Source organism: uncultured Roseibium sp., assembly GCF_963675095.2.
Taxonomy (GTDB): domain Bacteria; phylum Pseudomonadota; class Alphaproteobacteria; order Rhizobiales; family Stappiaceae; genus Roseibium.
Genome location: NZ_CAXXSJ010000056.1, coordinates 112,452 through 170,122, shown reverse-complemented (window position 1 = coordinate 170,122; position 57,671 = coordinate 112,452). Strand labels below are relative to the sequence as shown.

The 57,671-nt window shown below is 62.7% G+C and carries 49 protein-coding genes and 7 pseudogenes (2 of these 56 cut by a window edge); 46 read left to right on the top strand and 10 right to left on the bottom strand.

The genetic code is table 11. From position 1 onward, the window contains the following. The 7 genes in view from ABIN98_RS22165 to ABIN98_RS22135 are tightly spaced (each overlapping or abutting the next) and all read left to right on the top strand, a layout consistent with a single transcriptional unit that may run on beyond the window. Positions 1-838 carry the 3' portion of a type I restriction-modification system subunit M gene (locus ABIN98_RS22165; protein ID WP_346913218.1) on the top strand. It extends 716 nt beyond the left edge of the window, so 838 of the gene's 1,554 nt are visible here — the last part of the coding sequence; its start codon lies off the left edge, out of view; its stop codon occupies positions 836-838. Continuing rightward, on the top strand, positions 828-1,766 hold the full coding sequence (locus ABIN98_RS22160; RefSeq protein ID WP_346913216.1) for a GIY-YIG nuclease family protein: 939 nt from the start codon (positions 828-830) through the stop codon (positions 1,764-1,766). The genes ABIN98_RS22165 and ABIN98_RS22160 overlap by 11 nt, the downstream gene beginning before the upstream one ends. Continuing rightward, positions 1,763-3,058, top strand: coding sequence for a hypothetical protein (locus ABIN98_RS22155; protein WP_346913214.1), 1,296 nt, complete (start codon positions 1,763-1,765; stop codon positions 3,056-3,058). The genes ABIN98_RS22160 and ABIN98_RS22155 overlap by 4 nt, the downstream gene beginning before the upstream one ends. Beyond that, positions 3,058-4,398 carry a hypothetical protein gene (locus ABIN98_RS22150; RefSeq protein ID WP_346913212.1) on the top strand — a complete coding sequence of 447 codons (1,341 nt, stop codon included), beginning with the start codon at positions 3,058-3,060 and terminating at the stop codon, positions 4,396-4,398. The genes ABIN98_RS22155 and ABIN98_RS22150 overlap by 1 nt, the downstream gene beginning before the upstream one ends. Further along, a complete protein-coding gene (locus tag ABIN98_RS22145) occupies positions 4,395-6,050 on the top strand; it encodes a DUF6119 family protein (RefSeq protein ID WP_346913210.1) in 1,656 nt (551 codons plus the stop codon). Before ABIN98_RS22150 ends, ABIN98_RS22145 begins: the two co-directional genes overlap by 4 nt. Continuing rightward, entirely contained in the window at positions 6,047-9,280 is a 3,234-nt protein-coding gene (locus tag ABIN98_RS22140) for an HsdR family type I site-specific deoxyribonuclease (RefSeq protein WP_346913208.1), read from the top strand. Before ABIN98_RS22145 ends, ABIN98_RS22140 begins: the two co-directional genes overlap by 4 nt. Further along, entirely contained in the window at positions 9,270-9,980 is a 711-nt protein-coding gene (locus tag ABIN98_RS22135) for a SprT family zinc-dependent metalloprotease (protein WP_346913206.1), read from the top strand. The genes ABIN98_RS22140 and ABIN98_RS22135 overlap by 11 nt, the downstream gene beginning before the upstream one ends. Positions 9,981-10,027: 47 nt before the next feature. On the opposite strand, the gene ABIN98_RS22130 is transcribed toward ABIN98_RS22135, so the two are convergent. From ABIN98_RS22130 to ABIN98_RS22120, 3 genes are read right to left on the bottom strand one after another with little or no spacing between them, the layout of a single operon-like run. Next, positions 10,028-11,947, bottom strand: a complete 1,920-nt coding sequence (locus ABIN98_RS22130) for a UvrD-helicase domain-containing protein (RefSeq protein WP_346913204.1) — start codon at positions 11,945-11,947, stop codon at positions 10,028-10,030. Then, complete coding sequence (locus ABIN98_RS22125) at positions 11,934-14,237, bottom strand: AAA family ATPase (RefSeq protein ID WP_346913202.1); 2,304 nt, start codon at positions 14,235-14,237, stop codon at positions 11,934-11,936. The genes ABIN98_RS22130 and ABIN98_RS22125 overlap by 14 nt, the downstream gene beginning before the upstream one ends. Positions 14,238-14,255: 18 nt before the next feature. Next, positions 14,256-15,437 (bottom strand): Fic family protein, encoded by a 1,182-nt coding sequence (locus tag ABIN98_RS22120; protein ID WP_346913200.1) that lies wholly within the window; start codon positions 15,435-15,437, stop codon positions 14,256-14,258. Positions 15,438-15,537: 100 nt separating this feature from the next. On the opposite strand from ABIN98_RS22120, the gene ABIN98_RS22115 reads away from it, so the two are divergent. The 16 genes and pseudogenes from ABIN98_RS22115 (at position 15,538) to ABIN98_RS22040 (ending at position 31,985) form a co-directional block, all read left to right on the top strand. Next, positions 15,538-16,164, top strand: a complete 627-nt coding sequence (locus ABIN98_RS22115) for a hypothetical protein (protein WP_346913198.1) — start codon at positions 15,538-15,540, stop codon at positions 16,162-16,164. Positions 16,165-16,406: 242 nt separating this feature from the next. Then, positions 16,407-17,291: pseudogene (locus tag ABIN98_RS22110) on the top strand (ArdC family protein); the annotation flags it as partial. A gap of 74 nt (positions 17,292-17,365) precedes the next feature. After that, positions 17,366-17,744, top strand: a pseudogene (locus ABIN98_RS22105) (DUF2958 domain-containing protein). Positions 17,745-17,869: 125 nt separating this feature from the next. Next, positions 17,870-19,973, top strand: a pseudogene (locus tag ABIN98_RS22100) (ParB/RepB/Spo0J family partition protein). 85 nt (positions 19,974-20,058) lie between these two features. Further along, on the top strand, positions 20,059-20,475 hold the full coding sequence (locus ABIN98_RS22095) for a hypothetical protein (protein ID WP_346913194.1): 417 nt from the start codon (positions 20,059-20,061) through the stop codon (positions 20,473-20,475). Then, positions 20,468-21,113: pseudogene (locus ABIN98_RS22090) on the top strand (antitoxin of toxin-antitoxin stability system). Before ABIN98_RS22095 ends, ABIN98_RS22090 begins: the two are co-directional and overlap by 8 nt. A gap of 119 nt (positions 21,114-21,232) precedes the next feature. Then, the gene (locus ABIN98_RS22085) at positions 21,233-25,573 is read left to right on the top strand and encodes a strawberry notch family protein (protein ID WP_346913192.1); all 4,341 of its coding nucleotides are present in this window, start codon (positions 21,233-21,235) and stop codon (positions 25,571-25,573) included. Then, positions 25,573-26,628, top strand: coding sequence for a toprim domain-containing protein (locus ABIN98_RS22080; protein ID WP_346913190.1), 1,056 nt, complete (start codon positions 25,573-25,575; stop codon positions 26,626-26,628). Before ABIN98_RS22085 ends, ABIN98_RS22080 begins: the two co-directional genes overlap by 1 nt. 355 nt (positions 26,629-26,983) lie before the next feature. Next, the gene (locus ABIN98_RS22075) at positions 26,984-27,919 is read left to right on the top strand and encodes a DUF2493 domain-containing protein (protein WP_346913188.1); all 936 of its coding nucleotides are present in this window, start codon (positions 26,984-26,986) and stop codon (positions 27,917-27,919) included. Positions 27,920-28,089: 170 nt separating this feature from the next. Further along, positions 28,090-28,506, top strand: coding sequence for a hypothetical protein (locus ABIN98_RS22070; RefSeq protein WP_346913186.1), 417 nt, complete (start codon positions 28,090-28,092; stop codon positions 28,504-28,506). A 691-nt stretch (positions 28,507-29,197) separates the two neighbouring features. Then, the gene (locus tag ABIN98_RS22065; protein ID WP_346913184.1) at positions 29,198-29,599 is read left to right on the top strand and encodes a single-stranded DNA-binding protein; all 402 of its coding nucleotides are present in this window, start codon (positions 29,198-29,200) and stop codon (positions 29,597-29,599) included. 518 nt (positions 29,600-30,117) lie between these two features. Continuing rightward, positions 30,118-30,282, top strand: a complete 165-nt coding sequence (locus ABIN98_RS22060) for a hypothetical protein (protein WP_346913182.1) — start codon at positions 30,118-30,120, stop codon at positions 30,280-30,282. A gap of 164 nt (positions 30,283-30,446) precedes the next feature. After that, positions 30,447-30,692, top strand: a complete 246-nt coding sequence (locus tag ABIN98_RS22055; protein WP_346913180.1) for a helix-turn-helix transcriptional regulator — start codon at positions 30,447-30,449, stop codon at positions 30,690-30,692. A 144-nt stretch (positions 30,693-30,836) separates the two neighbouring features. Then, positions 30,837-31,101: pseudogene (locus ABIN98_RS22050) on the top strand (DNA -binding domain-containing protein). Between the two features lie 123 nt (positions 31,102-31,224). Next, positions 31,225-31,497: a transcriptional regulator domain-containing protein gene (locus ABIN98_RS22045; protein ID WP_394701583.1), complete on the top strand. Its 273-nt coding sequence runs from the start codon at positions 31,225-31,227 to the stop codon at positions 31,495-31,497. Between the two features lie 11 nt (positions 31,498-31,508). Further along, the gene (locus tag ABIN98_RS22040) at positions 31,509-31,985 is read left to right on the top strand and encodes a DUF2285 domain-containing protein (protein ID WP_346913178.1); all 477 of its coding nucleotides are present in this window, start codon (positions 31,509-31,511) and stop codon (positions 31,983-31,985) included. 51 nt (positions 31,986-32,036) lie between these two features. Here ABIN98_RS22040 and ABIN98_RS22035 read toward each other — a convergent pair whose 3' ends face one another. After that, a complete protein-coding gene (locus ABIN98_RS22035; protein WP_346913176.1) occupies positions 32,037-32,927 on the bottom strand; it encodes a methyltransferase domain-containing protein in 891 nt (296 codons plus the stop codon). Positions 32,928-33,139: 212 nt separating this feature from the next. Between ABIN98_RS22035 and ABIN98_RS22030 the strand changes: the two genes are divergently transcribed. The 9 genes from ABIN98_RS22030 (at position 33,140) to ABIN98_RS21990 (ending at position 39,663) form a co-directional block, all read left to right on the top strand. Next, a complete protein-coding gene (locus tag ABIN98_RS22030) occupies positions 33,140-33,421 on the top strand; it encodes a helix-turn-helix domain-containing protein (RefSeq protein ID WP_346913174.1) in 282 nt (93 codons plus the stop codon). Positions 33,422-33,439: 18 nt separating this feature from the next. Further along, complete coding sequence (locus ABIN98_RS22025) at positions 33,440-34,567, top strand: replication initiator protein A (RefSeq protein WP_346913172.1); 1,128 nt, start codon at positions 33,440-33,442, stop codon at positions 34,565-34,567. Then, positions 34,564-35,217 carry a ParA family partition ATPase gene (gene parA, locus ABIN98_RS22020; RefSeq protein WP_346913170.1) on the top strand — a complete coding sequence of 218 codons (654 nt, stop codon included), beginning with the start codon at positions 34,564-34,566 and terminating at the stop codon, positions 35,215-35,217. Before ABIN98_RS22025 ends, parA begins: the two co-directional genes overlap by 4 nt. Next, positions 35,214-35,465 carry a hypothetical protein gene (locus tag ABIN98_RS22015; RefSeq protein ID WP_346913168.1) on the top strand — a complete coding sequence of 84 codons (252 nt, stop codon included), beginning with the start codon at positions 35,214-35,216 and terminating at the stop codon, positions 35,463-35,465. Before parA ends, ABIN98_RS22015 begins: the two co-directional genes overlap by 4 nt. Next, positions 35,462-35,983, top strand: a complete 522-nt coding sequence (locus ABIN98_RS22010; RefSeq protein WP_346913166.1) for a DUF2840 domain-containing protein — start codon at positions 35,462-35,464, stop codon at positions 35,981-35,983. Before ABIN98_RS22015 ends, ABIN98_RS22010 begins: the two co-directional genes overlap by 4 nt. Beyond that, the gene (locus ABIN98_RS22005; protein WP_346913164.1) at positions 35,980-36,525 is read left to right on the top strand and encodes a S26 family signal peptidase; all 546 of its coding nucleotides are present in this window, start codon (positions 35,980-35,982) and stop codon (positions 36,523-36,525) included. The genes ABIN98_RS22010 and ABIN98_RS22005 overlap by 4 nt, the downstream gene beginning before the upstream one ends. A gap of 48 nt (positions 36,526-36,573) precedes the next feature. Further along, on the top strand, positions 36,574-36,909 hold the full coding sequence (locus ABIN98_RS22000; protein ID WP_346913162.1) for a DUF736 domain-containing protein: 336 nt from the start codon (positions 36,574-36,576) through the stop codon (positions 36,907-36,909). Positions 36,910-36,912: 3 nt separating this feature from the next. Then, the gene (locus ABIN98_RS21995; RefSeq protein WP_346913160.1) at positions 36,913-37,680 is read left to right on the top strand and encodes a lytic transglycosylase domain-containing protein; all 768 of its coding nucleotides are present in this window, start codon (positions 36,913-36,915) and stop codon (positions 37,678-37,680) included. A gap of 243 nt (positions 37,681-37,923) precedes the next feature. After that, entirely contained in the window at positions 37,924-39,663 is a 1,740-nt protein-coding gene (locus ABIN98_RS21990) for a DUF3363 domain-containing protein (protein ID WP_346913158.1), read from the top strand. A 131-nt stretch (positions 39,664-39,794) separates the two neighbouring features. Here the strand turns inward: ABIN98_RS21990 and ABIN98_RS21985 are convergent, their stop codons facing one another. From ABIN98_RS21985 to ABIN98_RS21975, 3 genes are read right to left on the bottom strand one after another with little or no spacing between them, the layout of a single operon-like run. Next, a complete protein-coding gene (locus tag ABIN98_RS21985; protein ID WP_346913156.1) occupies positions 39,795-40,163 on the bottom strand; it encodes a hypothetical protein in 369 nt (122 codons plus the stop codon). After that, positions 40,132-40,545 carry a hypothetical protein gene (locus ABIN98_RS21980; protein ID WP_346913154.1) on the bottom strand — a complete coding sequence of 138 codons (414 nt, stop codon included), beginning with the start codon at positions 40,543-40,545 and terminating at the stop codon, positions 40,132-40,134. Before ABIN98_RS21980 ends, ABIN98_RS21985 begins: the two co-directional genes overlap by 32 nt. Next, complete coding sequence (locus ABIN98_RS21975) at positions 40,490-41,203, bottom strand: DUF2971 domain-containing protein (RefSeq protein WP_346913152.1); 714 nt, start codon at positions 41,201-41,203, stop codon at positions 40,490-40,492. The genes ABIN98_RS21980 and ABIN98_RS21975 overlap by 56 nt, the downstream gene beginning before the upstream one ends. A gap of 262 nt (positions 41,204-41,465) precedes the next feature. Here ABIN98_RS21975 and ABIN98_RS21970 point away from each other — a divergent pair, with 262 nt between their 5' ends. Together ABIN98_RS21970 and ABIN98_RS21965 are read left to right on the top strand one after the other, a co-directional pair. Further along, entirely contained in the window at positions 41,466-43,451 is a 1,986-nt protein-coding gene (locus ABIN98_RS21970) for a conjugal transfer protein TraG (protein ID WP_346913150.1), read from the top strand. Between the two features lie 3 nt (positions 43,452-43,454). Then, positions 43,455-43,887: pseudogene (locus ABIN98_RS21965) on the top strand (CopG family transcriptional regulator). A 78-nt stretch (positions 43,888-43,965) separates the two neighbouring features. On the opposite strand, the gene ABIN98_RS21960 reads toward ABIN98_RS21965, so the two are convergent. After that, positions 43,966-45,186, bottom strand: coding sequence for an MFS transporter (locus ABIN98_RS21960; protein ID WP_346913148.1), 1,221 nt, complete (start codon positions 45,184-45,186; stop codon positions 43,966-43,968). A 188-nt stretch (positions 45,187-45,374) separates the two neighbouring features. Between ABIN98_RS21960 and ABIN98_RS21955 the strand changes: the two genes are divergently transcribed. The 12 genes and pseudogenes from ABIN98_RS21955 (at position 45,375) to ABIN98_RS21900 (ending at position 56,097) form a co-directional block, all read left to right on the top strand. Further along, complete coding sequence (locus ABIN98_RS21955; RefSeq protein ID WP_346913146.1) at positions 45,375-46,295, top strand: LysR family transcriptional regulator; 921 nt, start codon at positions 45,375-45,377, stop codon at positions 46,293-46,295. A 207-nt stretch (positions 46,296-46,502) separates the two neighbouring features. After that, the gene (trbB, locus tag ABIN98_RS21950; protein WP_346913144.1) at positions 46,503-47,528 is read left to right on the top strand and encodes a P-type conjugative transfer ATPase TrbB; all 1,026 of its coding nucleotides are present in this window, start codon (positions 46,503-46,505) and stop codon (positions 47,526-47,528) included. Next, on the top strand, positions 47,509-47,841 hold the full coding sequence (locus ABIN98_RS21945; protein WP_346913142.1) for a TrbC/VirB2 family protein: 333 nt from the start codon (positions 47,509-47,511) through the stop codon (positions 47,839-47,841). Before trbB ends, ABIN98_RS21945 begins: the two co-directional genes overlap by 20 nt. After that, positions 47,841-48,122, top strand: coding sequence for a VirB3 family type IV secretion system protein (locus ABIN98_RS21940; RefSeq protein WP_189425915.1), 282 nt, complete (start codon positions 47,841-47,843; stop codon positions 48,120-48,122). Before ABIN98_RS21945 ends, ABIN98_RS21940 begins: the two co-directional genes overlap by 1 nt. 16 nt (positions 48,123-48,138) lie before the next feature. Beyond that, positions 48,139-50,604, top strand: a complete 2,466-nt coding sequence (trbE, locus tag ABIN98_RS21935) for a conjugal transfer protein TrbE (RefSeq protein WP_346913140.1) — start codon at positions 48,139-48,141, stop codon at positions 50,602-50,604. Beyond that, entirely contained in the window at positions 50,591-51,364 is a 774-nt protein-coding gene (gene trbJ, locus ABIN98_RS21930; RefSeq protein ID WP_346913138.1) for a P-type conjugative transfer protein TrbJ, read from the top strand. The genes trbE and trbJ overlap by 14 nt, the downstream gene beginning before the upstream one ends. Before the next feature lie 29 nt (positions 51,365-51,393). Beyond that, positions 51,394-51,675: a putative entry exclusion protein TrbK-alt gene (gene trbK-alt, locus ABIN98_RS21925; RefSeq protein WP_346913330.1), complete on the top strand. Its 282-nt coding sequence runs from the start codon at positions 51,394-51,396 to the stop codon at positions 51,673-51,675. Positions 51,676-51,681: 6 nt separating this feature from the next. After that, positions 51,682-53,037 (top strand): annotated as a pseudogene (gene trbL / locus ABIN98_RS21920) (P-type conjugative transfer protein TrbL). Next, positions 53,034-53,723 (top strand): conjugal transfer protein TrbF, encoded by a 690-nt coding sequence (trbF, locus tag ABIN98_RS21915; RefSeq protein ID WP_346913136.1) that lies wholly within the window; start codon positions 53,034-53,036, stop codon positions 53,721-53,723. Before trbL ends, trbF begins: the two are co-directional and overlap by 4 nt. After that, positions 53,720-54,697, top strand: a complete 978-nt coding sequence (trbG, locus tag ABIN98_RS21910) for a P-type conjugative transfer protein TrbG (protein WP_346913134.1) — start codon at positions 53,720-53,722, stop codon at positions 54,695-54,697. The genes trbF and trbG overlap by 4 nt, the downstream gene beginning before the upstream one ends. Further along, positions 54,694-55,863 (top strand): TrbI/VirB10 family protein, encoded by a 1,170-nt coding sequence (locus tag ABIN98_RS21905; protein WP_346913132.1) that lies wholly within the window; start codon positions 54,694-54,696, stop codon positions 55,861-55,863. Before trbG ends, ABIN98_RS21905 begins: the two co-directional genes overlap by 4 nt. A 3-nt stretch (positions 55,864-55,866) precedes the next feature. Next, positions 55,867-56,097 (top strand): DUF2274 domain-containing protein, encoded by a 231-nt coding sequence (locus ABIN98_RS21900; RefSeq protein WP_346913130.1) that lies wholly within the window; start codon positions 55,867-55,869, stop codon positions 56,095-56,097. A 173-nt stretch (positions 56,098-56,270) separates the two neighbouring features. Here ABIN98_RS21900 and ABIN98_RS21895 read toward each other — a convergent pair whose 3' ends face one another. Both ABIN98_RS21895 and ABIN98_RS21890 read right to left on the bottom strand, forming a co-directional pair. Next, positions 56,271-57,227 carry a LysR family transcriptional regulator gene (locus tag ABIN98_RS21895; RefSeq protein ID WP_346913328.1) on the bottom strand — a complete coding sequence of 319 codons (957 nt, stop codon included), beginning with the start codon at positions 57,225-57,227 and terminating at the stop codon, positions 56,271-56,273. Positions 57,228-57,279: 52 nt separating this feature from the next. After that, positions 57,280-57,671: the 3' portion of a LysE family transporter gene (locus ABIN98_RS21890; RefSeq protein ID WP_346913326.1), read on the bottom strand. The gene runs 163 nt beyond the window's last position; the window shows 392 of its 555 coding nt (coding positions 164-555); the start codon falls outside the window, past its right edge; it ends in the stop codon at positions 57,280-57,282.

Genomic DNA, 57,671 nt, shown 5'->3' with positions numbered 1-57,671 from the left:
CAACTTCCGACTCTACGGTCAGGAGGCGAACGGACAGACCGTCGCGCTCGCCCGCATGAACATGTTTCTGCACGGCCGCGATGCCGCGGATATCCGCTGGTGCGATACGATCAACGGCCCGACCCTGCTCGAAGGCGATCACCTGATGCGCTTCGACACCGTCGTCGCCAATCCGCCATTCAGCCTCGACAAATGGGGAGCTGAGAACGCCGAGAATGATCCGTTCCGGCGCTTTGCGAGAGGGGTGCCGCCGAAGTCCAAAGGTGACTACGCCTTCATCCTGCACATGCTGGCGATTGCCCGCCCGGGTGAAGGGCGGGTCGCCGTCGTCGCGCCGCACGGGGTTCTCTTTCGGGGCGGCGCAGAAGGTCGCATCCGCGAGAGCATCGTCCGCGACAATCTCCTGGACGTGGTCGTCGGCGTGCCTGCCCAACTCTTCCCGACGACAGGCATTCCGGTCTGTATCATGGTGTTTGACCGCGCCCGCGAGGCTAGCGGTGCAAGAGAGAGCGAGCGCGACGTGCTCTTCATCGACGCCAGCCGCGAATTCGGCTCCGGAAAGCGCCAGAACCACCTCCGTGACGAGGACGTGGCTAAAATCATCTCAACCGCGCGCGAGCGCCGCGAGATTGATCGCTATTCGCATCGTGCCTCCTTCGAGGAGATTGAGCGCAACAAGTTCAACCTCAACATCCCGCGCTACGTCGATACCTTCGAGCCCGAGCCGGAGATCGACATCCAGGCGGTGCAGAACGAGATCCGCGAGCTTGACCGGCAACTCGCCGAAACCCGAGCCGAGATGAACCGTTATCTGAAGGAGCTCGGCATTGAAGTCTGACGCTGCAAATTACCGCGCGCGGCGCATCGGACGCACGCTGAAGCTCTTTCTCGTCGACGGCTCGCCGACGGGGGTGATCACGGCCGAGCTTGGTAACTGGTCGGGGAAGGCTGTCGTCGCGCCACGCACGGCGCTGCCCGACCTCATCAAGCGCGAGGAAGCCTCGCGTACCGGTGTGTACCTCCTGATGGGTCCGGACCCGGACAATACCGCTCGCACGCTTGTCTATGTCGGTGAAAGCGACAGCGTCCGCACGCGGCTCGCCAGTCATGACTCCGACGACGCCAAACAGTTCTTCACCCGCGTCTGCCTGATCGTTTCCAAGGACGAGAATCTCACCAAGGCACACGGACGTTATCTCGAAGCGCGCATCATGGCGCTGATCCGGGCAGCTTCGCGCGCCGTTCTCGTCAATGGGACCGAGCCCGATTTCAAGGGGCTGCCGGAACCCGAAATCGCCGACATGGAAGGCTTCCTGTCTGAAATCGAAATCTTGCTGCCTGTGCTTGGTTTCGATGTTCTGCGCCGCGCTGCGGAAAGCGGCGACGCTGACGGTCCGGCGCGCGCGGACGAACCGATCTTCACGTTCACCGAAGCCGGTACCAATGCCCGGGCGCGTGAAGCTGGTGGCGAGTTCGTCGTGCTCGCCGGTTCATTGGCGCGGGTGAAGGAAACCAACACCATCCATGACGGTGCGAAGGATCAGCGTCGCCAGCTGGTCGAGGACGGCGTCCTGGTGAAGAGCGCGGACGGCCAGCACTATACCTTCGCCCGGGATGTCGCCTTTTCGTCGCCGTCTGGAGCTGCCGCGGTGGTCTACGGGGGAAACATAAGCGGTCCCGCGATGTGGCGGCGCGAGGGTGACGGGCTCACTTACAAGGACTGGCGCCAACAGCAGCTCGCGCAGGCACAGGGAGGCGACGAATGAGCGCGTCCGAAGCCCTGGCCACCGAAATCGAACTGGACAACGAAACCGAGGATGCGGCATCGCGAGCCGTGAGTGCCTACCCTCCGAGCGTCCAACCGGGAATTCCAAAACTCTGCCGGAAACCTGACGGTTGGACACGCGCGCCGATCGGCGAGTTCCTGGAGCCGGTCTTTCGGCCGGCGAAGCTCGCGGACGATGAGCGCTATCAGTTGGTTACCGCCAGACGTAGCCGTGGCGGGATCGTGCCCCGTGAGATCCTCTTTGGCCGAGATATTCGCACAAAGACCCAGTTCTTCGTGAAAGCGGACGACTTTCTGATTTCGAAGCGCCAGATTTCACATGGCGCGTGCGGCATCGTTCCGCCATCGCTCGATAGCGCCGTTGTGTCGAACGAATACGTCGCGCTCAAACCGAAGGCCGGGCTCGATGTGCGGTTTTTGAATCACCTGTCGCACTCGGTCTATTTCCAGCAGACCTGCTTCCATTCAAGCATCGGCGTGCATATCGAGAAACTGGTGTTCAAGCTCGAAGATTGGCTGGAATGGGAGTTCGATATTCCGCCTATGGCGGAGCAACTCCATTTGGCCGATGCCTTCGACAGTTGGGATCGCGCAATACGGGGCGCCAACCAAGGCATCGTCGCCAAGCTTTACCGCAAGGCCGAGATCACACGCCAACTTCTCCACGACGGCGGCGAAAGGAACGGCCGTATTGGCGACATTGCAGAGATCAACCCCCGCAGCCCTCATGTAGAGCCCGAACAGCTGGTGACATTCGTTCCAATGGAAGCGATGTCCGAGGACGGCCGACTTGTAAGAAATGAAGCGAGGAGGCGGGCCGCCATTGGATCCGGATATACAGGCTTCATCGATAACGATGTTCTCGTCGCAAAGATCACGCCTTGCTTTGAGAACGGCAAAGGCGGACACGTCTTCGGCCTGCATTCTGGAGTGGGCTTCGGGAGCACGGAGTTCCATGTGCTGCGCGCCCATGATAAGCGCGATGTGCGGTTCCTCCATCACCACGTGATGGCGAGAGCATTCCGCAAAAACGGTGAGCGCTACATGACCGGCAGCGCCGGACAGCGCCGTGTTCCGGCAGAATTCATTGAGGACTACCGGGTTCCCCTGATGGACGCAGAGCGGCGCCATCGTGCAGCAACGATCCTTGATGCTGCAGACCGGGAGATCGATCTGCTCCAGCAGGAGTTGCGCTGCTTCACTCACCAGAAGCGCGCCTTGATGCAGCGGCTTTTCAGCGGCGACGCCTTGACCACGGAGGCCGCTGAATAATGGTGGCGGCCGGCGGCTACATCCTTCAGGTGCCGAAGGACAGACGTAAGCTGCTTCTCGACGAAGCCGAACACGGCGGTTCGTTCTATTCGCCGAAACCCTTTGTCTCGGAACCTGTTCCGCGCTTCGACCACAGCCGTCGCGCCCCGCTTGCCGTCTTCGCGTCCTTCGAGGATGGCTTCATCACGCACATCGCCGGCGGACGAAAAGGACAGTCAGCGGGCACAGGCCTCGTCCGTCTGAATCTCGAAGAACTCCAACCGCTGAAGCGGCCCGTGAGCTTCGATGAGATCCTTGCTGGTATCGACATACGCGTTGCCCGGCACGTCAAGCAGCGCTTGGAAACAGGCGGCTTGCTCCCACCGAAGTCGCTCGGCGCATTTGTTGATCGTATCACGCAAATCGATGAGACCGTCAGCCCACGCCTTGCGCGCTATTCCGAGCGTCGCGCCCAAGCGCTGCGGCGGCTCGAGCCCCGTGCCCGCGAAAACCTCGCCTACCAGAAGGAAACGCTCGGCCTCGCACTCGAGATTGCTGGCATGTCGCGAGACGACCTTTTAGCGTGGACCCCGACGGACGCTTCACAGCAATCCTTCCTTGATGGACTCCCGGGCGCACAGGTTCGGGAAGATGCTATGCTTTTGTCCGACTTCTCGACCGTGCCGGGCTTTGAAGCTGTGGGCGAGATCACCCACTACGGCTCGAAGGTGTTCGCGAGCGAAGAGGATTCGTCGAAGCGGTTGACGGTGATCATGGCCAACCGTCTGCCCCTCGAACAACAGACCGGCGCCGACCTCATCTACTTCAACGAAGCTTACCGCAGCTTCGTGATGGTCCAATACAAGGCGATGGAGAAGCGCGAAGACGAGGTGGAATTTCGTTGGCAGGCGAAGGATCAGTTCTGCGACGAAGTTGAGCGGATGGAGGCCCTGCTGGAGGAGCTCAGGAAGCTCCCCAGCGGTGAGCACCCTGACGGGTTCCGTTTCTCGGACAACCCGTTTTTCCTGAAGTTCTGTCCGCGCGTTGTCTTCAACCCGGACGACAAAGGGCTCTTCAAGGGTATCTATCTGCCTCTCGATTTATGGAAGCGGGCGGATGCCGCTGGTCTATTCACGGGGCCGCGCGGTGGCAAGGTTCTGACCTTCAAGAACGTCGGTCGTCGAATCAACAATTCGGAGTTCGTCGGGCTCGTGGCCGGATCTTGGATCGGCACGTCGATAGAGCAATCCGCTGTACTCAGCGAGATTGTCCGGCAGGTGCTGGAAACCGGGAAGACCGTCACGATCGCAATCAAGCACACCCCGCCTCCTCATGCGCCCGAAATGGAGGCTGCCGGATGAGCAACACACAGAAGCTTTCAGTTCGCCTTTTGCGAGATGGCCTCGCCCCCGCTGACGCAGTTCGCGACGGTGTAGACCTAACACCATGGGACAAGCTGGAAGGCGCACTCATTTCATTGGCAACGCTCGGCGGCGGCGCGCCGAAATGGGCGGGCTTTCTTGAACTGTCAGAAGACGAGAAGAAGAAGGTCTTCAACCACACAGCCTTCGGACTCGTGTTCGTCCAGGCGTCCGGGCGTTGGTTCGCCGTGTCTTTTGGCATGGGTCACGTCAAGCTTGATCCTGCGACGTTCGAGCAGGATTTCGGGCTGCGGGTCGTCCTCAACGCCGTTGACCCGAAGCAGTTGAAGAGCGCGGACGTTCGGACACCGGATGAGAATACGCTGTCCCGCCGTACGCAGACCAGCCGGGGCTCCGATCAGACTGCCTTCGCCATTGACATAGAGCGCGACCTCGTCCGTGGACTGACAGGGACGCCCAAAGATGCAGGCTTCGGCTCCTATGTGGCGGGGACCGACGGCCTGACGCTCAACCGAAAGCTTGAGATCGCGGAGCTCGCCCAGGCCTGTGCGGACGCGTATGGGATCTATCAGAAGACCGACTACAAGACCGACTTCGGCTGGATCGATCAGATTCGCCACATCCGTGAGCAAGAATTGATCGACAAGCTGGACGCCAAGCTGATCGAAGCTTTGGCGAAGGCGGTCGACGAAGGCGAGACCGACGGTATTCACCTCGCCTTTCCGGTCATCTATGACCCTGAGAAATCAAGCCTCATCCGCTACAAGGGTTTTCGCAGCTGGCAGCTTTATGCCGACCTCGACTTGCCCGGTTACCTCGACGCATTGAAGGAGCGCGAGAAAGCCGGCTATTCGGACGAGGACCTCCGCAATCACACCGTCCACGAAGTCGATGATGATGGCCACGACTGTGGTGGGAAATGGAAGTTGCGGGAATGCATCGTGTTCGAGACAGAACTCCATGGCTCGACCTACGTCTTCTCTGGAGGCCGCTGGTACCAGGTCGACCAGAACCTCGCCAAAGAGGTGCAGGAGTTTTTCGACGCGACAAGCAAGGTCGACATGCCTGCCGCTGAGGCTGACGAGACAGAAGAGACCTACAACAAGCGCGTCGCCGGTCTGGATGCGGACATGATCTGCCTAGACCGTCGGCTCATCAAGCCGACAGGTGCTGCGAGCAAGATCGAAGCCTGCGACTTTCTCGGCCGTGAGCGTCAACTGATCCACGTTAAGGACAAGACGTCCTCGTCTCGACTCAGTCACCTTTTCAGCCAGGGGACCGTCTCCGCACGCGTCCTCGCGACCGACCCGCCGTCGCGCGACAGCGTTCGGAACGAAGTGATCGCGGTCCAGGCTGAAACCGGACAGACCGGCTACGAGGACATCATTCCGAATTCCGGGAATGACTTCACCCGTGGTGATTTCACCGTCGTCTACAGCGTCATTGCTGCATCTGATAAGCCGAAACTCCCCTTCTTCAGCTTGGTGTCGTTCCGCCAGGCTGCGCGCGAATTGCACGCGCTTGGCTACAAATGGGCTTTTGCCTGGATCGAGAAGCCGAAGTCTGGCGCGAAGGCGAAAGCCAAACGATCCGCGAAGGGTGCTGGAGAAGATGCGGAGGTCATAGAATGACCGAAAGCCCGGAATTCTCCCTTTCCGAAGCTGGTCGCGAGCAGCTTCAGGCGCTCATGACGCTGTCGGCGCTCGGCTGGCGCTATGTCACGCGCGCGGAGGTCGATCGACAGCGGAGGCACCGTCGCACTGGCGTCCTGCTTGAGGACACGCTGAGCACTCAGCTTGCAGCGCTTAACCGCATCCGCGCCAGCGGCCGCACGCATGCCTTCTCAGAGGGGAACATCGAGACGGCCGTCGAACGTCTCAAGGATGTCCGCTTCGATGGGTTGATGCGCACCAACGAGCGCCAGACCGACCTGATCCAGCTTGGCGTCGCGCTGCCGCAGACGGTGGATGGCCAGTCGCGCGAATGGCCGTTCCGCTACATCAATTGGGGCCTCGACGCGGACAGTATACGGGCGAACGCCTTCCATATGACGAGTGAGTTTCCGGTCGACTGGCCGGAGGGCGCGAGCATCCGCCCCGACATCGTTCTGTTCGTAAACGGCATTCCCTTCGCCGTCATCGAGGTGAAGCGGAGCCAGGAAAAGGTCGCGCAAGGCATCAGCCAGCATCTGCGCAATCAGAAGCCCGATCTCGGTGCGCCAAACCTGTTCTTCACGGCGCAGCTGCTCATCGCCGCGAATTCGCATGAGCCCCGCTACGCGACCGTTGGCACGCCGGCAAAGTTCTGGTCGGCCTGGCGCGAGCGCGAAGACGCGCCCGATTACGTCACCGAGGTCGTCAACCGAGCGATCGACACAACAGATCAGGACGCGATCTTCCAGGACTTCGGCCTCCACCGCCGCAAGCATGACGGTCTGCGTGAGGCGGGGGACCGCTTCGTCACACCGCTCGACGAAATGCTGGTAAGCCTCTGCCGCCCAGAGCGCATCCTCGATCTCGCGCGCCGCTTCACGCTCTTCGACGGCGGTGTGAAGAAGGTGGCACGCCATCAGCAATATTTTGCGGTGAAGGACCTGCTGAAGCGTGTAGAAGCGCGCGACGACGGCGGACGACGCGCCGGCGGCGTTGTCTGGCATACGCAGGGATCTGGCAAGTCGCTGACCATGGTGATGCTCGCGAAGTCTCTCGCGATGAGTGTTCCCACAGCGCGTGTCGTGCTGGTTACCGACCGAACCGATCTTGACGACCAGATCGACAAGACCTTCGCGGCGACTGGCCTGTCGCCCGAACGCGCCAAGACGGGCGAACACCTAGTCGAACTCATCGAAGCTAGGACGCCGGTCATCACGACCCTCGTTCACAAGTTCAAGGCCGGGCTCAACAAGCGCCGCGTGGTCGATGCAAGCACGGATATCTTCCTGCTCGTCGATGAGAGCCACCGCAGCCAGTACGGCGACATGCAAAGCCTGCACCAGAAGATGCGCGACGTGCTGCCGGGCGCTTGCTTGATCGGCTTAACCGGCACGCCGATTGCGAAGAAAGAGCGCAATACCTTCACCAAGTTCGGACCGCTCGTGCAGCCGGTCTATTCTATGAAGGATGCCGTCGCGGACGGTGCTGTCGTGCCGCTGCTCTATGAGGGCCGTCACGTCGAGGAGGATATCGACGAAGACGCGGTCGATGCCTGGTTCGACCGTGTGACCCTCGGCCTCAGCGAAACACAGAAAGCCGATCTTAAACGCAAGATGAGCCGCCCTCGGACGCTCATGGGCGTGTCAGCACGTCTGCGCTGCATCGCGTTCGACGTCAGTCGGCATTTCGCGGACAACTTCCAGTCTGACAGGCTGAAAGGTCAGCTCGTCGCACCGTCCAAACGCGACGCGATCGCTCTGAAGAAGCTGCTTGACGAGTTCGGCGAGGTGACCTCGGAGGTTATCATCTCCGGACCGGATCAGCGCGAGGGCGAACACGCCATAGACGAGGAATCTGATGACGAGGTGGTGAAGTTCTGGCGCCGGATGATGGAGCGACACGGCGGCGAGGAGAGTTACAACAAGACCATAATATCAAAGTTCAAGGGGCCCGGCGAACCGGACATCCTGATCGTCGTCGACAAGCTGCTCACCGGCTTCGATGCGCCGCGTAACACAGTGCTTTACATGGCCAGACCGCTCCGCGAGCACGGTCTTTTGCAGGCCATCGCGCGCGTCAATCGTGTTTTCGACGAGGATGGCGCGCCTGAAAAACCGTTCGGCTTTATCATAGATTACTGCGGTGTGCTTCGTCACCTCGGCGAGGCATTGACCGCCAACGACGCGCTGCGGGACTTCGACGAAGCCGACCTGCAGCAGTCGGTCAGCGCAATCGCTGATGAAGCGCGCACGCTTCCCCAGAAGCACGCTGCACTCCTAGATCTCTTCGTTGGCGTTTCGAACGTCTACGATGAGGAAGCCTACGCGCGAGAACTCGCAGACGATGCGCTGCGCGATGACTTCTATCGCCGCCTCTCAGAGTTCTCCCGCACGCTTACCGTCGCTGTCAGCTCCCGCGTTTTCATTGAGGAAACACCCGCGGACCGGCTGCAACGCTGGCGAACCGACGAAAAGCGCTTTCTCGCGTTGCGCGCCCATGTGAAGGCTCGTTACGCGGACGCGGTGGACTGGAGCGACTATGAGCGACGTGTGCGCAGTTTGCTCGACCAGCACGTCACCGCGCACGAAGTCACGACGATCGTGGAGCCCTTAGCCGTTTTCGACGATGGCGCAATCGAAGCGGCACGGAGCGAGAAAAAGCGCTCGGATGCGTCGATTGCGGACGAGATTGCGCACCGGACGCTACGGACGATTGAGGAGAAGTGGGACGAGGACCCTGTCTTCTTCGAGAAGTTTTCAAAACTTATCCGCCAGACCATCGACGACTTCCGTCGCGGTCGCTTGGAAGAGAAGGCCTATCTCGAACGCATCCGAACGCAGCGCGACAAGCTCGACGCCCGTGACGATGAAGACGATCCGACGCCGCATCAGCTGCGTGGCAAGGGCAACGAGACTGCGTTCTGGGGGATTGCCAGAAAGGAACTGCGCCGCGCGGGGATCGATGATCCCCGCCTTTCGGTGCGTATTTCGCTGTCGCTAACCGAGATCATCGAGAATCGTCGGCGCGTTGGATGGCAACATGATCGTGACATTCAAAATGACATGCGCAATGCGATCGATGACTTCTTTTTCGATGAGTTGATGGGTCCTGGCGGCGTGGACCTCGACGCAGCCGTGATGGACGGTATCGTCAATGAGGTGCTCTCGGCCGCACGGGTCCGCATGCAGGATGATGGCCGTGTCCGCTGATGCTTGTTTCCAATGGGGGCGACGACGGATCACCTACCGCGTCAGTCGGGATGAGCGAAGACGTCTGAAGATCACCGTCGCACCGTCCGGCTTAGTGGATGTCACTGCGCCGGTCGATGCGACGGTAGAGGAGGTCCACGATCGGGTTCGCCGCAAGGGTGGGTGGATCGCTGCGCAGATCGCTGACTTCGAGCAGTACCGTCCGAGAACGCCACCGCGGCAATATATCAGTGGCGAAACGCACCTTCTAAGAGGCGTTCAATACAGGCTTCGCGTTCGACAAGGGGCTGCATCCCGCATTTATCTGAGTGGCGACAGGATTGTCCTCGAAACCCCGCACACCGAGAGCGCTATTCACAAAGCGGCGCTGCTGAACCATTTCTATCGGCTTGAGGCACATCAAGAATTTCCGCTCCGCTTACTACAATTGGCTCCGCTGTTTGCATCCGAAGGGATGGACGTGCCGAAGTTGATAATCCGTCCGATGACGAAACGGTGGGGGAGTTTTACACCGAAAGGCAGCTTGGTCCTCAATCTAGATCTTGTCCGAGCGCCGATACAGTGCATCGATTATGTCATTGTTCATGAGTTGGCGCACGCTTTTGAACCCGACCATGGGCCGCGCTGGCGCAGCCTGATGGACAAAGCCATGCCAGACTGGCGCGAGCGCAAACAAAGACTCGAGACAAAGCTCCTTTGATGCATTCCGTGCCGCCTCCCGCGCGATAAATCGCATTTCAGCAAACGTCAAAGCTGTACGATTTCTTCTTCCGAGAACCACTGATTGCGAATCGCAGATGCAGTGAGAGCATCTGGCGCCTCGGTATAGGCCACTAGTGCTAGACTCTTCTTCGCCCGAGTGCAGGTCACATACAGGAGGCGGCGCGTACGAGTGATCCCACCTTCTGTGCCTTCGGCAAGATGCTTGCGGTCAGTGTCCGACAGCGGTTTGGCTTCGAACAGTTTATCGTAAGAAAATAGAAAACCTCGCGTGTCGCTGTCGTCAAGAATTACCAATACGCGGTCGAATTCAAGGCCCTTAACGCCCTGATGGGTTCCGAAGGGACCACGATCGCTGACATATTCTGCGAAAGGGACAGTTTGGTTGTACGGAGTCTCAAGAAATGCCCGCCAAGCCTCCAGGCTCTCGGGAGATGACTCCGCGACTGCCTCCTCCTCATTCGACTCTGCGTCTTCATTGGCCGGCTCAACCTCGACTGCTTCCGACTTCGGCTCAAAGGCGACAAACGGCTGCAGGGCAGCAGGAATCTCGAACAGCCCGTGTTCCGCCACGCATTGGAGAACGGTGAGAAAGGTTGCATCTGGGCTTTCGGTGCAGAGGCCCAGCAGCGCGTCCACACCTGCACGAATTGGCTGCAACGGATCGTCGGCTATTGACATCTCAGCAATTGCTGATCGCTTCAGCAGGGGAGAAGTTGCGCGGAGGTGAGCCATGACTGCGAAGGCATTGTTCGCCTGTGCAGCCGCGACTAGTGGGGCGACGCGCTCGGCAAAAAGCCTTAGGCCGGCCAGCTCTCCTGTCCGAAGCCCGGTCGATAGGCGCGAGTCCCGGTCAAGCGCCTGGAACATCTCAAGGAACCCGTACCTTGACGCTGCCATATGGTGTTCAAGCGTGAGCGCCTTCACTCCTGCTTGGTCCCGCCAATCAGGATCGCTGCAAAATTCAGCCATTCGCTCCTGAACCTGCCGCTCGAACGCCGGCTTGTCGGGCGTGCTACTGGAGGCGACAAACAAGCGAACAAGCCCGACATCGCTATCGTCGCGGGCCACTTGGCTTTGATGATCAATCGGAGCGCGAAGCACGTTGCCAAGCGCGATTACGCGCTGAGGTGACCGGTGGTTCAGTCGCTTTACGGGACGGACCCAATCATCCGGAACCAGGCGCTCCAGTTCCGGATGACCGTCGAGAAAAATCCTCTGCATCATATCCCCGAACAGACCTACAGCGAATTTGCCCTTGTTCGCCGCAGCGAGTGCGAAGAAGGCCTCGAGTAGTCCCTTGTTTGTGTCCTGACTCTCATCGATGAGCAGGAAGGGATACTTGTTGACAAGAACGGCCTGCATCGAAGGCTTGGTTTCGATGAAGGCCGCCGCGATCTTCAGCACCTCGGAATGCGACAGCGAGTCTTGGCCGAAATTGTCTCCGTTCGGATTGTAAGTGAACCGCCGAGGAGTGCTGAGCCATTCAAGGCGTCGCGTGATAGATGCGATTGCGCGCTCGCGATCAAGGGCGGCCTTCGTGCCGGCGCGCCCCTTTGCTTGCTTCTCGTGCAATTCGGCTAGATCGGCGGGGAGTGTCGCGAGCAGCCATGCCTGGATATCGCTATGGTAGGTTCCAATATGCTTCCAGCAGAAACTGTGGATCGTCGAGATCGGAAACAAGGAATCCTCGCCTACGCGTTCTGCGATCTCATCGGCCGCTGCATTCGTATAGGTGATCACCGCGATCTTCTTACCGCTACGCCTGAAAGCTGTGCCGTGATCTTCGCGGAAGGTTTCCAGCGCGTTCTTAAGCGAGCGCGTCTTGCCCGAGCCCGCGCCCGCGTACAGGAAGAAGCTCTGCGGATTGACAGGGTTCAGGCAGTCTCGTATCTGGGTGTCGGTGCCATCATCGAAGTCCGCCGACGCAGTCTCAATGTCCGCCATCGGCTTTCCCCGTCTTGAGTTCGCCTTCCGCAATATCTTTGCCGACGGCCCGCTCGAACCATTTAAGTCCGGCTGCGATATAGCTCGGCGCTTTTAAGGCCTTTGGATCCTCCAGCATCAGACAATCGAGTGCGAATGCTGCTTTCTCGGCAGTCTTCAGCAACTCGAACAGCTCGTCTTCGAGATCATCTCCAGTAAGATTTTGCGCAACGATCGCTCGGACCTTGCCCGATGTCACTGAGCCTTGAATTTTTTCGACAACAGTGAGGTTCTCAAGGATCAGGGCGTCCTCGAATGTTCGAGGAATGACGATGACATCGTCCTGACTGCTGGAATTGATTTTGACCGGCTTCTGATAGGTAACGTAGAGGTCGTAGTCTTGTCCCCCGTCCGATACGTGCCCTTCAGGCGCAAGTGTCACCAATTCGTCGATCAGCTTCTTTTTCGGATGCCATTCCTTGAGAACAGAGTTGGCCGTCTGTTGCTCCTTGCCCCGTTCGGGGCGCGCGGACTTCCAGCGGGTCGTTTCGTGGCCGTTCTTGTCTGTAATTTTGACGGCCGCAGTCGCATCGAGGTCGCCGATGATCAGGGTTGCAATCCCGAGTGCATCGATCAGATCCCGAAAACTATGCACATGGCTGCCGCCGAGTTCGAGCAATGAGACATAGCGACGTGAAAGCTCCGGAAAATGATGGCGAATGAAGTGTGGTACAAGGATGCGCTCGGCCTGACCTTCCACGAAGATGACCCCATCCGCAAAGAACAGGTCACAATGCGTCGCCTTGAGATAACGCTTTACGAAGCGCGTTGTATCGTCGCCGTCGCCAAAAATGTGAGAGAGGTTCGCGACCGTTGTGGTTGGCGTTTCTCCTTTGCTCGCAGCGGGTCGGCGCCGAAAATATCGCAGGCTCGCAAAATCAGCCTCGTGCGCAACATGGCTGGAATGGGTGCTGACGACGAGCTGGGTGCAGTAGCTGTCCTCAGCACCTAGATCGGCATGCTTTCTGAGAAGGTTGTAGGCCTTGTTGATGAAGACCTGCTGCACCTGCGCATGGAGATGGGCTTCCGGCTCCTCGACAAGCACCAAGTGGAGTGGTTGAATCTCGTGTGACACATCCACGCCGTGGAGGAGCCCCGCCTTTTCGACGCGCATCCACTCGTCGCGAAAACCCATCAGCATGAACACCATTGCGATCAGGTTCTGATAACCGAGGCCCGAATAGTCTTCAGGGAGCTTGAGAGTCTTGGTGCCATCGCCGGAAGGATCAGCGACTTGATACTGTACCGAGGAGCCATGTTTCAGCCCATCCGTCGCGCGAAGGAGCGTGGAGATTTTGAGCTTGGGGTTGCTCATCCCCGGATATCCAAGGTCTTCTAACTCTTCAAAGGCAGTCGCGAACCCTGCCTCAAGTCGCGCGTCAAAGCTGCGTTCGGCGGCTTGGATCGCCCCGAGCGCCTCGTAGTCCTTGTCAGATGTGGTCTTGGATGGGTCGAGATGGCGATCATAGTAGGAGCGCAACTGGTCGGACAAACGGCGCTTGAAGCGGCGGCTGGGTGCATCACCCTTGTCTTCTCCGCCGTCGTTGCCGCCCGCATCGGCGAAGTCACGCTGTGCCGCAATCTCGTCGATCTTAATGAGGTTCTTGAAAGGAGGCTGGTCGAAAGCAAGAGCATTGACGGGCAAGGATTGAGGTATCGCCAGACCGTTCTTGCCCGGTGGCATGACCGCAGTCGGATCGAGCGGGTACGCCGAAAGTTCGACATGCGCCCGCAATCGTCGTTCGAGAAAGTCGGTCAGGCTGCGGGGCCACACCGCTATCTTTGTCGCTTCGCCCTTGGGGCCGATGGTCGACGCGTTCCGCGCGGCGCTCCGTTGCGCGAGATATTCAGCCCTTAGCTTTTCCAGGTCTTTGGCATGGTATTTTAGTCGCACACCGAGCAAACCGCCGGACCAATCCAGCGTCGGCAATATGTGGACGACGTGCTGGATCTCGCTGAGCGGCACGTCAAGCCAGACATCGAGTGAGGGAAGGAGCGCGTCAAAATCGACTGTCGATTCAGCATCCGCTTCCCACTGTTCCCCCAAGAGGTCGAACTTGGTCCAATTCGCGATCGTCACGTCCCGCAGCGCAAGGCGGCTCGGGGAGAGGAGAAAGATGCGCAGAGCAACCATCGCGGAGGTCTTGCCGCTATTGTTGGCGCCGACCAAAATTGTTGTCTTTTTATCGAAGTCGAGATGCGTAGCTTTCAGCTTTCTGAAATTCGAGATCTCGACAAACCTGATCCGCATGGCACCGCCCCCCTTTCTTCAAGTAGTTGTGGGCAACGGATCGGTGCCCTCGCTGAGTATGGTGAGATAGGAGCGGTAGCTGAAGACGCGGCCCCGCTTTCGTCCGGTGATCTCCTCAAGAATCCCGAAGCGTTCGAGGTCGGCGAGCGCCGCATTGACCGTCGGCGCCGACAGGCCAGTGTGTTCAACGAGTTGGTTCGCGGTCAGGAACGGGTGCTGCTGAAACAGCTCATGGATGCGCAGTGACGAACCGGCGCGGTCGCTTTCGGCAGTGATGCGCTCGCGATCTTCCTTGAAAAGATCGACAATCCGCGTGGCGGCGTCGAACGCCTGGTTCGCCGTTTCGGCCACGCCGGCAAGGAAGAAGTCGAGCCAGGCCTCCCAATGACCGTGCTCCCGCACTTCTTGAAGAAGCCGGTAATAGTCAGCGCGGTGCGTCTTGAGAAACAGACTGAGATAGAGCAGCGGCTTTTGCTGCACGCCATTGACGCAGAGATACAGCGTGACCAGCAGGCGGCCGATGCGGCCGTTGCCGTCGAGAAACGGGTGGATGGTCTCGAACTGGACGTGCAACAGCCCGGCCTTGATGAGCGCCGGAAGGCGGGACTGATCCTCGTGCATGAAGCGTTCAAACGCCCCGAGGCAATCATCCAGTTCCGTGACTGGCGGTGGCACATACAGCGCATTGCCCGGGCGTGTGCCGCCGATCCAGTTCTGCGAGCGGCGAAACTCGCCAGGATCCTTGGTGCCGCCGCGCCCGCTTTGCAGCAGGCGCTCATGCATCTCGCGGATCAGTCGCAGAGACAGTGGCAGTTCCTGCAGCCGTTCCAAACCATACATCATGGCATCGACGTAATTCGAAACCTCGCGGATATCGTCGATCGGCTGACCAGCCTGTGCTTCAGTCTCAAAGCGCAGCAGATCGGAGAGCGTCGATTGCGTGCCTTCGATCTGCGAGGAAAGCACCGCTTCCTTGCGGACATACATATAGAGAAATAATTCCTGACGCGGCAGCAGCATCGTGATGCCGTCCAGCCGCCCCAGGGCGCGCTCGGCAAGGCTGAGCCGGTCCAGAAGCGCCAGTACGTCGATCGTCGGTACCGGCGGCAGCGGAGGGGGCACGAAGGCGCGCACCGTCTCTCCTGCGACGGGCGTTTCTATGAAATAGCCAAGGCGTTGGGTGGGGTCGGAATCGCTCATACCCCATTATGATGCCCAACGCTTATTTAAGCAATGATGGCTTCACTTAAATAACGAATAGGCTAAGATAAGCGGGCTTAACTAGCGAAGTGAGGACCGTATGAGCGGGTATACTCAGCGGGTTCGTGACAGCATCCTGCCGCTCTCCGTGGCTGGGACGCTTCCCGATGCTTTCGCGGAATGGTCATTTACAGAGAATACCATCGATCACGAAGCGCCAATCGAAACCTGTCAGCTCTGCGGCCAGCAGGAACTACGGTACCATTTCGAGATCGGCAATGCCTACACCAATGGTCGGCTGTGGGTTGGGTCGCACTGTATTCTTCAATTCGACGTCGCCGTGCTGGAGGATGGACGTCGGCTGTCTCCGACCGATGCGAAGCGCCATCTTACCAAGCTCACGCAGAAGATGCAGATGGAGTTTTGTATCCGGGCGCTGGAGCAACTTGCACGGTCCGAAGACAACCCGATCCTCTCGGGCGCCCTCGACTATTACCGGCGAAAAAAGAAGCTGACACCGAAATATGCCGCCGTGGTCTTTTGGAAGCTCCAGGCATTCAACATCGATCATCACCCATCCTTCTTTCAGGTCGAACTTCGCCGAGCACAACATGTCGAAGATCTCCGTCAGATGCCGACATCGCGCGTGCACCGGTTCTGGAGCGCACTATCCACCTCACAGCGCCGGAAGGCGGTTGAACTCGGTCACCAGCCGCCTACGGGATGACCTGATCAGTATCGGCTGACTGGATGTCACCGCGCCGCCAATTGGAAATTTACTGACCGATTTCTGGAAGGAGTGGGGAGGGGAAAGCCTTCCCCCGCGGCCGAGCCTGTCGTCTCGGCCGACCCCTTCGAGCGGGGGATTCCCCCGCAACGCCCCCTTTGAGAGTGAGAGTGCGGCCCGGTTTGCCGTGACGGGTTGAGGGCTGGAGGAGAGGCCTCCGGCGCCCGTCGCGGAGACCCGAGATGTCCAGACAGAACCGCAAATCCGGCGCCGGGGGCGACCGGACCAACCTCTATTCCGAAATCACCGACAAGATCATCGCCGAACTGGAGGCCGGCCGGATGCCGTGGGTTCAGCCCTGGGGAACGGCGGCGGCCAAGGCGCCGCTGTCCATGCCGCAGAACGCCTCGACAGGACGGACCTATTCCGGGATCAACGTGCTGCTGCTCTGGGGCGCCGTGATCGAACGCGGCTTTTCAGGCCAGAGCTGGCTGACCTTCCGCCAGGCGCTCTCGCTCGGGGGCAATGTCCGCAAGGGCGAAAGCGGAACCACAGTCGTCTATGCAGACCGCTTCGTGCCCGAGGATGAAAAGCGCCGCGCGCGCGAGACCGGCGAGGACGTCCAGGCGATCCCATTCCTGAAACGCTTCGCCGTCTTCAACACCGACCAGTGCGAGAACCTGCCGGAAGACGTAGCGACCGCAGCGCCACCGGTGCCGGCCGGACTGATCGAACCGCGCGTCGAGGCGCTGATTGCGGCGACGGGGATCGACTTCCGCATTGGCGGCAACCGGGCCTTCTACGTGCCGGCCCATGACTATGTGCAGGTGCCGCCGCCGCAGGCCTATTTCGAGCCAATTAACTGGCACCGCACCGCCCTGCACGAACTCGGTCACGCCAGCGGCGCTCCCCTTCGTCTTAACCGCGATTTCTCTGGCTCGTTCGGGTCGAAGAAATACGCCTTTGAGGAACTCATCGCCGAGATCAACGCCGCTTTCTGCTGCGCCTCGCTAGGCATCGCGCCGACCGTCCGGCACGCCGATTACATCGGCTCCTGGCTCGAGGTCCTGCGCGAGGACAATCGCGCCATCGTCCGCGCCGCCAGCCAGGCGAGCAAGGCTGCTGACTAGCTCCTTGCCTTCGCCCCGGACGATGCCGATCAGACGAACCGGGTTGAACCTGCTTGCGACAGGAGGGTGTCATGATCCTCTTGACCGACGATTTGCGCGTCCGGCTGCTGGCCAATGGGCGGCAGAGCGATGTCGACCATGTGCCGGTGGTGAAATTCTTCAATCCCGTCGGCGCGGGCACCTGGCTCATCACCGAAATGGAGCCGGACGGCGACACGCTGTTTGGGCTCGCCGATCTCGGCTTCAGCTGTCCCGAGATGGGGCTCGTGCAGCCTCGCGGAGTTCAGGTCGATCCCTCTGCCCTTCGGTCTTGGCATTGAGCGGGACATCCTCTTCGAGGGGCTATTTCCGCTGTCGGTCTATGCCGAAGCGGCCCGGCTGGCCGGCAGCATCGTTGAGAGCGAACGCTTGCTCAGGGCCGCCGCGGTGTCGCTGCGAAACAGGCGGTGACACTCCCATCCCATCGGCGCGGCGCTCCCACTCCGGATGAGGAGAGTGAGAGGGCTGCGCCTTTTTCCGTGACGGGTTTGAGGTCGAGAGAGAGGCTCTCGGCGCCCGTCGCGGAGTAAATCACGATGGCACCTGCCGTTCAGAAAATCACCCTCAGCGCCTCGCGCGACATCCCCTTCAACAAGCTCGTGCTCTCCCAGTCCAACGTCCGGCGCCTCAAGGCGGGCGTCTCGATCGAAGAACTGGCCGAGGACATCGCCCGCCGCGGTCTCCTGCAGAGCCTCAACGTCCGGCCGGTCCTCGATGACGACGGCGCTGAAACCGGCATGTTCGAGATTCCCGCTGGCGGCCGCCGTTATCGGGCGCTCGAACTTCTGGTGAAGGCCAAGCGCCTCAACAAGACCACGCCGGTACCCTGCGTGGTCCGCGAGGCCGGGACCGACATCTCGCCCGAAGAAGACTCGCTCGCCGAGAATGCCCATCGCGCAGCGCTGCACCCCCTCGACCAGTTCCGGGCTTTCAGGACTTTGCGCGACCAGGGCCTCACCGAGGAGGAGATCGCCGCGCGCTTCTTCGTCTCGACCGCCATCGTCAAGCAGCGGCTCAAGCTCGTCACCGTCTCGGAGACGCTGCTCGATGCCTATGCCGAGGACGAGATAACCCTCGATCAACTCATGGCCTTCACCGTCTCGTCCGACCATGCGCGCCAGGAGCAAGTTTGGGAATCGATCCAACATAGCTGGTCGAAGGAACCCTATCAGATCCGCCGGATGCTGACGGAGAACACCGTCCGGGCGTCTGATCGGCGGGTCCGCTTCGTCACCACCGACGCCTATGAGGCGGCCGGCGGCATCGTCCTGCGCGATCTCTTCCAGGACGACGACGGGGGCTGGATCGAGAATGTCCCGTTGCTGGAGCAGCTCGTCGCCGACAAGCTGAAGACCGAAGCGGAAACCATCGCCGGCGAAGGCTGGAAGTGGATCGAGGTCGCGGCCGACTTCCCCTATGGCCACACCCAGGGCCTCCGTTCGATCACCGGGACGCCGGTCGATCTGGCCGAAGACGAACGCGCCCAGCGTGAGGCACTGCGCAACGAGCTCGACGACCTCGAAGCCGAATATGCCGAGGCGGACGAACTGCCCGATGAGGTCCATGCGCGGCTCGGCGAGATCGAAGATGCCCTCGAGGCCTTCGAAAATCGTCCCGTCCATTATGATCCCGCCGAAATCCCCCGCGCCGGCGCCTTCGTCAGCATCCGCCACGATGGCCGGCTCTCGATCGATCGCGGCTATGTCCGTCCCGAGGATGAAGTCGCCGACGGCGATACCGAAGGGTGTGCCGCTGGCGGTGAGGAAGGTGCCAGTAATCTGACCGGAACCGTCCAGCGCACGGTGACTACCGTCGGCGGAGAACAGCCGGGTCAGGACGATGACGAGGATGTCGTCAAGCCGCTGCCCGAGCGTCTGGTGACCGAGTTGACGGCACACCGGACGCTGGCGCTGCGGGACGCGTTGGCGAGCAACCCACATGTCGCGATGACCGCGCTGCTCCACAAGCTCGTCCGCGACACCTTCCAGCACGTCTCGTCGACGGGCTGCCTCGAAGCCTCGGTCCGGCACATCTTCTTCTCCGTTCAGGCCGAGGATCTGAAGAACAGCGCATCGGCCAAAGCGATCGACGAGCGCCAGGAAGCCTGGCAGGCCGATCTGCCGACCGATGAAGATGCACTCTGGGCGAAGATCGACGGTCTCGACGATGCGAGCCGCATGGCGCTTCTCGCCCACTGCGTCTCCTTCGGGGTCAATGCGCTTTACGAGAAGGCCAACCCCTATGGCGCAGGCCCGACCACGCATGGCGTGCAGCAGCGCATTCGCGAAGCGGACCGGCTCGCGCGCGCCGTTGCTCTCGACATGGTGGAGGTGGGCTGGCGGCCGACAGTCGGCAACTATCTCGGCAGGGTCACGAAGCCGCGCATTCTCGAAGCGGTGCGCGAGGCGAAGAACGAAGCGACCGCGCAGCTCATCGACCATCTGAAGAAGGGCGACATGGCGAAGGAGGCTGAAACGGCTTCTCGCCGATAGCGGTTGGCTTCCCGAGCCGCTGCGCCTGGCACCGCTCGACGCGGACGCCGCCAAGCAGCCCGACGACGAGACCGACACGCTGCCCGCGTTCCTCACCGAGGACGACGAATCCGAAGACGAGGAGCAGCAGCCGGTCGCGGCCGAATAGCCCGCATCCGGCGCTCTTCCTGCACACCAAAATTCCAACTTGCGCCCGGCCGATGTGCCGGGCGTTCTCGTTTCAGGAGTCCATCATGGCCGACTATTTCACCCATTTCTCCTGCGTGCTCGACGTCGGCACACCCGACAACGCCGCCCATGCGCTCGATCTCTATAACCGCCTGTCCGAGGAAAACACATCGGAAAATCCGCCCTCGGAAGGGTTCGATCTTTCCATCGTTCCCGAGCATGGCGGCACCAGCCTCTGGATACGCGACGAAGTCACCGGCGACCCGGAGCATGTCATCCAGTTCGTCAAACGCTGCGCCGCCGCATTCGGCCTCACTGGGCTGTGGGGCTTCCAATACGCCAACACCTGCTCGCGCGTGCGTCTCGATGCGTTCGGCGGCGGGGCTCACGTTCTCGATCTCGCCACCGGCAAGACCGTGGCGTGGACCTATACCGGAGGCTGGCTTGCCCAAGTGCTCGATGGAGGCGATCCCGATGCCTGAGATCATCGAAACCACTGTCTATCGGCTCGATGAGCTTTCGGGACGCCGCCAAAGACGCGGCCCGCGCATGGTATCGGCAGGTCGGCTTCGACCATGACTGGTTCGAGTTCGTCTTCGACGACTTCGAGCACATCTGCGCCATCCTCGGCGTCGAGCTGCAAACTGTGCCGGTTCGCCTCTACGGAGGTGGCACAAGGCAGAAATCGTGCATCTTCTTCTCCGGATTCTGGAGTCAGGGCGACGGGGCCTGCTTCGAGGGGCGCTATCGCTATGCCAGGGCCGCACCCCGCCATATCCGCGATCACGCGCCGAAGGACAGCGAGTTGCACCGGATCGCCGATGCACTGCAGGTGATCCAGCGGCGCAACTTTTACCAGCTCCACGCCGGCGTCGTTCATCGTGACCGCTACTACCATGAATATTGCATGGCGATCGCGGTCGAACGCGATAGCTCGACCTGGCAGGACATGACGGCTGATGCGGAAGGTGCCGTGATCGAGGCGCTTCGTGACCTCGCGCGTTGGCTCTATCGCCAGCTCGAACGCGAATACGAATATCTGACCTCGGACGCGGCCGTCGACGAAACCATTGCCGCGAACGAATACACCTTCACCGAGAATGGACGTCGGTTCGGATAGCCGAGGAGTTCGATCTCCCCTGAGAGGGAGAGGGAGGCCGTGACGGGTTTGAGCCCGTCCGGTGGAGAGAGAGCGCCGGACCGGCTCGTCCGTCTTCCGCTCTCCTTAAGGTTCTCACCATGACCAATGCTTCCGCTCGCGCCGCCGCTCCGGCCGCGCCGCTCCCTCTCGCCTCCGATGTCCGACCCGCTTCGGCCATCCTTGCCGCCGCCGGGCAGCTTCTCCTACATCTCGAAAAGGGTCGGCCGATCGATGCCGCGAAATTGCGCGCGGCGATGGAGGCGGCCTTCGGCACCTCCGATACCACCGGCGCCTGGGACTGGAAAACCGCCTACGACGCCTGCGAGGCGGCGTCCATCCTGTTCCTGCGCAAATACGGAAAGGCGCTTTTCCGCAAGGCCGGTTCTCCGGCTCCGCGGCTTTCCGCCGTGTCGAAGATTGCCGCGCTCCTTCCGACCCACACCCGCCGGTCCGAGGAAGCCCAGAACTTGCAGCAGTTCTCGACCCCGGTCCCCCTCGGCCTAGTTGCTGCCCACGCCGCCGCCATCACCACGGCGGATCGTGTTCTCGAACCATCGGCCGGGACCGGGCTCCTCGCCATTCTGGCCGAGATCGCCGGCGGCTCGCTCGCCCTCAACGAACTGGCCGAGACGCGCGCCGACCTGCTCGCCTCCCTCTTTCCGGCGGTGGATATCACCCGTTTCGACGCCGCGCAGATCCACGACCATCTCAACCCGGCAATGATCCCGAGCGTGATCCTGATGAACCCGCCATTCTCGGTCATGGCCAATGTCGAAGGCCGCGTCGCCAACGCCGCCTTCCGCCACATCGCCTCGGCGCTGGCACGCCTTGCGCCCGGTGGCCGGCTGGTGACGATCACCGGCGCCAGCTTGGCGCCCGACCATCCGGCCTGGACATCATCCTTCGCGCGTCTGCAGGAACGCGGCCGTGTCGTCTTCTCCGCCGCGATCGACGGCTCGGTTTACGCCAAGCACGGCACGACGATCTCCACCCGGCTGACCGTCATCGACAAGGTTCCCGCCGATGATCCGACAGCATTTCCCGCATCGCCAGGTGTCGCACCGGACACCGCGGCATTGCTGTCCTGGGTCGACGAGCACCTGCCGGAGCGGCTTCCCTTCGATCCTTCGGTCGCGGTGCCTGCGCCAGCGACTCTGGCCCCTCGCAGCGTGCGCGGCTATCTGAACCGTGCCGCCAAGGCCGCATCGCCTGCGCCGACGGCCGAGCCCGAGGCACAGCCGCTTGCCTATGAAGCTGCCGATTGGCAGGTGGCCGACACCGCCCGGCTCTCCGACGCGATTTACGAGGAATACGGTCTTCAGGCGATCCGCATTCCCGACACGCAGCCCCATCCGACGAAGCTGGTGCAATCGGCCGCGATGGCGTCCGTCACACCGCCCAAGCCGAGCTACCGACCGCGTCTTCCCGTCAATATCGGCGAGTTGCTGTCCGGGGCGCAGCTCGAAACCGTCATCTATGCTGGCGAGGCCCATTCCGACCATCTCGCCGGAACCTGGACGGTCGACGACACCTTCGATGTCGTGTCCGCTGCCCCGGAGGACGCAAAGAACGCGATCCGCTTCCGCCGCGGCTTCATGATCGGCGACGGCACCGGCGTCGGCAAGGGCCGCCAGTCGGCCGCGATCATCCTCGACAACTGGCTTCAGGGCCGTCGCAAAGCCGTCTGGATCTCCAAGTCCGACAAGCTTCTCGAAGACGCGCAGCGCGACTGGTCGGCGCTCGGGATGGAACGCCTGCTGGTCACGCCCCTGTCGCGTTTCCCGCAGGGCAAGCCGGTCACGCTGGCGGAAGGCGTCCTATTTACAACCTACGCCACGCTACGGTCCGACGACCGCGGCGAAAAGGTTTCGCGCGTCAAGCAGATCGTCGAATGGTTGGGCTCCGACTTCGGTGGAGTGATCATTTTCGACGAGGCGCATGCAATGCAGAACGCCGGTGGCGGCAAGGGAGAACGCGGCGATGTCGCGGCCTCGCAGCAGGGCCGCGCGGGCCTGCGCCTGCAGCATGCGCTGCCGGATGCGCGCATCGTCTATGTCTCCGCGACCGGCGCCACCACGGTCCACAATCTCGCCTATGCCCAGCGGCTCGGCCTCTGGGGCGGTGAGGAGTTTCCCTTCGCCACGCGCGCCGAATTCGTCGAAGCGATCGAGGCCGGCGGCGTCGCCGCAATGGAGGTGCTTGCCCGCGACCTCAGGGCGCTCGGTCTCTACACCGCCCGCTCGCTCAGCTTCGACGGCGTCGAATACGAACTGGTCGAGCACGAACTGACCCCCGAGCAGACTCGCATCTACGACGCCTATGCCGGCGCCTTCGCCATCATCCACAACAACCTCGATGCGGCGATGGAGGCGGCCAACATCACCGGCAGCGAGGGGACGCTGAACCGACAGGCGAAGTCTGCCGCCCGTTCGGCTTTTGAGTCCGCCAAGCAGCGCTTCTTCGGACACCTGCTCACCAGCATGAAGACCCCGACGCTGCTCCGCTCGATCGCCGCCGATCTGGAGGCGGGCCACTCGGCCGTCGTCCAGATCGTCTCGACCGGCGAGGCGCTGATGGAACGCCGCCTGGCGGAGCTGCCGACCGAGGAGTGGAACGACGTTCGGGTCGACATCACGCCGAGGGAATATGTGCTGGACTATCTCGCCCATTCCTTCCCGGTGCAGCTCTACGAGTCGTTCACCGACAGCGAGGGCAACCTGTCGTCACGCCCGGTCTATCGCGACGGTCAGCCGGTCGAGAGCCGCGAGGCCGTCGCCCGCCGTGATGACCTGATCGCCCGGCTCGCCAGCCTGCCGCCCGTGCCCGGCGCGCTCGACCAACTCGTCCAGCATTTCGGCACCGACATGGTGGCGGAGGTCACGGGGCGTTCGCGCCGCATCGTCCGCAAGCGCAATACCGGCGGCATGGTTCGTCTTGTCGTCGAGACCCGCGCAGCGGCCGCCAATCTGGCGGAGACCCAGGCATTCATGGATGACGACAAGCGCGTCCTGATCTTCTCTGATGCCGGTGGAACCGGCCGCAGCTACCATGCCGACCTCTCCGCGCGGAACACCCGGCTGCGCGTCCACTATCTGCTCGAACCGGGCTGGAAGGCCGATGCCGCCATTCAGGGGCTCGGTCGCACGCACCGCACCAACCAGGAGCAGCCGCCGCTCTTCCGCCCGGTCGCGACCAACGTCAAGGCGGAGAAGCGCTTCCTTTCCACGATCGCCCGTCGCCTCGACACGCTGGGCGCGATCACCCGCGGCCAGCGCCAGACCGGTGGTCAGGGCCTGTTCCGGCCCGAGGATAATCTGGAAAGCGCCTATGCCCGCGATGCGCTGCGTCAGCTCTATCTCCTGATCGTGCGCGGCAAGGTCGAGGGCTGCTCGCTTGACCGGTTCGAGACCGCCACCGGCCTGAAGCTGATGGATTCCAACGGCATCAAGGACGACCTGCCGCCGATCACCACCTTCCTCAACCGCCTGCTGGCGCTCACCATCGAGCTTCAAGGCATCCTCTTCACTGCCTTCGAGCAATTGCTGAACGCCAAGATCGAGGGTGCCATCGCCAGCGGCACTTATGATGTCGGACTGGAGACGCTGGTGGCCGAGCGTTTCACCGTCACCGGGAGCGAGACCATCTACACCCATCCGGGCACCGGCGCGGAAACCCGGCTGCTCACGATCACCCAGCGCGACCGCAACCGTCCGCTCACGCTGGACGAGGCTTTCGATCATCTCGACGATCCGTGTGCGCGGCTCCTGATCAATGAGCGCTCTGGCCGTGTCGCCGTCCAGATCCCCACGACCAGCGTCATGCTTGACGATGGTGAGGTGGAACGCCGTGTTCGGCTCATCCGTCCGATGGAAGCCCACAACCTCCCCGTTAGGATGATGGGCGAGACCCGCTGGATGGAAGCTGACCGCGCAGCGTTCGCTGTCGCCTGGGAGAACGAGGTTGCTGAGGTACCGGCGTTCTCCGAGAGCACGATCCATGTCGTGACCGGCCTGTTGCTGCCGATCTGGAAGCGTCTGCCCAACGACTCCAGCCGAGTCTATCGGCTCCAGACCGATGACGGCGAGCGCATCATCGGCCGCAAGGTCTCGCCCGCCTGGGCAGCCACGGCGACGGCGACCGGCAGCACGACCATCTCCGCGGATGACGCCTTCACCGCACTGATGGACGGGCGCACGATTCTCGACCTTGCCGAAGGGCTCCAGCTTCGTCGCAGCCGCGTCATGGGCGCCAACCGCATCGAGCTCTCCGGCTTCACCGACACGATGCGCGAGCGGCTCACCGCCTATGGTCTCTTCCACGAGATCATCTCTTGGAAGCTCAGGATGTTCGTTCCAGTCGACGCCTCCGGTCCGGCTGTTCTCGGCCGCGTGCTCGATCGCTTCCCGGTCGAGCGCATCGGCGAACGGGAGGCCGCCTGATGTTCCGTCACGACGCTTCCGAACTGGCAACCCGTCTCGGCCGGCAGGCTGAGGCGGTGTGCCGCGAATATCTGCCCAGCGGCAGGCGCGAGGGACGCTACTGGATGGTGGGCGATGTTTGCAACACGCCGGGGCGCTCGATGTTCGTGCGCCTGACCGGCCCCGAATCCGGCAAGGGTGCAGCGGGCAAATGGACCGATGCCGCAACGTCTGAACACGGCGATCTTCTCGATGTCATCCGCGAGAGCTGCGGCCTGATCGACTTCAAGGATGTCGCCGACGAGGCGCGGCGGTTTCTCAGTCTGCCGCATCCCGAACCGGAGCCAGCACCCCACAACGCCTGTAAGGCGCCCGCACCAACGGGTTCGCCACTCGCGGCGAAGCGGCTGTTTTCGATGGCGCAGCCGATCGCGGGCACACTCGCGGAAACGTATTTGCGCAAACGCGGCATTACGGCTTTGCACGGAACCGGATCATTGCGGTTCCATTCGCGCTGCTACTACCGACCCGACGAGCATGCGCCGACCGAGGCCTGGCCGGCCCTGATTGCCTCGGTGACCGATCTCGACGGCCACCAAACCGGCGCTCACCGGACCTGGCTCGATCCCAACGGCTTCAGCGAGGTGACCCTCGGCAAGGCGTCGATCGACACGCCGCGACGGGCGATGGGCGACCTGCTCGGCCATGCGGTTCGCTTCGGTGTGGCCGGAGAGGTGTTGGCGGCGGGCGAAGGCATCGAAACGGTGCTTTCGCCCCGCATGGTGCTGGCCCAAATGCCGATGCTCGCGGCGCTCTCGGCGGCTCATCTCGCAGCCATTGCGTTTCCAACGGACCTGCGGCGGCTCTACGTCCTGCGCGATCGCGACCCGGCCGGTGACAATGCGCGGCAAAGCCTGATCGCCAGAGCGACGGGTCAGGGGATCGAGGCAATCGGGCTCACGCCCCTGCGCGACGACTTCAACGAGGATCTGCGAGAGCTGGGCGCCGATGCCATGCGCGCGGCCTTGAGGGAGCAGCTTCGACCACAGGATGTCGCCAGATTCATGGACGGCTGAGAGTGTCGGTCGGGGCGGCACGACCGGCGGCATCCTGTCTCGTCTTCCGTGATCGAGATGTGCCCGCTGTCGGGAAAGCCACACCCACGGCCTTCTTCGAGAGGGCGATCGGCCCACAATCGGGCCGGGCCGGCAATGGCGGCGCTCCGGCTATTTTCCGCCGGCGGGGGATCCACCCCACGCGACAGGTCGCGCGGGGACCCCGGACCGCCCCGCCTTTGCAGCGCGAATCAAAATAGCCGGGCTTCGCCATCAAGGCCTCACGTAGTTCGGGCTGCCAACCCGTCCCGCCCGTGGGCTTTCGACGCCTGCGAAGGCCGCGATGGGCGCGGTCTCCAGACCTGGGAGCCACCCGATGACTTACGAAGACGACGATACAGGCTTTGAACCCGTTCACACCTCATCCCCGACCGATCACGTTCTCACCGAACTCCAGCTCTACGGCTGGCGCCCCTTTCAGGACGAAGCCGATCCGAGACCGCTTCCCGAAGGCGAAGTCGTCGCCGGCGCGGTCGCAGACATCTTCGGCGCGCTCATCGCGACGCTGGGAGAGACCCGCCTCGAACCCGATCTCGACGATCTGCTCTGGTCGACGGTCAATCTCTTCCACCGTGCCACCGACCGCGTCGAGCGTGAGCTTGACGACAATGAGGTGACGCAGCGCCGCCTCCAGCGCGAGCAGGATGGCAGCGAGGTGAAATCCGCGGAGCTCGAACGCCTGACCGCCGAGGGACAGACGCTGATCGAACGGCGCAACAGCATGGAGCTCTTCCGTGATGTCGCCGCCGAACAGTTCGAGCGCCATACCGGCACTCACTGGCGGCCCCGCTCGGGCTCGATGGTCAACCACCGCAACCTGACCTCGGCGATGATCGACAGCCGGGACTTCCTCGCCGCCCGGCGCCGGGCGGAAACCGAAGTGATGCTACCCGCCGGCACCAAGGTGGCGCTCACGGGCGGGCTCGACTTCAATGACCATCGCCTGATCTGGGCGCGGCTCGACCAGGTTCACGTCAAGCACCCCGACATGCTGCTGTTGCATGGCGGTTCGCCCAAGGGTGCCGAGCTGATCGCCGCCAAATGGGCGGACAACCGCAAGGTGGCGCAGATCGCTTTCAAGCCCGACTGGACCAAGCATGGCAAGTCCGCACCGTTCAAGCGCAACGACGCCATGCTGGACGCACTGCCGGTCGGCGTCCTCGTTTTCCCCGGCACGGGCATTCAGGAGAACCTCGCGGACAAGGCCCGCAAGCTCGGAATCCCGGTCATGAAGGTCGACGGCGGCGCATAACGCGCCGCCGCCTTTCCAGGCGGCGTGACCGCCTTTTCCTTGACGGGGCACGACAAAATGCCCTTGAATATGCGGGAGATGAAGAACCGGTATTGAAGCCCAGTCGCAGGCGGAGCGTATTCCCTGGCAGCCTGACGTGATCCCTCAAGAGATCCCACGGAGGCGCTTCCATGACGCTTATTCTGCTTGCCATCTCCCTGCTGACCGCATTGTGCTTTCTCGCGTTCCGGTTCGCGATCTATGCCTTGCCGTTCATGGTCGGGCTGACCGTCTTCCGCTTCGTCCATGCCACGGACGCCGGCTTCCTCCTCTCCGCGCTCGCGGCCATCGGGGCGGGACTGCTCTCGATCGGGATCGTGATCTTCTTGCTCGGTTTCGCCAAGAACCCAGCCGTGCGATTTCTGGCGCTCGCCGTCTTTGCTGTCCCGGCAATGGTCGCCGGCTACGCGCTCGTGCATGGCGTCACCCACGACGCCATCCATTCGACCCTCGCTCTCAACCTCGTCTGCGGCGCAGGCGGTCTTGTCGTCGGCCTTGCCGCGATGGCCAATCTCAATGCGCTCGGTACGCGCGTTCTGACTGCCTGAACGCACCGTCTTTGCCGTCCGGTTCGCCCGGTCAAACCGGGGCCACTGTCGCCGGGTCATTGCGCCCGGCTGGCGCGAATGGGGCGTGTCGAGGGCATCGGCGTTTCGTCAGCGGTTGCCATGTCGCCTCCCCACGTATCCCTCGTCGACAGACTCTCACAACATAGCTGCCGCTCCGTGCATGGACTGTACCGCTGGTGGTGGATAGGCCGCGGAACACTTCCCGCTCCGATCGCAAATCCTCGCTGGACCGGACCATCGGGTTTCCGAACCGGCCGCTGCGGCGCCATTCGGTTGCCCGGAAGCTGTTTCTGGTTTCGCGGTGGCCCAGCACGAACGCGGCGCCGGGTGGCGCTGAGAGACAGGCTGTGCATGTGCACCGCCGGTGCGGTGCCGGATCCTGCCTGATCTGTCGATCCCCGCGAGAACGATGTTTCTGGTCCCTGTCTTCCGTTCCGCTTCTGTGAAGGACCAAATCCCTTCCGACTGAGTGATCCCCTAAGCCCGTTCGCTTTCCGCCAGCAACCCCCGCGGGGCCGGACCGAGTTGGCGCGTTCCGCGCCTGCCCGCACCACTCCGGCCCTTGGGGGTCGAACTTCCTCCAAGGCGTCAGTGCAGACGTCTCCCGACGGTCCTTTTCCGGGTCTCGTCGGAGGGACGGTCCCTCTGGCTGAAGCAACGGAGACTTGAAATGCAGAACATCGTTATTCTCGCCGGCAACATCGGTCAGGAACCGGACACCCGCACCACCCAGGGCGGCACGTCCATCACCCACTTCACGCTCGCCACCTCGCGGCCGCGCTACGCCGAGGGCAAGGTTCTTCGCGACGAGAACGGCTACCGAGTCCAGGACACCGAATGGCACCGCATCACCTGCTTCAACGGTCTCGGCAAGACGGTCCAGCAGTATTGTGAGAAGGGCATGAAGGTCCTGCTTCGCGGCCGCATCCACTACACGAAATGGACCGACCAGCAGGGCAACGATCGCTACGGTTGCGAGATCATCGCCGAAACGGTCGACTTCCTCAGCAGGGCGAAGCAGACCGAAAGCCAAGACGGCAAGTTCATCGACGACGATGACATCCCGTTCTGAGCGGGAACAGCAGAAGGCCCGGCGGCTACCGCCGCCGGGCTTTTCAGTGCATCGACGCCCAGCTTTCAAGCGTTGGACCGTTCATTGCAACAGGTCGGAAAGGGCAACCTGTCGATCCGGGACGCAGTGCTGTTGCACCCGTTCGCGAGCCGTCAATCCCTCGGTTCCGTCCGACCGGCCAGTACGGCGTTTCGTGTCAAAATGGATCTCACGCTGCACCTGCACCGGGCGCGAAAATACCCTCATGTCCAATCTGGAGCGTTCTGTGAGGCTTCGGCAGGGCATATGCGAAGCCGCGCTGACAGCGGCTCCTGTCTTGCGGGCATGGCCACCCCGCTCTTTGAGGGCCCAACCTTGGTTCCGTCACGGACTTCCACGATCAACCCATAAAGGGTCGGACTATGCAAAGCATGCCGCCGTCCGGTGCTTCGCCCCGGCGGTGATCGCGTCCGTGCCCGAACACTTCGGGCGCCTGTCGAGCGGGGAATGGTTCCCGCCCACAAGACAGGAGCCGGAAAATGTCCTTCACAGATGCCCACGCCTACGCGTTCAGCCTCGCCATCACGCTGATGACCTCGATCGTGATCTTCCGCGCCGGTGACGGAACGATGAGCGTCATGCCCACCGCCGAATACGATGGCGACGACGACACGATCGTCGAGGAAATCGACCCCTTCTCCTGACGTGAGGAGGACATTGTCCTCCTCACCCGGCGACCGAATCGGTCCTTCTCCGACCGCGCAAGTTCGTTCAATCGTGTAGATTTTCACTGGCAAGGCACACCAAGAGCGACTAAAATAGCCGTAGTTATGGCGTACGCATTCGTGACTGTAGGAGGTGATCATGCATGATCACTGCCCGACAGTCGCGGGCCGCGCGCGCGTTGCTTGGTTGGACGCAGGAGACGCTCGCTGACAAGGCCCGAATATCGCTGACCGCACTCAAGCGCCTCGAATCGGAAAACGATCTGAGGGTGTACGAGACCACGCGCGATCAGGTCCGCCGGGCGTTCGAAGCGAATGGCGTTGTTCTCCTAAACTCTGACCGAGGCGAAGGAGTGATGATCGTTCATGCCGCAGCGAAGCAGGATTAGGAAACGCCGGTCTAATAAAAACCTGCTCGTTGGTGCCCATGCGCTGCCTCCGTCGCATCGATTTCGCGGAACCCCTCTACAATCTTCGTGGAATTGCGTTAACCATAGCGAATTGCGGCTCCGCGCCAGGACATAGGAGCACACATGAGCAAACCCGACTTCATGGATGAGCCACCGAAGAGCGAGCATCTGACAGACTATGACCGCGCTCATTTCGTGACCTATCTGCGATTGCTCGACGCAGAGGCGGAATCGGCACATTGGGCTGAAGTGGTCCGCATCATCTTCGGTCTCGATCCTGACAAACAACCCGAACGCGCCATGCGGATCCACGAGGTCTCATCTCGTCCGTGCACGGTGGATGACGGAGAACGGTTACCGCGAACTTCTGCGATCCGCCTACCACTAGGGGGCAAGGTGATGCACTGATCGCATCGCCATTTGTCGGCAGCCCGACTATCCAGAATTCGACTTTGCAGCAACCCTCCAAACACATGCGGAGCCGCTGCATGGAGTCTGAGAGGGGATCGGAATGGTGGCGCAGGCGAAGTGGCGAGACGACGAGGCGTATCGGTATCTTGAAGACCTGAACCCGGCGGAACTCGCCTGGGAATTTCTCCGGCGCAACTCCGACTATCAGCGGGAAGTCGCGGCTTCGAGTCCGTTGGATGACCGAGCCGTAGCGGCGCTGAACGCGCACTGGGGGTTGCGCTTTCCCCGATACCTCCGAACCTACCCGCCACGAGTGCCGACATCTTCTGGAGCCCCGCAGTCGATCCGGCCGCAGTCATTCTGGCACCGATAATCGTACCGGGCTTGATCACGGCAACAATCGCCGCCGATCCGATCAGCGCCAGGTCGGCTGAGGAAGGCCTCTATCTCCGCTTCGTCCTCGCCGGTGAGCGTTTCGCCGCTATTGCCCTTGACGGTGAGGCGCCCCGTGGCCCTGTAGCCGCCCTCGCGCCTGTCGATCCACTTCTCCATGATCGCGTCGACGCGCTGTTCCGCTTCCGAGATGCTCTCGTTTATCATCGAGCGACACCAGACATTCGACTCACAGCCCAGCGCAGGCGCCATCTCATCGAAATGCTCCGGGCGATCGATGCCCGACGGGCAGGCGCCACATATCAGGACATCGCGGAGGCCGTGTTCGGCGCCGAGCGTGAAAGCGCGACTTTGTGGAAGTCGATGCCGTTGCGCGACCTCGTGATGCGTCGGGTTCGTAGCGGCTTCGACCTTGTCGCCGGCGGCTATCGGACGCTGCTTTACAAACATCGAATCCAGCAATGGTAGTCCGCTGGTTCCTCCCGCATGGCGCCGCTGCGCCGCCAATCGCCCGTGCTTTCAGGTCTTTAGCGGATCGTATGACAGCGCCCAATGCGGCGACGAGATCCAGCAGCGTGACGCGTCAGCGGGCGAGCGCCAGATAAAGCTGCGGACGAACTCAGCACCCGACCGCCGGAATGCCTCCTGCAGCCTCTCCGTCTCGCCGGAGTCGTCGTTTCCAGCACGTCCCTCGGCGTGGACAAAGTAAGCTGGACAAATCTGTGCAGCGGAGAACCCCGTAGCCATGCGCTGGAGGAGAAAGGCAGCTCCGTGACGAGAGAAACGCGGACCAGCAGGTCGCATTGGTTTGCCCGGAACACCGAGCGGTATGACCAAGCGTCCTCTATCGGCGAGGCCATCAATCCATCTGTCGCGCGGAGAGAGAGACGCGAAGTTGATATAGATCCCATCGACCTTGTCTTTCGGCCAATCGGTGGCGTCATCGACGACGAGTTCCACATTCGCGTAGGACTGGAGAGCGGGTCGCGCAATCCGCACCAGTGCTTCATCGATCTCTATAGCAATGACTCGTCCTTTCGGGCCCACAAGCTCTGCGAGGATGGCCGTGTAATACCCGGTACCGGCACCGAGATGCACCACAGTATCTCCAGGCTGCGGCGCAAGCGCGCTCAGCAGCCTTGCATGCAAGGATGGCCCGCCATTGTTAACGCCACGCCATGACGACAGCACGAAGAGTGCATCCTGATAGGCATAGACCGGATCATTCGCCGGAAGACGCGCGGGAGATCGCGAGAAATCAATAATCTGCCAGGGATCTGATCCAAGGAAGTCTTCACGGCGCACTGTGCGGAATGCCCGCTCGAGAGCTACATTGTCCGCAACGCCCGCCACAGCGCAAATCTGCTTCGCAAACGCGGCGCGAACTATGGCAAGTTCTTCCGAAGTCATGCCTTCATAATCTCCAAGAAACGACGCCTAGCCAGATTGTGCATGAATTCGGGCCGACTGCATCCAAGAAATATTCGCTTCACTGGCCAACCAGGGGTGCGGGTCCGAATTTAGTTTTTCGCACTCCCTCGCGCTGTTCCTTCTCCTCCACCGTGGTGGCCATTCGCCGCTGAACCGCAGCGGTCACCGGCTACCCCACGGAGGTCCGATCCATGCGAACCGATCACGCCGCACTGCCGCCGCGCTTCCTACGCACGAAGGAAGCTGCCGAATTCCTTAGCCTCTCCGCTCGCACCCTAGAAAAGCACCGCACCTACGGAACGGGTCCAGCGTACCGAAAGCTCGGCGGCCGCGTCGTCTATGCCGTCGATGACCTCGAAGCCTGGGCCGCGCGCGGCGCCGTGACGTCCACCTCGGACCCGCGCGGGCGCGTGTTGCCCGCGAAGCCCCAGACGCTCCCCGCCAGTCCGCAACCCGGCCGTCACGCGCGCTGAGCGCGCGCGGTTTCACGAATGACGGCGCGGCGTCGATCCCTGTCGGAGCGCGGACAGCTCGACCTGTTTCGGGCGCTCCCCGGAGATTTCGCGCCACGAGACGCGCAGGATCTCATGGCCTATCCTTTCTTCTCCCTGTCCAAATCCCATCGCATCGCTCCAATCGATTTCACCGTCGGCGGCGTCATGATCCGCGTCGAAGCCGTGCCGGAGCACGGCATGGCGACCATCTGGGATGCGGACATCCTCATCTGGGCTGCAAGCCAGATCGTCGAGGCTCGCGACGCGGGATTTAGCACGTCGCGCCTGATGGCGGCGACACCCTATGAAATCTTGACCTTCGTCGGCCGCGGCACGTCGATGCGCGACTACCAGCGCCTCAAGGCTGCCCTCGACCGTCTCCAATCCACCACGGTTTCCACCTCGATCCGTCAGCCGAGCGAAGGTCGTCGCCATCGCTTCTCCTGGATCAACGAATGGCAGGAGCGCACCGACCACCAAGGCCGGCCGGACGGAATCGAGCTGATCGTGCCGGACTGGTTCTATCGCGCGGTGCTCGACGACGGGCTCGTCCTGACCATCGATCGTGCTTACTTCGCCCTGACGGGCGGGCTCGATCGCTGGCTCTATCGCCTGGTGCGCAAGCATGGCGGCCGCCAGCGCGGGGGCTGGCGTTTCGACTTCCACCATCTCCACCAGAAATCGGGCAGCCTGTCGCCCTATAAGCGCTTCGCCTTCGAGCTGCGCCACATCATCCGTCGCCAGCCGCTGCCCGGATACACGCTGTCTCTCGAGGTCGAGGCGGCCGGCCGGACTTTGCTCGCCTTCGAGTCGAATCCGGCCTGTGGAAAACCTGTGGACGGCGTCGTGCTATCGGGAACCCGCGCTATCGTGCCATCAGGAACCCGAGGCTCGTGCTATCGGGAACCCAAATCGGACTTAACGTGCGGGACAAAAAAGAAAAATCGCGCCCGTAACTTAGAGTCTAACAAAGAATCTAACTCTGTAGAGGGCGCGCGCGATGTGGAAAACATCGCTCAAAACCCTGCGCCAGGCGCTTCGAAAGGCCGTGGTGCGAACGCTTCCGCGATCCGATCAGGCACATCGAAGCTGCACCTCGATCGTCAATCGGGAGGCAAGCGATGATCGTCGCGTTGCTCAACCAGAAGGGCGGCACGGGGAAGACAACGCTCGCCCTGCATCTCGCCGGTGAATGGGCTCAGCGCGGGAATCGCGTCACGCTGATCGACGCCGACCCGCAAGGTTCGGCCCTCGACTGGTCCGAGCAGCGCGCCCGCGAGCATCTTCCTCGCCGCTTCGGCGTCGTCGGCCTGGCACGCGATACGCTTCATCGCGAGGCACCCGAGCTTGCACGCAACGCCGATCATGTCGTCATCGACGGCCCGCCGCGCGTCGCCGGATTGATGCGCTCGGCCTTGCTCGCCGCCGACCTCGTTCTCATTCCCGTGCAGCCGTCGCCGCTCGATGGCTGGGCGTCGGCCGAGATGCTGGCGCTCGTCAACGAGGCGCGCATCTATCGGCCCGAACTCGTCGCACGCTTCGTTCTGAACCGGTGTGCAACACGCACCGTGCTCGCCCGCGAAACGGGCGCGGCGCTGGCCGATCACGATCCGCCAGTTCTCCCCGCCACCGTCGGGCAGCGTATCGCCTTCGCGGCCGCCGCGCAGACCGGTCGCCTGGTCTCCGAAGTCGACAATGCCGCAGTGGCCGCGCGCGAGATCACGGCCCTGGCCGATCAGATCGTCCGCATCGTCGCCGGAAAGGCGTCGCCATGAGCGAACGTCCGAACCGCCGCACATTCGCCGCCAGGCCCGCCGATCCCGAGCAATGGATCAAATCCGCCGATGCTGCCTCCCGCGATGGCAGGACACCCGGCTACACCGCGCGATTGACCATCGACATCACGCCTGAGTTGCGCGGCCGCATCAAGATCGCCGCGTTCCAGCGCGGCGTCACGGTCGCCGATATGCTGCGTGACCTGCTCGCGCGGGAATTCCCAGAAGACGAAGGAGACCTCTCATGACCGGCACCGCGGCCCCCCGCGTTGGCGGCGGCCCGACGCCGTCCGCCTATAATCCCGATGCGCTCACCCATGTCGAACTCACCTGGATCGAGAAGCGGATCGAATACTGGATTCGCTTCGGCCGCGGGACCGGCGAGCGGATCATCGACCGACGCCGACGCGTCGTCTCCTTTCGGCCCGGCGCCGTCTTCGCCTTCGTGCGCTGGGCGGCCAACGACTACGGCACGGTCATCTCGCGCATCGACATCGTGCGCGCCGCCGCACCCAGCGCCGCATACCAGACGCTGCCCTTCGTCCGTCCCGGCGGCGAAATCCTGCTCAAGATCGAGGGCTGGCCCAAGGTCGAGAAGGTGCTTCAGCATATCGACGCGGTGGAAGCCGCCGGCGTCGATCCCTGCGACGCCGCCCCCGATCACTGGCGTCATGTCGCGCACCGGATGGCTGCCGGCCAGGAGACGCGTCCCTACACCCTGGAGCGCCATCAGGCATGGCTCAAGCGGCGGGAGATCGAACAATGACCCGCTTCGGCTATGTCATGGCGACCTACTTCGTCGCGATGGGTGTCGCCGCGGTCGCCGTCATTCCGACATCGCTCAAGCTCGTCTGGAACGTGTCGGCCAGCGCACCGATCGGCCTTTATCGGATCGAGCCCGCCGAGCATCTCGACGTTCCCGATCTCGTCGTGGTCATGCCACCCGAGCCGCTTGAGGACTTCATGGTCGAGCGCGGTTACATCGGCCGCGACGTGCCGGTCCTGAAGCGCGTCCTCGGCCTGCCGGGACAGCGCGTATGCCGCATCGGCCGCACCATCACGGTCGACGGAATCGAAATGGGCAAGGCGCTCGACCGCGATCGGCTCGACCGCCCACTGCCGGTCTGGAGCGGCTGCCGCGCCGTCGCGACCGACGAACTCTTCCTCATGAATTGGCAAGTCCCCGATAGCCTGGATGGCCGCTATTTCGGCCCGCTTTCGGCCACGACCGTCATCGGCCGGGCCATCCCCCTCTACACCGACGAAGACGGAAACGGCCGCTTCGTCTGGCGCGCGCCGACGCGGTGACGACGCGCGCCTTCCTGCAATCTCGTCGCATCCAAACAGGAGTTCATCATGCCCCAGATCGGACAATTCACGCGCACACCAGACGGCTATAGCGGTCGCATGCGCTCGCTGTCCTTCGACTGCGAGCTCACCTTCGTTGCGGCCGAGGTTGCCGACAGCGAGAACGCGCCTGCCTACCGCGTTCATCTCGGCGATGAGGCCGGACCCGAGGTCGGTGCAGGCTGGAAACATACCGGCGACCGCGCCGGCACCTTCATTTCCGTCGTCCGCGACGACCCGGCATTCGCGTTTCCGGTGCGCGCCCGGCTGTTCCAGTCGGACGAGGATGGACGCGACTGGGGCCTGCACTGGACACGCCCGAAGAAGCGCGACGAGCAGGACTGATCGATGCCGCTCATCGGTCCGTCAGCAACATTGCGGCGGTGCGGCCCCTGCGGCCGTATCGTCCTCCTTCTCCTTTCCGGCCTAGTCACCGTTGCGCTCGACACCGGCCACGCATCTGCGCAACCAACGCCAACCGGACAGCATGAAGTCGGCGATCCCATTGCAGCCCATATTACTGAAGCGGCGCAGCGGTTCGGCCTTCCTGAACGCTGGATTATCGTCGTCATGCGTGCTGAAAGCGCAGGCAACACACGCGCGGTCTCCCATGCCGGCGCACAGGGGTTGATGCAGGTCATGCCGGCGACCTGGGATGATCTGCGGGTTCGATACCGGCTCGGCTCCGATCCCTTCGACCCGCGCGACAATATCATCGCGGGCGCGGCCTATTTGCGCGAAATGTACGACCGCTACGGCACAATTCCGGCGATGCTCGCGGCATACAATGCCGGTCCCGATCGGTACGACGAGCACCTCGCGACAGGCCGTCCGCTGCCCGCCGAAACGCGCGCCTATGTCGATCTGCTTGCACCGGCGCTAGGCGCAACGATGCCATCGCCCGGCGCTCCGGCTGTGTCATCACCGCCACCCGACTGGCGCGAGGCGCCGCTGTTCGTCCCGCGCTCAGTTGACGGCCGGACAGTCGCGGACCGCGTCACGGACAAGCAACCGGATGGCACCTCTGCTTCCGTTCCGGAGCAGCCCGATGCCGAGGATCAGTCACATCCGAAAGCGATCTTCGTTGCTCAGGGTGACGCAGGGGGTGAACCATGACGTGTTGCAGCTCTCATCGCATGATGTCGAGCTCTGGCGTGTCATGGAGTACGAGCGCGGGAGCGGCATGCACCACAACCGACCGATGGCAGGATAAAAGGGCGCACATTGCGCGTCGGTCGGTCGGTTGGTTTTGTTGGGTTTTCTGGCGCGTTCCGCACATTGTCCAGCTCCGCCGCAATGTGCGCCGAGCGTTCAACATCCCAAATTTGCTGGGTTTTCCGCACATTGCAGAGCGATGCCATGGGCGATGACCGCGAGTTCCGCATCCGTCCCGGCCGCATCCGCTCGACCCGCGCCCAGGCGGCGCGCCCCTTCATCGCCCAGGCCCTGGCGGCCGCGAAGAAGGCGGGGGGCGGCGTGTCGCGTTCCGGGCGCGTCACGTCCGGCAACCGCTCGCGCTTCGGCCACGGCCAGCGCGCCAGCATCCAGGCCGATTGCCTCATCACCGCCCGCTCGCGTGGCGCGGTCATCAAGGCGCGCGTCGTCCGCCATTCCGCGCGTGCCGCGCCACTCGGCACCCATCTCGATTATCTGCGCCGCGATGGCGTCACCCGCGACGGCGAGAAGGCACGGCTGTTCGGGCCGGGAGAGGAGGAGGCGGATGGCCGAGCCTTCGCCGAGCGCTGCGAGGGTGACCGGCATCATTTTCGCTTCATCGTCTCACCCGACGATGCGCTGGAGATATCCGACCTCCGATCCTTCACCCGTGACCTGGTCGGACAGATGGAGAAGGATCTCGGCACCGATCTCGACTGGGTGGCGGTCGATCACTGGAACACCGAACACCCGCATGTCCATCTGATCGTGCGCGGTATCCGCGACGATGGCGAGGACCTCGTGATCTCGCGCGACTATATCAAGGAAGGCATGCGTGACCGGGCGCGAAGCCTCATCACTTTAGAACTTGGACCGAGGACTGATCTCGACATCCGCCGCGATCTCGAAAGCCAGATTGGCGCCGACCGCTGGACGCAACTCGATCGCCAGCTCGCTCGCGACGGCCGACGCACCGGCGTCATCGACCTCGCGCCGCAACCGGGCGAGCAGCCCGACGAGTTCCGAGCGCTGAAGGTCGGGCGCCTGCGCAAGCTGGAGACGCTGGGCCTCGCCGAGCAGGTCGGACCCGGCCAATGGATGATCGCTGACAATGCCGAGGCGACGCTGCGCGAACTTGGCGAGCGCGGCGACATCATCAAGCGCATGCACCGCGCGCTGACCGAGCGGGGTATTGAACGAGGGTCTGCGGACTATGTTCTGGCGGCCGAGAGTCTCGACACTCCGATCGTCGGGCGACTGGTCGAACGCGGCCTCGATGACGAGCTCAAAGGCACGGCCTATGCCGTGGTCGACGGAGTCGACGGGCGGACTCACCACATCAAGCTCGCCGATCTCGACGCCGCCGGTGACAGCGCGCCGAACTCGATCGTCGAACTGCGCGCCTATGACGATGCACGTGGCAGGCGACGGGTCGCCCTCGCCGGGCGTTCCGATTTAGCCATCGAACGACAGGTGACCGCATCGGGCGCGACCTGGCTCGACCGCCAGAACATTTCACGTGACCCCGCAGTGCTGTCTGAAAGCGGGTTCGGGGCTGAAGTGCGCGGCGCTCTGGACCGGCGCGCGGAACATCTGATCGGAGAGGGTTTTGCCGAGCGACACGGCCACCGGGTTGTCTTCAGCCGCAATCTGCTCGACACGCTCCGTCGGCGCGAGGTGGAGGAACTCGGAGAGAAGTTGGCGGCGCAGACCGGGCAACCGTTCCAACGCGCAGGCAGCGGCGAGTATATCGTCGGCACCTATCGCCAGCGCCTGTCGCTCGCCTCCGGACGCTTCGCGATGATCGACGATGGTCTTGGCTTCCAGCTTGTTCCCTGGACGCCCTCGCTCGAAAAACACCTTGGCCGCCACGTCTCAGGCGTGGCACGCGGCGACGGCGGCGTTGACTGGAGCTTCGGCCGCAAGCGGGGGCTGGGCCGGTGAACTTGATCAGCAGGCCGAACTAGCAACGCCAACCACGCAAAGGGCGGCTGCGAGCCTGATCGAGCCCTTTCCCGATACTTGGGGATGGTCGCTTGGGCACTCTGTGTGGGCCATGTATTCGCTATCGGACATCAACTATTGGTTTTCGTTTCGGGCAGTTGGGTAGAAGGTCGAGATCCACTCCAGCTTGAGTCGGGCGAACACAACACGGGCGGGCTGGCCGCGCGTCCAGTCCGCAGGAGAAAGGCGTTGATCTGTTCACCGACTTGAACGGCGAGGCGGCCCATTTCGGAGACAACCGCTTCGAGAGCCGTTGCCTCCATGAAGGGGCCAATGACCGCGTCGCCTTCCTTTTGTGGTCGCATCATCCAAGCCGATTTCATGGTGGGATGGCCGGCTAACTCGGAAAATAGCTCGTACATTTCGGCGCGTCGTTTCGAGGTAAAGCCGTCGCGGGCATCCAGCGCCTCACGGACCTTTACCGGCGAGAATTCCTTCATCCGCGCCTTCTTGTCTGCATTGCGCCATCGCTTTATCAGTGTCCGGTCGCCGGCGAAAAGGCCTGAGCAGGAAGACAGTCTCAAGCACGTCACGGAGGATGAGAGCGCTGTTCTGGTGGTAGCCGGAAAGCGCCAACTTCAGGCTTGCACCAAGGGCGTTGAATGTCCGCATCCCGAGAACCTGAGCCACTTTCAGGTCTTCGTCGCTGGTGTCGAACTGGCGGAAGATGTCGGCGAGATCCATGGCGGCTTCCACGATGGCGAGGTGCAGTCTCAGCCGCTCGTCGCCGGCAATGATGCCAAGAGCTTTCTCACGAAGTTGCTCCTCACCGCAGTGCAGGTTTGCGAGGTTTGCCGGGATGATGTCTTGGCGCGTGGTCATCGATGGCGGCCTCCTCATCTCCAAAGGGCGGCGTTCCGGTCTTAACGACCGAGAACGTGCCGAATGCCGGCCGGGCCTTGAAGACGGTCACGTTCGAATTCTGTTTGCCAAGAGCGTCCGCGAGTTCGGCGCGGGTGATTGTCGACTGGTCGCCGACGATGACCTCGGCGAGCTTGAGGGTCGGCGAGAACGGCTCAAAATAGAGACCGTTCTCCTGGATGCTCTCGCCGAGACGACAGAAGCAGCGATACTCAGATTCGTATCGCCAGGCGCTGAATTTGGTCAGCAACAAGCCGTCCACTTCAGCGCCTACCAGTTCGCGGCTCACGGGCGTGGGCAGGCGGGTACGGCGATATTTCACCGGGCTGTAGAGATCATTGTCAGGCACGTCGAAGCCAATCGCCATACCCCGATGCTTATCGGCGTAGTGGCCCCAGAGCAGCGGATTCGACCACTTGCGGCTGAAGCACAGAATGCCGAGTTCGGCGTTCCGATCCGCTTTCCACTGCCGCATCTTCGCTCGCGTCTCGGGGTCTTGAAGATTCCATCCGAGGAATTCGAATGGATCGTTCAATTCGTTAACGCGTGCGATTTTGAGACGGCGATCCTTAATCGCAAGCAGTCCGAATTTCTGGGATGTGAAATGATAGAGACGCATGATGGAATGAAGTCGATTCGTTCGAAGACGGCAATCATCATACCCCGAAATCCTACATCTTTACCTTGAACACGCTGACGTGGCTGTCGGGGCCGACCCGACTTTGGCTGCGGAATGGCCTTGGCGGCTTTGTGGGTAGTGCGATCTCCTGGGTCCGCCGTTGTTTATCCGCTAGCCGTCGTTCCTACTACATGAGAACTGGCGGGCTTGCCGATCCGGCTCCCAGCCTCCAGCGTACCGATATTTGCGCGGACTATGGGCCATGTCGGGTACGAAAATTCTTTGGGGTCAGATCCTCATCGTCTTCACGATCGTCCTCACTACCACCTGGGCGGCGACGCAGTGGACGGCTTGGCGGCTTGGTTTCCAGACCCAGCTCGGCACGCCTTGGTTTGAGGTCGCCGACTGGCCGATCTACTATCCGCCGGCCTTCTTCTGGTGGTGGTATTTCTACGACGCCTATGCCCCGCCGATCTTCATCGAGGGCGCCATCATCGCCGCCTCCGGCGGCTTCATCGCGATCGCAGTTGCGATCCTCATGTCCGTCTGGCGGGCGCGCGAGGCAAAAAGCGTCGATACCTATGGATCGGCGCGTTGGGCGAAACCGCATGAAATTAAGGCTGCAGGTCTGCTCGGATCCGACGGCGTCGTTCTCGGTAAGCTCCGAAATGACTATCTGCGCCATGAGGGGCCGGAGCATGTCCTGTGTTTCGCGCCGACGCGTTCGGGCAAGGGCGTCGGTCTCGTCATCCCCTCGCTTCTGACTTGGGCGGGCTCGGCCATAGTCCATGATATTAAGGGGGAGAATTGGCAGCTTACGGCAGGCTTTCGTGCCCGGCACGGCCGCGTGCTGCTGTTTGATCCGACCAATCCGAAATCGTCGGCCTATAATCCGTTGCTCGAGGTTCGCCGCGGCGAGTGGGAGGTCCGCGATGTCCAGAACATCGCCGACATCCTGGTCGATCCGGAAGGCTCCCTCGAGAAGCGCAATCATTGGGAGAAGACCAGTCATGCATTGCTGGTCGGCGCCATCCTCCATGTCCTTTATGCCGAGAAGGACAAGACGCTCGCCGGCGTCGCCGCCTTCCTTTCCGATCCCAAACGACCAATTGAGTCGACACTAGCGGCTATGATGAGGACCGCGCATCTGGGCGAAGCCGGTCCACATCCAGTCATCGCCAGCGCAGCGCGCGAGCTGCTTAACAAGTCGGACAACGAACGCTCCGGTGTGCTCTCCACCGCTATGTCGTTCCTCGGCCTTTATCGCGACCCGGTCGTCGCCAAGGTCACCCGGCGCTGCGACTGGCGCATCACCGATATGGTCGGTGGCAAGCACCCGACGACACTCTACCTCGTCGTACCGCCTTCTGACATCAATCGTACGAAGCCACTGATCCGCCTGATCCTTAATCAGATCGGACGGCGGCTGACCGAGGATCTGCAGAAGAAAGCTGGCCGGCACCGCTTATTGCTCATGCTCGACGAGTTTCCGGCACTCGGACGCCTCGACTTCTTCGAGAGTGCGCTGGCTTTCATGGCGGGCTACGGCCTCAAGAGCTTCCTGATCGCGCAATCGCTGAACCAGATCGAGAAGGCCTACGGCCCGAACAACTCGATCCTCGACAACTGCCATGTCCGCGTCAGCTTCGCCACCAACGACGAGCGCACGGCAAAACGCGTATCTGATGCACTCGGTACGGCGACGGAAATGAGGGCGATGAAGAACTATGCTGGGCACCGTTTGTCGCCCTGGCTCGGCCATCTGATGGTCTCGCGCTCGGAAACCGCCCGTCAGTTGCTTACGCCCGGCGAGGTCATGCAGCTTCCACCCACCGATGAGATTGTCATGGTCGCCGGCACTTCGCCGATCCGCGCAAACAAGGTTCGCTACTACGAAGACCGTCGCTTCCAAGAGCGTATCCTGCCCCCTCCGTCCATGATTGCATCAGCCAAGGCCAGAGGCGACGACTGGACCGTGCTGCCATTGCCACCGAAGCCAGCACTCACCGCTGAGGCCACTGGCAACGCGACCGAGGAGGAAGACACGACTGAATCTGAACGGCGACGCCAGCCTGAGCTTAGCCGCACTCAGCCCGTCGAGAAGAAAGAGCCCCTCGCAAATGAGTTCGAGATCGACCATGTCGATCTCGATCAGGAGGAGAGCGCACGGAACAGCCGGATGACCCGTGTCATGCAACGGGTGGCGCGGCAGGTATCGCTCGACCCCAAGGACGGGATGGAGCTTTAGCCTATGCCTGGCCGCAAGAAAAAGACACAGATCTCCGTCTATCTCGACCCGGACGTCAAGACGATGCTGGCGGACTATGCCACCCGTCGCGAGCAGTCACAGTCCATGATCGCGGAGGCGGCGATCGCCTCCTTCCTGTCGCCGGGACGATGCCGAAAAGCGCGAGGCAGTTGTCGCCAAACGTCTCGACCAACTCGACCGCCGCATGACACGTCTGGAACGCGATGTCGGGATTTCTGTCGAGACGTTGGCCATTTTCGTGCGATTCTGGCTGGCCACGACACCGGCCCTGCCAGAACCGGCTGCGCAAGCCGCACGGGCGAAAGCGGGGGAACGCTATGAAGCGTTCATTACTGCTCTCGGCCGTCGCCTCGCCAAAGGACCGAAACTCAGGCAGGAAATCTCGGAAGATGTTGACGGTTCAGGCAATCAATAGCGCCGATCCAGCATTCGCGACGGCCTAGTTTTATTCACACATGCCCGCCAGTCGCCGCCGGAATGTTCAATGCGAAGTTCAGGTCGAGCGATAAGCCGGGAATCCATGACGGCGCGCGGCGAGCACCACGACAAAGGTTGCAATGAGCAGGACTAGCAGGTTCGGCGCAAAGGCGCCGACGCCGAGTCCGTCGAGCAGCATGCCTCCGATGAGACCACCCCCTGCGATCGCCGCATTCCAGGTCGTCACCAGCATGGATTGAGCGAGGTCCGCCGCCGGCCCGGCGGTCTTGGCGCTCGCCGTTTGAAAAAGAGTCGCGCAACCTCCGAACGCGAGCCCCCAGACGGCGGAAGCGCCATAGATGACCGCCGGTACGTCGTCCCAGATCCAGAGTGCGGCCGCCGAAAGAGCAAAGAGCGCGGTGCTGACCAAAGTTAGTTCCCGCAATCGACGGTCGACCAGAACGCCGACGATCCAAATGCTGAACAGTGACGCGACGCCGAAGACCAGAAGCACGGCATCGGTTCGCTCCATCATGCCCGCGGCACTGAGGAACGGGGCGATATAGGTATAGAGAATGTTGTGGGCGAGCACGTAGGCGAGGACGACGAAGAGCACCGGTCGAATTCCAGGCAGCGTGAAGACGCTCATAAGCGACCGGCGTGTACCCGCAGGTTCGCCAGCGAAGTCCGGGACTTTGGCCAGTACCCAGAAGATCAGAATGACAGTGAGCCCGCTCATCAGGCCGAAGCAGGCGCGCCAGCCGATGACCGCTCCAAGGAAGGTTCCCGCCGGTACGCCGAGAGAAAGCGCTAGCGGCGTTCCCGCCATGGCGACCGCGATTGCCCGACCCTTGAGATGCTCAGGCGCCATGCGCGCTGCGTAGCCGGCAGCCAGCGCCCAGAGCAGACCTGCGGAAACGCCGGCCACGAAGCGCGCGACCAGTGTCAGACCGTAGCTGTCCGAAATGGTGGTGATTGTGTTCGCCACGAGAAATCCGGCGATCGCAGCGAGTAGGAGCGGACGGCGGCGGAGGCCTTGCGTGAACGTCGTCAACGGAATTGCGGCCACGAGCGAGCCAACAGCGTAGAGGGTGACAAGCTGCCCCGCAGAGGACTCCGAGACGCCAAGGCCGGCGCCGATCTGTGGCAAAAGGCCTGCGGGCAAAGCCTCGGTCACAATGGTGATGAAGGCCGCCATGGAGAGCGCGAGCAGCCCGCCCCAGGGAAGGCGGTCGGACGTGAATGACGAGGTGGCGGCGCTTGAAGGCGTTTCGGCGTATTCTCTGACTTCGGTCATCGGGCGTCTCCCGCGCCGGCAGTCGCTTCGATATTCTTGGTGGGAACGGAGGGATGCGGGGATGCGAAGAAAGCGGTTTGGGACGCAGGAGCCATGGGAAACCTCACTCAGACGATGCTCTGATCCCGAACCTGGCACGCTCACCAATAAAGAAAAATGGGCTGCAATTCCGATCACTTCGGACTAGAATGTCCGTCAATATGTCGATCTCTACGGATAGCCTCGGCGCGCTCAGCGTCTTCATTCAGGCAGCGGATGCCCGCAGCTTCACGGTTGCGGGACGGCAGCTCGGCGTGTCGTCCTCGGCTGTCGGCAAGGCTATCGCGCGCCTTGAGGAGCGTCTCGGCGTGAGGCTGTTTCATCGTTCGACCCGCGCCATTACGCTGACGCCGGAAGGCAGCCTGTTTCTGGAACGATGCCGCCGCATCTTTTGCGAAATGGAAGCTGCTGAACTGGAACTGTCGCAGACGCGCGCGCACCCGAGTGGTGTGCTGCGGGTCAGTCTGCCCCTGGTCGGCATGCTGATGATGCCGACCCTGTCGGCCTTCATGCGGGCCTGGCCCGAAATCGAACTCGACCTCGATTTCACCGACCGCCTTGTCGACGTGATCGAGGAAGGTTTCGATGCTGTGATCCGGACCGGCGAGGCGAGCGATTCCAGACTGATGACGCGATCACTCGGGGAGTTCCACTACAAGCTGGTCGGCGCACCGGCCTATTTCAAACAATACGGCGTTCCGCGCACGCCTGCCGATCTGGCAACTCATCGCTGCCTGCTTCACCGCTATCCATCGACGGGCAAGCTGGAAGAATGGTTTGTCGTCGGTGCAGAAGGAACGCCAATCGAAAACCTCCCACGAGCGTACGTCTCAAGTGCGATCGAGCCTCTGCTGAATATGACTGAGCGCGGCCTCGGGCTCGCTTGCCTGCCAGATTTTGCGGTGTACGACCGGCTTTCTGAGGGAACTCTCGTGAGCGTACTCGACGAGGCCATTCAGCACTCCGGCACATTTCGCATCCTGTGGCCATCGAGCAGGCATTTGTCACCGAAGTTGCGCGTCTTCGTTGACTTCATGGCTGAGAATCTCTTTGCGGACGCATCATCGTAGTCGAATACGGTAACAATTGTGCCTGGCTTCGTCTCCCGCAACTCGTCAATCCCGACGCATCGGCCAAGGTTGCTCCGCCGTTTCCCTGTATTTGCACGCTACACTACTACGACGCTAAATACTTGTTGAATAAGCCCTAATTCAGGCTCTTTTAATCATCCCCGCATGGGGATCGCTTGGTTTGTCCCCGTAGAAATCGGGGATCAGATGGCGGCTTTGCATCACAATTCGGAAGGGATCGCTCGCGGCGCGCGGATGCTACGCACCGCGCTCGGGCCGGCCATCGCCCGCTTTCTCGAAGACCCGGGCGTCGTCGAGGTGATGTTGAACCCGGACGGGCGGCTCTGGATCGACCGTCTCTCCGAGGGCCTGTCCGAAACCGGTGAATGCCTGTCATCCGAGGACGGCGAGCGCATCATCCGCCTTGTCGCCCATCACGTCGGCGCCGAGGTTCATACCGGAAGCCCGCGCGTTTCCGCAGAACTGCCCGGGACAGGGGAGAGGTTCGAAGGCCTTCTGCCGCCGGTGGTTGCCGCCCCGGCCTTCGCGATCCGAAAGCCTGCCATCGCGGTGTTCACCCTCGACGACTATGTCGCCGCCGGGATCATGACGGCGGAGCAGGCATCAGCCCTGCAGGGTGGCGTCGCGGCCCGAGACAACATCCTCGTCGCCGGCGGCACCTCGACCGGCAAGACCACACTTACCAACGCGCTGCTGGCCGAGGTCGCGAAGACCTCCGACCGCATCGTCATCATCGAGGATACGCGCGAACTGCAATGCGCCGCGCCCAACCTCGTCGCCATGCGGACCAAGGACGGCGTTGCCTCGCTCTCCGATCTCGTTCGTTCGTCCTTGCGCCTACGGCCCGACCGCATTCCCATCGGTGAGGTGCGCGGCAGCGAGGCGCTGGATCTCCTCAAGGCCTGGGGCACCGGCCATCCCGGCGGTGTCGGCACGATCCACGCGGGCTCGGCGCTCGGCGCGCTGCGGCGTCTCGAACAGCTCATCCAAGAAGCGGTCGTCACCGTGCCTCGCGCGCTGATCGCGGAGACCATCGACCTCGTGGCGGTGCTGTCGGGACGCGGCTCCGCCCGCCGTCTTTCCGAACTCGCCCGTGTCGAAGGTCTCGGCCCTGATGGCGACTATCGCGTCGCCGGAGCGATCACGGCTTCGGAACTTCCTCTTCTGACAGCAACCGCAAAGGAACGCACCCATGAACCAGACTCTGTGTAACGCCCGTCAGAGACTGGCGACCGCCACGTCGGTGGCGATCATCACCTTGATGATGGCGCCCGCCGCCCATGCCTCCGGTTCCTCCATGCCCTGGGAGGCGCCGCTTCAGTCCATCCTCGAATCCATCGAGGGGCCGGTCGCCAAGATCATCGCCGTCATCATAATTATCATCACCGGCCTGACGCTCGCTTTCGGCGACACGTCCGGCGGCTTCAGGCGCCTGATCCAGATCGTCTTCGGCCTGTCGATAGCCTTCGCGGCGAGTTCGTTCTTCCTGTCCTTCTTTTCTTTCGGCGGCGGGGCGCTGGTCTGATGGCGGGCGCTTCCGATCAGGGTGGGGAACTGCTCGGCTTCTCAGTTCCCGTTCACCGGGCGCTTACCGAGCCGATCCTGCTGGGCGGTGCGCCGCGCGCCATCGCCATTATGAACGGCACGCTCGCCGGGGCTGTGGGTCTTGGTCTGAGGCTCTGGCTGGTCGGCATTGCAATCTGGGCGATCGGACACATCGCGGCGGTCTGGGCCGCCAAGCGCGATCCGCTCTTCGTCGAGGTCGGCCGCCGCCATCTGCGCATTCCCGCGCATCTGACCGTCTGAAGGGGAGCGCAGGCCAATGATGAACCTAGCCGAATACCGCAACCGCAACACCCGGCTCGCCGATTACCTGCCGTGGGTGGCCCTGGTCGGCCAAAGCGTCGTCCTCAACAAGGACGGCAGCTTCCAGCGCACGGCGCGGTTTCGGGGTCCGGACCTCGATTCCGCGGTCCCGGCGGAACTCATTGCCGTCGCCGGCCGACTTAACAACGCCTTCCGCCGTCGCGGTTCGGGCTGGGCGATCTTCGTCGAGGCGCAGCGCCATCCGTCCAACAGCTATCCCGACAGCCGCTTTCCCGATGCCGCCTCCGCCCTTGTCGATGCCGAGCGCAAGGCGAGCTTCGAGGAAGCCGGCGCGCATTTCGAGTCGAGCTATTTCCTGACCTTCACCTATCTGCCACCGGCCGAGGATGCTGCACGCGCCGAGAGCTGGCTCTATGAAGGCCGAGAGACCAAGGGCGTCGATCCGCACGAAGTCCTGACAGGCTTCGCGGACCGCACTGATCGCGTCCTGCGCCTGGTCGATGCCTTCATGCCCGAATGCCAGTGGCTCGATGACGCCGAGACACTGACCTATCTGCATGGCTGCGTTTCCACCAAGCGCCATCGCGTTCGCGTGCCCGAGACGCCGATATATCTGGACGCGCTGCTCGCTGACCAGCCACTCACCGGCGGGCTCGAACCACTGCTCGGCGACGTGCATCTGCGTGTCCTGACGATCACCGGATTTCCGACCGCGACCACGCCCGGCCTGCTCGACGAGCTCAATCGGCTGGCCTTTCCCTATCGCTGGTCTACCCGCGCCATCCTTATGGACAAGACGGATGCGACGAGGCTGCTGACCCGCATCCGCCGCCAGTGGTTCGCCAAGCGCAAGTCGATTGCTGCGATCCTCAAGGAGGTCATGACCAACGAGGCCTCGGTGCTGGTCGACACCGACGCCTCGAACAAGGCGGCCGATGCCGATCTCGCGCTGCAGGAGCTTGGCGCGGACTATGCCGGTGTCGCCTATGTCACCGCCACGGTGACCGTTTGGGATGCAGACCCGCGCGTTGCCGACGAGAAGCTGCGCCTGGTCGAGAAGGTCATCCAGGGCCGCGATTTCACCGCGATGCCCGAGACCATCAACGCCGTCGATGCGTGGCTCGGCTCGCTGCCCGGACATGTCTACGCCAATGTCCGCCAGCCGCCGATCTCCACGCTCAATCTCGCCCACATGATCCCCCTCAGCGCCGTGTGGGCGGGGCCGGAACGGGACGAGCACTTCGCTGCGCCCCCACTGCTGTTCGGCAAGACCGAAGGCTCGACCCCGTTCCGGTTTTCCCTTCATGTCGGCGATGTCGGGCACACGCTCGTCGTCGGCCCGACCGGCGCCGGCAAGTCCGTGCTGCTCGCGCTCATGGCGCTGCAGTTCCGGCGTTATGCCGGCGCTCAGGTCTTCGCCTTCGATTTCGGCGGCTCGATCCGGGCGGCCGCGCTCGCCATGGGCGGCGACTGGCACGATCTCGGCGGCGGTTTGACCGAAGGTGATGACCAAAGCGTATCGCTACAGCCGCTCTCGCGTCTCGAAGAGACGGCCGAACGCGCCTGGGCCGCCGACTGGGTTGCGGCGATCCTGATGCGCGAGGGCATCGAGATCAACCCGGAGGTGAAGGAACATCTCTGGACGGCGCTGACCTCGCTCGCCTCGGCGCCCGCCGGCGAACGCACGATCACCGGACTTGCGGTGCTGCTCCAGTCCAATGACCTGAAGCAGGCGCTCAGGCCCTATTGCGTCGGAGGCGCCTATGGGCGCCTGCTAGACGCGGAGACCGAGCATCTCGGCGAGGCAAGCGTTCAGGCCTTCGAAACCGAAGGCCTGATCGGCACCGACGCGGCGCCAGCGGTGCTCGCCTACCTCTTCCATCGCATCGAGGACCGGCTCGATGGCTCGCCGACCCTTATCATCATCGACGAGGGCTGGCTGGCGCTGGACGACGAGGGTTTCGCCGGCCAGCTTCGCGAGTGGCTGAAGACGCTCCGGAAGAAGAATGCTTCCGTCGTCTTCGCGACCCAGAGCCTCAGCGACATCGATGGCTCGGCCATCGCTCCCGCCATCATCGAGAGCTGCCAGACGCGGTTGCTGCTCCCCAACGAGCGCGCGATCGAGCCACAGATCACGGCGATCTACCGACGTTTCGGTCTCAACGACCGCCAGATCGAGATCCTCGCGCGGGCCACGCCCAAGCGCGACTATTACTGCCAGTCGCGGCGCGGCAACCGTCTCTTCGAACTGGGTCTCAGCGAGGTCGCACTCGCTCTCTGCGCCACTTCCGCCAAGACCGACCAGACCGCCATCGCGCGCATCCTTGCCGAACATGGCCGCTCGGACTTCCTCGCCGCCTGGCTGCGCGAGCGCGGTGCCGACTGGGCGGCCGATCTCATTCCCGATCTCCGCAATCTCACCCCCCAGCCCCAGAAGGAGCCTGACCATGAAGACACGTAAATCCCGTTCGCGCACGGCCCGCTTCGCCGCCGCGCTCATTGCCGCGCCGGTCGCGGTCCTGCCGATGGTGCTGGCGCCGCCGGCCTCTGCGGCATGGATTGTCTACGATCCCACCAACTATGCGCAGAACGTTCTTCAAGCGGCACGTGCCCTCGAGCAGATCAACAACCAGATCACTTCGCTTCAGAACGAAGCGCAGATGCTCATCAACCAGGCGCGCAACCTCGCCAACCTGCCTTACTCGTCGCTCCAGCAGCTTCAGCAGGCCGTCGGCCGCACCCAGTCCCTCCTACAGCAGGCCCAGAACATCGCCTTCGACGTCCAGCAGATCGATCAGGCCTTCCAGCAGAACTACAGCAACATCGACATGAGCGCTTCCGAGCAGCAACTCGTCGCCGATGCCCGATCACGCTGGGAGAACACCGTCGGCGGTCTGCAGGACGCCATGCGCGTCCAGGCCGGCGTGGTCGGCAATATCGAGACCAACCGCGCCCAGATGGAAGCGCTGGTTGACCAGAGCCAGGGGGCGACCGGCGCGCTTCAGGCGACGCAGGCTGGAAATCAGCTCCTCGCATTGCAGGCGCAGCAGTTCGCCGACTTAACGGCCGTCATCGCCGCCAATGGCCGCGCCCAAGCGTTGACGGACGCTGAACGTGCGGCGGCGGCCGAACAGGGACGTGTGCAGCGCGAGCGCTTCCTGACGCCCGGCAGCGGTTACCAGCCCGGCAACGCGCAGATGTTCAACACAGGCGGCAACTGACACTGCCGATGACCGGAAAGGAGGGAGCGATGGAGGGCAAGACGCTGGCACGGATCGGGGCAATCGTCTTCGTCGCCTTCGCCATCACGGCGACGGTGATCGAGTTGACGCGCGAAGACGCGCCCGCACAGCCGGCGCTCGCGCCAGCGCTTGCCCCCTCCGTCGATCCGCTGCGCGCGGAGCAGCGCCGCTGCCAGCAACTCGGCGAAGCCGCCGTCCGTGATGCGGAGTGTCTCGCTGTCTGGGCCGAGACCCGCGACCGTTTCCTCGGCCGCGCACCGTCCGGCGCCGCATCCCGAGACGAGGAATAAAGTTCCATGGGCGGAACGGGGCGTCATCGACAATTTCCTGGGGGTCTTCACCAGCTACATCGACAGCGGCTTCGGTCTGCTCGGTGGTGAGGTGGCCTTCATCGCGACGACATTGATCGTCATCGACGTGACGCTGGCGGCGCTGTTCTGGTCCTGGGGGCGCCGACGACGACATCATCGCACGGCTCGTCAAGAAGACCCTCTTCGTTGGCGTCTTCGCCTATATCATCGGCAACTGGAACAATCTCGCCCGCATCGTCTTCGAGAGTTTCGCCGGCCTCGGTCTGATGGCCTCGGGCACCGGCTTCACCGCAGCCGATCTGATGCGGCCAGGCCGTGTCGCCCAGACCGGGCTCGATGCGGCGCGGCCGCTGCTCGAATCCATTTCGGACCTGATGGGCTGGGTCGCCTTCTTCGAGAACTTCATCCAGATCGCGTGCCTGCTCTTTGCCTGGGCGCTCGTCCTGCTCGCCTTCTTCATCCTGTCCATCCAGCTTTTTCATCACCCTGATCGAGTTCAAGCTGACGACACTTGCCGGCTTCGTCCTCATTCCCTTCGGCCTCTTCGGCAAGACCGCCTTCATGGCCGAGCGGGTGCTCGGCAACGTGATCTCGTCGGGCATCAAGGTGCTGGTCCTCGCCGTGGTCATCGGCATCGGCTCGACCTTGTTCTCGCAGTTCACCGCCGGCTTCGGCGGTGTCACGCCCACGATCGACGAAGCCATGGCCGTGGTGCTCGCGGCCCTTTCGCTACTCGGCCTCGGCATCTTCGGACCGGGGATCGCCAACGGCCTCGTCTCAGGCGGACCGCAACTCGGTGCAGGCGCGGCCGTCGGCACTGGCCTTGCCGTGGGCGGCGCGGCACTCGCAGGTGCAGGCGCTGCCGGTCTCGCCGCCAGAGGGGCCGGCATGGCGCTCTCCGGCACCGCGGCCGCTGCGCGCGGTGGTGCCGCTGCGGCGGGTGGGGCGGCAACTGCATACAGCCTCGGCTCCGCCGGTCAGTCCGGTGCGGCCGGCGTCGCCTCCGGACTTGGCGCCGTGGCGAGCACCGGCGCACGCGCTGCCGTGTCCCCATTGCGGCGCGCTGGGGTCAATGCCGCCAGCAGCATGAAACAGAGTTTCCAGGCAGGCGGGCGAGCAGCCTTCGAGACGACCGGCGGAAGGTTGGGCGATGCCACCAGCGCTGCGAGCACCGCCGCTTCCTCTTTCACCACAGAAGACGGTCCACCTGATTGGGCCAAGCGCATGAAGCGCTCGCAACGGTTCTCCCACGGTGTCCAGGCCGCCGCGCACGCCGTGCGGTCCGGCGACAGCCATGGCGGCGCCAGTTCTGTCAATCTCTCCGAGGGGAATCGCTCATGAGCTTATTCAAAAGATCCACCATCCATTACGGCAAGTCCCCTGAGCCCGAGACGCCGTATCAGCGCGCGGCGCAGGTCTGGGACGACCGCATCGGCTCGGCCCGCGTGCAGGCGCGCAATTGGCGTCTGATGGCCTTTGGCTGCCTGATCCTGTCCGGCGTCTTCGCAACTGCCCTGGTCTGGCAATCCACGACCGGCTCGGTCGTGCCCTGGGTCGTCGAGGTCGACAATCTCGGCGAGGCCCATGCTGTCGGCCCTGCCGACGCCAGCTTTGAGCCGAGCGATCCGCAGATCGCCTTCCACCTCGCGCGCTTCATCGAGCAGGTGCGCGCGATCCCCGCCGACGCGATCATCGTGCGCCAGAACTGGCTGCGCGCGTACGAATTCACCACCGATCGCGGCGCGTTGGCGCTCAACGACTATGCCCGCGCCAACGATCCATTCACACGGGTCGGGCATCAGCAGATCGCCGTCGAGGTCTCCAGCGTCATTCGCGCCTCGCCCAATTCCTTCCGCGTGGCCTGGACGGAGCGGCACTACGAGAACGGCCAGCTCTCCACGACGGAGCGATGGACCGCGATCCTGACCATCGTCATCCAGCCGCCGCATGACGCCGAGAGGCTGCGCGCCAATCCGCTCGGCATCTTCGTCAACGCCATCAACTGGTCGCGGGAGATGGGGCAGTGAGCACGATCACCTGCAAACCTGCGTTCCCGGTTTTCCGTAAAGCTGCTTTGCCGCTTGTGCTGATTTCCGCATCGGCGCTCGCCGGATGCGCCACCTATCGTCCGCCGGAGATCAGCTACGACGACAGCGTGCCACCGCTGCCGAGGGTCGAGAGACCGACGACCGACGGATCGCCGCAGCCGCTCCATACGCCGCCGGCCTGGACAGTTGCACGGGGCGGCTCGGCCGCGACCACACCGGCGGACCGGGTCGACAACGCCAACGCGGCGGCACGTGTCGAGCCCCGGCAGGAAGGCTACTACAACGCGATCCAGATCTACCCTTGGAGCGAGGGCGCGCTCTACCAAGTCTATTCCGCGCCCGGGCAGATCACTGACATCGCGCTCGAGCCGGGCGAGACGCTGACCGGGGCCGGTCCGATCGCGGCCGGCGACACCGCCCGCTGGATCATCGGAGACACGGAGAGCGGTTCGGGGACATCCCGGCGCGTCCATATCCTCGTCAAACCGACACGCCCCGACATCATGACCAACCTGGTGATCACCACCGATCGCCGGACCTACATGATCGAACTGCGGTCTCGCGACGATCCCTATATGCCCGCCGTCGCCTGGGCCTATCCGCAGCCGCCCGCATCGCAGGGCGCGGCGCCGTCCACGCCGGTGATCCCGGCGGCCTCGGTGCGCCATTACCGCTACGGGCTGCAAGGCGACAGCCCGCCCTGGCGGCCGGTCTCGGTCTTCGACGACGGCAGGCGTGTTTACATCGTCTTCCCCGCCGGGATCGTGCAGGGCGAGATGCCGCCGCTCTTCGTGCTCGGCTCGGATGGCGAGCCGGAAATCGTCAACAGCCGCATCTACCGCAACATCCTGATAGTAGACCGCATCTTCGCGGCCGCTGAGCTGCGCCTCGGCAGTGGCGACCGCCAGCAGATCGTCAGGATCGTGCGAACCGACGGGAGGCCAGGATCATGAGCGATGTCGACGGCAGCAGGGAAGATGGCGTCCCACTCGAAGCGACGCCGGACGATACCGCCGAACCAATGCGGTTGCGGGGAAATCCGCCGCGCGTGACTCGGCTTTCGCGGCGTGTCCTGGCTGGCCTCGGTCTCGTCGCCGCCCTCGGTGTCGGTGCTGCTTTGATCTATGCGCTCCAGACGCCCGAAAATGGCGCGGGCAGCGGCGAGCTTTACTCGACCGAGCACCGCAACACCGCGGATGGATTGAATGAGTTGCCTAGCGACTACACCGGTCCGGTGCTCGGTCCACCACTGCCCGGCGATCTCGGCCGTCCGATCCTCGACGCTCAGCAACGCGGCCAACCCGTCCCGCCGCCGACCATCAATGCGCCGGCCGTCGATCCGGAGGAGCAGCGGCGCATGGCCGAGGAAGAGGCCGCGCGCACCAGTCGGGTCTTCTTCCAGACCGCGCAGGGCGCGGCGCGAGAGACGCCGGCACCATCGATCGCCGGGCTGAATCTCGGCAACCATCCGGGCGCAGCGCAAAACAGCGATCTCGGCTTCCTCAACGGTTCCGTGGACCGGCGCACCGTGGCGCCCGACCGTATGATGGCGCCGGCATCGCCCTATGTGCTGCAGGCCGGGTCCGTCATTCCGGCTGCGCTCATCACTGGCATCCGCTCCGATCTCCCTGGCCAGATTACGGCACAGGTCACCCAGCATATCTACGACAGTCCAACGGGAAACACGCTCCTAGTTCCGCAGGGTACGCGCATCATCGGCGAGTACAGTAGTGATGTAGGTTTCGGCGATCGGCGTGTGCTCCTGGTTTGGAACCGGCTGATCTTCCCCAACGGCCGTTCCATCGTCCTCGAGCGCCAGCCGGGCGCCGACACGCAGGGCTATGCCGGTCTTGAGGATGGGGTCGACCACCATTGGTGGGATCTCGCCAAGGCAGCCGGGCTCTCCACGCTGCTTTCGGTCGGTGCCGAACTGACGATGGATGATGATGAGCGCCTGATCCAGGCGATCCGCAATGGTGCACAGGACACGATCAACGATGCCGGCCAGCAGATCGTCCAGCGCCAGTTGCAAGTCGCTCCGACGCTGACGATCCGACCCGGGTTTCCAGTCCGGGTTATTGTCACCCGCGATTTGATTTTGGAACCGTACGGAACCTGAGCGATGACGAAACTCAAATTATCTGCCATACCAGACGACAAGCCGGTGAAGGTGACTGTCGAACTCCCTGCGGACACGCATCGAGACTTACTTGCCTACGCGGAAGTCTTGGCGCGGGAAACGGGTCAGGTAGCACCTGAACCAGCGAAACTGATCGCTCCAATGCTTCAGCGCTTCATGGCCACAGATCGAGCTTTTTCCCGTTTGCGTAAGTCTCGCCAGCTTTCGGCGTGAGAGCTCCCATCGAGACCCACCTACGCGCTACGGCGATGCGAACCAGCACAGTCGGTGTTTCAGTATCAAAGAACGCGACCAGATCTCTGCTCTTGATATCATGGTCGGCCCCACCACAGGACCAGCTGACCGTACGCTTTCGCACCTTGTTGTCTCGTCGAATATTCATAGGCTCACCACGACGGGACAAGAGCGCGTTCGCCAGAACGCCAGCAAGCTGATATTGTTCGTGCTCTGCTGAGAAAGCGGCGGAATGCGGGGTTGTCGTTCTTGGGCGACCAGACGGCGCTGAAGGAGAGGACCTCTCCGGCTATCGGCCTAAAGACGACGCCAGGAATGCGCGCGACCGTGGTCGCTTCGCTGGTGATCGTCAGTCCGCGGCCTACTGCTACGAGGGACAGGAGATTGTCTCGGCCGACCCGTTGCGGCTGGATGTCTGGGTGAATACCGAGATTGGCGATCCGTTGCACGAGGTAGTTGTGAACATAAGGACCGGGTGCTGTCTCGCCGACGATAAAGGTCTCCTCGGCCAGGTCGCTCCATTCCAGGCATTGTTTGTCGGCTAATGCACTTCCCGCCGGAAGAACCGCGAAAACCTGTTCCGACCACAGGTTATCGATTTCGCAATCAGGCCAATTTTCTGTCCCCGCCAAAAAGGCTACATCCAGCCTCATTCCCCGGATCGCCGCAACTTGGTCCGCCGCATTGCCGTCGGAGAGATCGATTCGGACTTTGGGGTGATCGCGGTCATAAGTGCGTAACAAGTCCGAGAGAAATCCGCCGGCAAGTGAAGAAAATATACCTACTCTAATCCGCCCGATTTCGGCGCGTCCGACGGCGTTGACATCCCTGATACCACCGTTGATTTGCTCCAATGCGATGCGGGCCCGGTGGAGGAACTGTTCCCCGGCATATGTCAGATCGACTCCGCCAACGTGACGTTGGAACAGGGACGCACCAAGGCGGTCTTCCAAATCACGAATGGCACGGCTGATCGTTGACATCTGAACGCCGAGCGCCGCCGCCGCTTTGCGAAAACTGCCGTGATCCGAGGCAGCTATGCAATATCGCAGATGACGAACTTCAACTGCAGCGCGGTTTTGCTTTTTTGATCGTTCTAAATGCTCCACCGTCAAATTCTGTGTCCATGGAATTTTGTGAGTTTGGAATTTCTATTCGGCTCTATGCTGCGATCAGCGCCAAACCAACTGACGCCACCAGCATGGTGGCGAAGAGGATGTTCGCCGCCCGTCCAGCAACCGGATTCTTCAGAATTCTTGAAAAGGTAGCGCCAAAGGCGAGCCATGCCGTGTTGACGATCACAATAACGAGCACGAGCGCAGCCAGTTTGTAGACGGCATCGGCCGTGAGGTTATCCGCGGCGAGGGTGTGACCCGCATAGACTGCGCCGATCGCAGCAAAGGCCTTCGGATTCGCAATAGCCAGACTGAAGCCTGGCACAAATGCCGGCGCATGCTCCGAGCGCGGAGCGAGCGGGCCGACGGGCGCTGAAGCGATTTTCCAGGCGAGATAGAGAATGTAGATCCCGGCGAGGATCGTCAGCGCCGTGAGAA

Coding starts and splice junctions, on each gene's coding strand:
- ABIN98_RS22155 (WP_346913214.1), top strand. CDS start 1,763: ATGAGCGCGTCCGAAGCCCTGGCCACCGAAATCGAACTGGACAACGAA.
- ABIN98_RS22150 (WP_346913212.1), top strand. CDS start 3,058: ATGGTGGCGGCCGGCGGCTACATCCTTCAGGTGCCGAAGGACAGACGT.
- ABIN98_RS22145 (WP_346913210.1), top strand. CDS start 4,395: ATGAGCAACACACAGAAGCTTTCAGTTCGCCTTTTGCGAGATGGCCTC.
- ABIN98_RS22140 (WP_346913208.1), top strand. CDS start 6,047: ATGACCGAAAGCCCGGAATTCTCCCTTTCCGAAGCTGGTCGCGAGCAG.
- ABIN98_RS22130 (WP_346913204.1), bottom strand. CDS start 11,947: ATGGCGGACATTGAGACTGCGTCGGCGGACTTCGATGATGGCACCGAC.
- ABIN98_RS22125 (WP_346913202.1), bottom strand. CDS start 14,237: ATGCGGATCAGGTTTGTCGAGATCTCGAATTTCAGAAAGCTGAAAGCT.
- ABIN98_RS22120 (WP_346913200.1), bottom strand. CDS start 15,437: ATGAGCGATTCCGACCCCACCCAACGCCTTGGCTATTTCATAGAAACG.
- ABIN98_RS22115 (WP_346913198.1), top strand. CDS start 15,538: ATGAGCGGGTATACTCAGCGGGTTCGTGACAGCATCCTGCCGCTCTCC.
- ABIN98_RS22095 (WP_346913194.1), top strand. CDS start 20,059: ATGGCCGACTATTTCACCCATTTCTCCTGCGTGCTCGACGTCGGCACA.
- ABIN98_RS22085 (WP_346913192.1), top strand. CDS start 21,233: ATGACCAATGCTTCCGCTCGCGCCGCCGCTCCGGCCGCGCCGCTCCCT.
- ABIN98_RS22080 (WP_346913190.1), top strand. CDS start 25,573: ATGTTCCGTCACGACGCTTCCGAACTGGCAACCCGTCTCGGCCGGCAG.
- ABIN98_RS22075 (WP_346913188.1), top strand. CDS start 26,984: ATGACTTACGAAGACGACGATACAGGCTTTGAACCCGTTCACACCTCA.
- ABIN98_RS22070 (WP_346913186.1), top strand. CDS start 28,090: ATGACGCTTATTCTGCTTGCCATCTCCCTGCTGACCGCATTGTGCTTT.
- ABIN98_RS22065 (WP_346913184.1), top strand. CDS start 29,198: ATGCAGAACATCGTTATTCTCGCCGGCAACATCGGTCAGGAACCGGAC.
- ABIN98_RS22060 (WP_346913182.1), top strand. CDS start 30,118: ATGTCCTTCACAGATGCCCACGCCTACGCGTTCAGCCTCGCCATCACG.
- ABIN98_RS22055 (WP_346913180.1), top strand. CDS start 30,447: ATGATCACTGCCCGACAGTCGCGGGCCGCGCGCGCGTTGCTTGGTTGG.
- ABIN98_RS22045 (WP_394701583.1), top strand. CDS start 31,225: ATGGTGGCGCAGGCGAAGTGGCGAGACGACGAGGCGTATCGGTATCTT.
- ABIN98_RS22035 (WP_346913176.1), bottom strand. CDS start 32,927: ATGACTTCGGAAGAACTTGCCATAGTTCGCGCCGCGTTTGCGAAGCAG.
- ABIN98_RS22030 (WP_346913174.1), top strand. CDS start 33,140: ATGCGAACCGATCACGCCGCACTGCCGCCGCGCTTCCTACGCACGAAG.
- ABIN98_RS22025 (WP_346913172.1), top strand. CDS start 33,440: ATGACGGCGCGGCGTCGATCCCTGTCGGAGCGCGGACAGCTCGACCTG.
- parA (WP_346913170.1), top strand. CDS start 34,564: ATGATCGTCGCGTTGCTCAACCAGAAGGGCGGCACGGGGAAGACAACG.
- ABIN98_RS22015 (WP_346913168.1), top strand. CDS start 35,214: ATGAGCGAACGTCCGAACCGCCGCACATTCGCCGCCAGGCCCGCCGAT.
- ABIN98_RS22010 (WP_346913166.1), top strand. CDS start 35,462: ATGACCGGCACCGCGGCCCCCCGCGTTGGCGGCGGCCCGACGCCGTCC.
- ABIN98_RS22005 (WP_346913164.1), top strand. CDS start 35,980: ATGACCCGCTTCGGCTATGTCATGGCGACCTACTTCGTCGCGATGGGT.
- ABIN98_RS22000 (WP_346913162.1), top strand. CDS start 36,574: ATGCCCCAGATCGGACAATTCACGCGCACACCAGACGGCTATAGCGGT.
- ABIN98_RS21995 (WP_346913160.1), top strand. CDS start 36,913: ATGCCGCTCATCGGTCCGTCAGCAACATTGCGGCGGTGCGGCCCCTGC.
- ABIN98_RS21990 (WP_346913158.1), top strand. CDS start 37,924: ATGGGCGATGACCGCGAGTTCCGCATCCGTCCCGGCCGCATCCGCTCG.
- ABIN98_RS21985 (WP_346913156.1), bottom strand. CDS start 40,163: ATGAAGGAATTCTCGCCGGTAAAGGTCCGTGAGGCGCTGGATGCCCGC.
- ABIN98_RS21980 (WP_346913154.1), bottom strand. CDS start 40,545: ATGACCACGCGCCAAGACATCATCCCGGCAAACCTCGCAAACCTGCAC.
- ABIN98_RS21975 (WP_346913152.1), bottom strand. CDS start 41,203: ATGCGTCTCTATCATTTCACATCCCAGAAATTCGGACTGCTTGCGATT.
- ABIN98_RS21970 (WP_346913150.1), top strand. CDS start 41,466: ATGTCGGGTACGAAAATTCTTTGGGGTCAGATCCTCATCGTCTTCACG.
- ABIN98_RS21960 (WP_346913148.1), bottom strand. CDS start 45,186: ATGACCGAAGTCAGAGAATACGCCGAAACGCCTTCAAGCGCCGCCACC.
- ABIN98_RS21955 (WP_346913146.1), top strand. CDS start 45,375: ATGTCCGTCAATATGTCGATCTCTACGGATAGCCTCGGCGCGCTCAGC.
- trbB (WP_346913144.1), top strand. CDS start 46,503: ATGGCGGCTTTGCATCACAATTCGGAAGGGATCGCTCGCGGCGCGCGG.
- ABIN98_RS21945 (WP_346913142.1), top strand. CDS start 47,509: ATGAACCAGACTCTGTGTAACGCCCGTCAGAGACTGGCGACCGCCACG.
- ABIN98_RS21940 (WP_189425915.1), top strand. CDS start 47,841: ATGGCGGGCGCTTCCGATCAGGGTGGGGAACTGCTCGGCTTCTCAGTT.
- trbE (WP_346913140.1), top strand. CDS start 48,139: ATGATGAACCTAGCCGAATACCGCAACCGCAACACCCGGCTCGCCGAT.
- trbJ (WP_346913138.1), top strand. CDS start 50,591: ATGAAGACACGTAAATCCCGTTCGCGCACGGCCCGCTTCGCCGCCGCG.
- trbK-alt (WP_346913330.1), top strand. CDS start 51,394: ATGGAGGGCAAGACGCTGGCACGGATCGGGGCAATCGTCTTCGTCGCC.
- trbF (WP_346913136.1), top strand. CDS start 53,034: ATGAGCTTATTCAAAAGATCCACCATCCATTACGGCAAGTCCCCTGAG.
- ABIN98_RS21905 (WP_346913132.1), top strand. CDS start 54,694: ATGAGCGATGTCGACGGCAGCAGGGAAGATGGCGTCCCACTCGAAGCG.
- ABIN98_RS21900 (WP_346913130.1), top strand. CDS start 55,867: ATGACGAAACTCAAATTATCTGCCATACCAGACGACAAGCCGGTGAAG.